This window comes from Castellaniella sp. (genome assembly GCF_049671645.1).
Taxonomy (GTDB): domain Bacteria; phylum Pseudomonadota; class Gammaproteobacteria; order Burkholderiales; family Burkholderiaceae_B; genus Castellaniella.
In genome coordinates this window covers 1-54073 of record NZ_JBATVG010000003.1, presented here as the reverse complement: position 1 = coordinate 54073, position 54073 = coordinate 1, and the positions used below count along the sequence as shown (strand labels likewise).

General features: G+C 64.9%; 68 protein-coding genes and 1 pseudogene (1 of these 69 cut by a window edge). 31 read left to right on the top strand and 38 right to left on the bottom strand.

The window, feature by feature from the left end; genetic code table 11:
- The 26 genes from WBG56_RS00900 to tatC form a co-directional block, all read left to right on the top strand.
- A protein-coding gene (locus WBG56_RS00900; protein WP_424264673.1) for an isochorismate synthase crosses the window boundary here: on the top strand, window positions 1-332 show its end. It extends 826 nt beyond the left edge of the window; only the last 332 of its 1158 coding nucleotides appear in the window; the start codon falls outside the window, past its left edge; its stop codon occupies window positions 330-332.
- Entirely contained in the window at window positions 329-1000 is a 672-nt protein-coding gene (locus WBG56_RS00895; protein WP_424264672.1) for an isochorismatase family protein, read from the top strand. Before WBG56_RS00900 ends, WBG56_RS00895 begins: the two co-directional genes overlap by 4 nt.
- Window positions 997-1848, top strand: coding sequence for a 2,3-dihydro-2,3-dihydroxybenzoate dehydrogenase (locus tag WBG56_RS00890; protein WP_424264671.1), 852 nt, complete (start codon window positions 997-999; stop codon window positions 1846-1848). Before WBG56_RS00895 ends, WBG56_RS00890 begins: the two co-directional genes overlap by 4 nt.
- A gap of 302 nt (window positions 1849-2150) precedes the next feature.
- A complete protein-coding gene (locus WBG56_RS00885; RefSeq protein ID WP_424264670.1) occupies window positions 2151-6848 on the top strand; it encodes a glutamate synthase-related protein in 4698 nt (1565 codons plus the stop codon).
- 14 nt (window positions 6849-6862) lie between these two features.
- The gene (locus WBG56_RS00880; protein ID WP_424264669.1) at window positions 6863-8326 is read left to right on the top strand and encodes a glutamate synthase subunit beta; all 1464 of its coding nucleotides are present in this window, start codon (window positions 6863-6865) and stop codon (window positions 8324-8326) included.
- Window positions 8327-8415: 89 nt separating this feature from the next.
- Window positions 8416-9237: an ABC transporter ATP-binding protein gene (locus WBG56_RS00875; RefSeq protein ID WP_424264668.1), complete on the top strand. Its 822-nt coding sequence runs from the start codon at window positions 8416-8418 to the stop codon at window positions 9235-9237.
- Window positions 9234-10022, top strand: coding sequence for a lipid asymmetry maintenance ABC transporter permease subunit MlaE (gene mlaE / locus WBG56_RS00870; protein ID WP_424264667.1), 789 nt, complete (start codon window positions 9234-9236; stop codon window positions 10020-10022). Before WBG56_RS00875 ends, mlaE begins: the two co-directional genes overlap by 4 nt.
- A gap of 10 nt (window positions 10023-10032) precedes the next feature.
- Window positions 10033-10539 (top strand): outer membrane lipid asymmetry maintenance protein MlaD, encoded by a 507-nt coding sequence (gene mlaD / locus WBG56_RS00865; protein WP_424264666.1) that lies wholly within the window; start codon window positions 10033-10035, stop codon window positions 10537-10539.
- A 154-nt stretch (window positions 10540-10693) separates the two neighbouring features.
- Window positions 10694-11536, top strand: coding sequence for an MlaA family lipoprotein (locus tag WBG56_RS00860; RefSeq protein ID WP_424264665.1), 843 nt, complete (start codon window positions 10694-10696; stop codon window positions 11534-11536).
- 100 nt (window positions 11537-11636) lie between these two features.
- Window positions 11637-12287, top strand: coding sequence for an MlaC/ttg2D family ABC transporter substrate-binding protein (locus WBG56_RS00855; RefSeq protein WP_424264688.1), 651 nt, complete (start codon window positions 11637-11639; stop codon window positions 12285-12287).
- A 362-nt stretch (window positions 12288-12649) separates the two neighbouring features.
- On the top strand, window positions 12650-13441 hold the full coding sequence (locus WBG56_RS00850; RefSeq protein ID WP_424264664.1) for an ABC transporter ATP-binding protein: 792 nt from the start codon (window positions 12650-12652) through the stop codon (window positions 13439-13441).
- 67 nt (window positions 13442-13508) lie between these two features.
- Entirely contained in the window at window positions 13509-14300 is a 792-nt protein-coding gene (locus WBG56_RS00845; RefSeq protein WP_424264663.1) for an ABC transporter permease, read from the top strand.
- 4 nt (window positions 14301-14304) lie between these two features.
- Window positions 14305-14559 (top strand): BolA family protein, encoded by a 255-nt coding sequence (locus WBG56_RS00840; RefSeq protein ID WP_424264662.1) that lies wholly within the window; start codon window positions 14305-14307, stop codon window positions 14557-14559.
- Window positions 14552-15805 (top strand): UDP-N-acetylglucosamine 1-carboxyvinyltransferase, encoded by a 1254-nt coding sequence (murA, locus tag WBG56_RS00835; RefSeq protein ID WP_424264661.1) that lies wholly within the window; start codon window positions 14552-14554, stop codon window positions 15803-15805. The genes WBG56_RS00840 and murA overlap by 8 nt, the downstream gene beginning before the upstream one ends.
- Before the next feature lie 11 nt (window positions 15806-15816).
- Window positions 15817-16482 (top strand): ATP phosphoribosyltransferase, encoded by a 666-nt coding sequence (gene hisG / locus WBG56_RS00830; protein WP_424264660.1) that lies wholly within the window; start codon window positions 15817-15819, stop codon window positions 16480-16482.
- A gap of 99 nt (window positions 16483-16581) precedes the next feature.
- Complete coding sequence (gene hisD / locus WBG56_RS00825; RefSeq protein WP_424264659.1) at window positions 16582-17889, top strand: histidinol dehydrogenase; 1308 nt, start codon at window positions 16582-16584, stop codon at window positions 17887-17889.
- Between the two features lie 36 nt (window positions 17890-17925).
- Window positions 17926-18513, top strand: a complete 588-nt coding sequence (hisB, locus tag WBG56_RS00820) for an imidazoleglycerol-phosphate dehydratase HisB (protein ID WP_424264658.1) — start codon at window positions 17926-17928, stop codon at window positions 18511-18513.
- Window positions 18514-18559: 46 nt separating this feature from the next.
- The gene (gene hisH / locus WBG56_RS00815; RefSeq protein ID WP_424264657.1) at window positions 18560-19207 is read left to right on the top strand and encodes an imidazole glycerol phosphate synthase subunit HisH; all 648 of its coding nucleotides are present in this window, start codon (window positions 18560-18562) and stop codon (window positions 19205-19207) included.
- A 46-nt stretch (window positions 19208-19253) separates the two neighbouring features.
- The gene (hisA, locus tag WBG56_RS00810) at window positions 19254-20033 is read left to right on the top strand and encodes a 1-(5-phosphoribosyl)-5-[(5-phosphoribosylamino)methylideneamino]imidazole-4-carboxamide isomerase (RefSeq protein ID WP_424264656.1); all 780 of its coding nucleotides are present in this window, start codon (window positions 19254-19256) and stop codon (window positions 20031-20033) included.
- Window positions 20030-20863, top strand: a complete 834-nt coding sequence (gene hisF, locus WBG56_RS00805) for an imidazole glycerol phosphate synthase subunit HisF (RefSeq protein ID WP_424264655.1) — start codon at window positions 20030-20032, stop codon at window positions 20861-20863. Before hisA ends, hisF begins: the two co-directional genes overlap by 4 nt.
- The gene (hisI, locus tag WBG56_RS00800) at window positions 20860-21285 is read left to right on the top strand and encodes a phosphoribosyl-AMP cyclohydrolase (protein ID WP_424264654.1); all 426 of its coding nucleotides are present in this window, start codon (window positions 20860-20862) and stop codon (window positions 21283-21285) included. Before hisF ends, hisI begins: the two co-directional genes overlap by 4 nt.
- Window positions 21286-21333: 48 nt before the next feature.
- On the top strand, window positions 21334-21693 hold the full coding sequence (locus WBG56_RS00795; protein ID WP_424264653.1) for a phosphoribosyl-ATP diphosphatase: 360 nt from the start codon (window positions 21334-21336) through the stop codon (window positions 21691-21693).
- A gap of 112 nt (window positions 21694-21805) precedes the next feature.
- Complete coding sequence (locus WBG56_RS00790) at window positions 21806-22174, top strand: histidine triad nucleotide-binding protein (RefSeq protein WP_424264652.1); 369 nt, start codon at window positions 21806-21808, stop codon at window positions 22172-22174.
- Between the two features lie 9 nt (window positions 22175-22183).
- On the top strand, window positions 22184-22420 hold the full coding sequence (tatA, locus tag WBG56_RS00785; protein WP_424264651.1) for a Sec-independent protein translocase subunit TatA: 237 nt from the start codon (window positions 22184-22186) through the stop codon (window positions 22418-22420).
- A gap of 26 nt (window positions 22421-22446) precedes the next feature.
- Window positions 22447-22785 (top strand): Sec-independent protein translocase protein TatB, encoded by a 339-nt coding sequence (gene tatB / locus WBG56_RS00780; RefSeq protein ID WP_424264650.1) that lies wholly within the window; start codon window positions 22447-22449, stop codon window positions 22783-22785.
- Window positions 22778-23587: a twin-arginine translocase subunit TatC gene (gene tatC, locus WBG56_RS00775; protein WP_424264649.1), complete on the top strand. Its 810-nt coding sequence runs from the start codon at window positions 22778-22780 to the stop codon at window positions 23585-23587. Before tatB ends, tatC begins: the two co-directional genes overlap by 8 nt.
- Window positions 23588-23648: 61 nt before the next feature.
- Here tatC and dsbD read toward each other — a convergent pair whose 3' ends face one another.
- The 21 genes from dsbD to WBG56_RS00670 all read right to left on the bottom strand — a co-directional run bounded on the left by dsbD (window position 23649) and on the right by WBG56_RS00670 (window position 37482).
- The gene (gene dsbD / locus WBG56_RS00770; protein WP_424264648.1) at window positions 23649-25679 is read right to left on the bottom strand and encodes a protein-disulfide reductase DsbD; all 2031 of its coding nucleotides are present in this window, start codon (window positions 25677-25679) and stop codon (window positions 23649-23651) included.
- A 49-nt stretch (window positions 25680-25728) separates the two neighbouring features.
- Window positions 25729-26055: a divalent-cation tolerance protein CutA gene (gene cutA, locus WBG56_RS00765; RefSeq protein WP_424264647.1), complete on the bottom strand. Its 327-nt coding sequence runs from the start codon at window positions 26053-26055 to the stop codon at window positions 25729-25731.
- Between the two features lie 296 nt (window positions 26056-26351).
- A complete protein-coding gene (gene rplQ / locus WBG56_RS00760; RefSeq protein ID WP_424264646.1) occupies window positions 26352-26732 on the bottom strand; it encodes a 50S ribosomal protein L17 in 381 nt (126 codons plus the stop codon).
- 146 nt (window positions 26733-26878) lie between these two features.
- A complete protein-coding gene (locus WBG56_RS00755; RefSeq protein WP_424264645.1) occupies window positions 26879-27877 on the bottom strand; it encodes a DNA-directed RNA polymerase subunit alpha in 999 nt (332 codons plus the stop codon).
- A 181-nt stretch (window positions 27878-28058) separates the two neighbouring features.
- Complete coding sequence (rpsD, locus tag WBG56_RS00750) at window positions 28059-28682, bottom strand: 30S ribosomal protein S4 (protein WP_424264644.1); 624 nt, start codon at window positions 28680-28682, stop codon at window positions 28059-28061.
- Window positions 28683-28692: 10 nt separating this feature from the next.
- Window positions 28693-29091, bottom strand: coding sequence for a 30S ribosomal protein S11 (gene rpsK, locus WBG56_RS00745; RefSeq protein ID WP_345796322.1), 399 nt, complete (start codon window positions 29089-29091; stop codon window positions 28693-28695).
- A gap of 12 nt (window positions 29092-29103) precedes the next feature.
- Window positions 29104-29469: a 30S ribosomal protein S13 gene (rpsM, locus tag WBG56_RS00740; protein WP_298014661.1), complete on the bottom strand. Its 366-nt coding sequence runs from the start codon at window positions 29467-29469 to the stop codon at window positions 29104-29106.
- Window positions 29470-29502: 33 nt separating this feature from the next.
- Entirely contained in the window at window positions 29503-29616 is a 114-nt protein-coding gene (gene rpmJ, locus WBG56_RS00735) for a 50S ribosomal protein L36 (protein WP_003805360.1), read from the bottom strand.
- A gap of 28 nt (window positions 29617-29644) precedes the next feature.
- Window positions 29645-29863 (bottom strand): translation initiation factor IF-1, encoded by a 219-nt coding sequence (infA, locus tag WBG56_RS00730; RefSeq protein ID WP_298014710.1) that lies wholly within the window; start codon window positions 29861-29863, stop codon window positions 29645-29647.
- Between the two features lie 5 nt (window positions 29864-29868).
- Window positions 29869-31191, bottom strand: a complete 1323-nt coding sequence (secY, locus tag WBG56_RS00725; protein ID WP_424264643.1) for a preprotein translocase subunit SecY — start codon at window positions 31189-31191, stop codon at window positions 29869-29871.
- 9 nt (window positions 31192-31200) lie between these two features.
- Window positions 31201-31641, bottom strand: a complete 441-nt coding sequence (rplO, locus tag WBG56_RS00720) for a 50S ribosomal protein L15 (RefSeq protein ID WP_424264642.1) — start codon at window positions 31639-31641, stop codon at window positions 31201-31203.
- A 14-nt stretch (window positions 31642-31655) separates the two neighbouring features.
- Entirely contained in the window at window positions 31656-31841 is a 186-nt protein-coding gene (gene rpmD / locus WBG56_RS00715) for a 50S ribosomal protein L30 (protein ID WP_424264641.1), read from the bottom strand.
- A gap of 3 nt (window positions 31842-31844) precedes the next feature.
- A complete protein-coding gene (gene rpsE, locus WBG56_RS00710; RefSeq protein ID WP_424264640.1) occupies window positions 31845-32366 on the bottom strand; it encodes a 30S ribosomal protein S5 in 522 nt (173 codons plus the stop codon).
- A gap of 9 nt (window positions 32367-32375) precedes the next feature.
- Complete coding sequence (gene rplR / locus WBG56_RS00705) at window positions 32376-32741, bottom strand: 50S ribosomal protein L18 (protein WP_424264639.1); 366 nt, start codon at window positions 32739-32741, stop codon at window positions 32376-32378.
- A gap of 21 nt (window positions 32742-32762) precedes the next feature.
- Entirely contained in the window at window positions 32763-33296 is a 534-nt protein-coding gene (gene rplF / locus WBG56_RS00700) for a 50S ribosomal protein L6 (protein ID WP_424264638.1), read from the bottom strand.
- A 14-nt stretch (window positions 33297-33310) separates the two neighbouring features.
- Entirely contained in the window at window positions 33311-33706 is a 396-nt protein-coding gene (gene rpsH / locus WBG56_RS00695) for a 30S ribosomal protein S8 (protein ID WP_350382616.1), read from the bottom strand.
- A gap of 11 nt (window positions 33707-33717) precedes the next feature.
- Entirely contained in the window at window positions 33718-34023 is a 306-nt protein-coding gene (gene rpsN, locus WBG56_RS00690; protein ID WP_424264637.1) for a 30S ribosomal protein S14, read from the bottom strand.
- A 9-nt stretch (window positions 34024-34032) separates the two neighbouring features.
- Window positions 34033-34572: a 50S ribosomal protein L5 gene (gene rplE / locus WBG56_RS00685; RefSeq protein WP_424264636.1), complete on the bottom strand. Its 540-nt coding sequence runs from the start codon at window positions 34570-34572 to the stop codon at window positions 34033-34035.
- A gap of 12 nt (window positions 34573-34584) precedes the next feature.
- Window positions 34585-34905, bottom strand: a complete 321-nt coding sequence (gene rplX, locus WBG56_RS00680; RefSeq protein ID WP_424264635.1) for a 50S ribosomal protein L24 — start codon at window positions 34903-34905, stop codon at window positions 34585-34587.
- A gap of 10 nt (window positions 34906-34915) precedes the next feature.
- Window positions 34916-35284 (bottom strand): 50S ribosomal protein L14, encoded by a 369-nt coding sequence (gene rplN / locus WBG56_RS00675; RefSeq protein WP_043678954.1) that lies wholly within the window; start codon window positions 35282-35284, stop codon window positions 34916-34918.
- A 311-nt stretch (window positions 35285-35595) separates the two neighbouring features.
- Window positions 35596-37482: an EAL domain-containing protein gene (locus tag WBG56_RS00670; RefSeq protein ID WP_424264634.1), complete on the bottom strand. Its 1887-nt coding sequence runs from the start codon at window positions 37480-37482 to the stop codon at window positions 35596-35598.
- A gap of 179 nt (window positions 37483-37661) precedes the next feature.
- Between WBG56_RS00670 and WBG56_RS00665 the strand changes: the two genes are divergently transcribed.
- The 5 genes from WBG56_RS00665 to WBG56_RS00645 all read left to right on the top strand — a co-directional run bounded on the left by WBG56_RS00665 (window position 37662) and on the right by WBG56_RS00645 (window position 42968).
- Window positions 37662-38411, top strand: a complete 750-nt coding sequence (locus tag WBG56_RS00665) for a TetR/AcrR family transcriptional regulator (RefSeq protein WP_424264633.1) — start codon at window positions 37662-37664, stop codon at window positions 38409-38411.
- A gap of 217 nt (window positions 38412-38628) precedes the next feature.
- Window positions 38629-39978, top strand: coding sequence for an OmpP1/FadL family transporter (locus WBG56_RS00660; protein WP_424264632.1), 1350 nt, complete (start codon window positions 38629-38631; stop codon window positions 39976-39978).
- 72 nt (window positions 39979-40050) lie between these two features.
- Window positions 40051-40578, top strand: coding sequence for a DUF4442 domain-containing protein (locus WBG56_RS00655; protein ID WP_424264631.1), 528 nt, complete (start codon window positions 40051-40053; stop codon window positions 40576-40578).
- The gene (locus WBG56_RS00650; RefSeq protein WP_424264630.1) at window positions 40575-41243 is read left to right on the top strand and encodes a chalcone isomerase family protein; all 669 of its coding nucleotides are present in this window, start codon (window positions 40575-40577) and stop codon (window positions 41241-41243) included. Before WBG56_RS00655 ends, WBG56_RS00650 begins: the two co-directional genes overlap by 4 nt.
- A 30-nt stretch (window positions 41244-41273) precedes the next feature.
- Window positions 41274-42968 carry an AMP-binding protein gene (locus WBG56_RS00645; protein ID WP_424264629.1) on the top strand — a complete coding sequence of 565 codons (1695 nt, stop codon included), beginning with the start codon at window positions 41274-41276 and terminating at the stop codon, window positions 42966-42968.
- Window positions 42969-43024: 56 nt separating this feature from the next.
- Here the strand turns inward: WBG56_RS00645 and WBG56_RS00640 are convergent, their stop codons facing one another.
- From WBG56_RS00640 to WBG56_RS00560, 17 genes and pseudogenes are all read right to left on the bottom strand, one after another.
- Window positions 43025-43435, bottom strand: coding sequence for a ribonucleotide reductase subunit alpha (locus WBG56_RS00640; protein WP_424264628.1), 411 nt, complete (start codon window positions 43433-43435; stop codon window positions 43025-43027).
- 107 nt (window positions 43436-43542) lie between these two features.
- Window positions 43543-45330 (bottom strand): gamma-glutamyltransferase, encoded by a 1788-nt coding sequence (ggt, locus tag WBG56_RS00635; protein WP_424264627.1) that lies wholly within the window; start codon window positions 45328-45330, stop codon window positions 43543-43545.
- A 143-nt stretch (window positions 45331-45473) separates the two neighbouring features.
- A complete protein-coding gene (locus tag WBG56_RS00630; protein ID WP_424264626.1) occupies window positions 45474-46976 on the bottom strand; it encodes a tripartite tricarboxylate transporter permease in 1503 nt (500 codons plus the stop codon).
- 14 nt (window positions 46977-46990) lie between these two features.
- On the bottom strand, window positions 46991-47449 hold the full coding sequence (locus WBG56_RS00625; RefSeq protein WP_424264625.1) for a tripartite tricarboxylate transporter TctB family protein: 459 nt from the start codon (window positions 47447-47449) through the stop codon (window positions 46991-46993).
- A 48-nt stretch (window positions 47450-47497) separates the two neighbouring features.
- A complete protein-coding gene (locus WBG56_RS00620) occupies window positions 47498-48478 on the bottom strand; it encodes a Bug family tripartite tricarboxylate transporter substrate binding protein (RefSeq protein ID WP_424264624.1) in 981 nt (326 codons plus the stop codon).
- Window positions 48479-48590: 112 nt separating this feature from the next.
- On the bottom strand, window positions 48591-48872 hold the full coding sequence (gene rpsQ / locus WBG56_RS00615; protein ID WP_424264623.1) for a 30S ribosomal protein S17: 282 nt from the start codon (window positions 48870-48872) through the stop codon (window positions 48591-48593).
- A 1-nt stretch (window position 48873) separates the two neighbouring features.
- Window positions 48874-49065 carry a 50S ribosomal protein L29 gene (gene rpmC / locus WBG56_RS00610; RefSeq protein ID WP_424264622.1) on the bottom strand — a complete coding sequence of 64 codons (192 nt, stop codon included), beginning with the start codon at window positions 49063-49065 and terminating at the stop codon, window positions 48874-48876.
- Between the two features lie 11 nt (window positions 49066-49076).
- Window positions 49077-49493: a 50S ribosomal protein L16 gene (gene rplP / locus WBG56_RS00605; RefSeq protein ID WP_298014763.1), complete on the bottom strand. Its 417-nt coding sequence runs from the start codon at window positions 49491-49493 to the stop codon at window positions 49077-49079.
- 2 nt (window positions 49494-49495) lie between these two features.
- Window positions 49496-50287, bottom strand: coding sequence for a 30S ribosomal protein S3 (rpsC, locus tag WBG56_RS00600; protein ID WP_424264621.1), 792 nt, complete (start codon window positions 50285-50287; stop codon window positions 49496-49498).
- 9 nt (window positions 50288-50296) lie between these two features.
- Window positions 50297-50626 (bottom strand): 50S ribosomal protein L22, encoded by a 330-nt coding sequence (gene rplV / locus WBG56_RS00595; RefSeq protein ID WP_424264620.1) that lies wholly within the window; start codon window positions 50624-50626, stop codon window positions 50297-50299.
- 3 nt (window positions 50627-50629) lie between these two features.
- Window positions 50630-50905, bottom strand: a complete 276-nt coding sequence (gene rpsS, locus WBG56_RS00590; RefSeq protein WP_298014773.1) for a 30S ribosomal protein S19 — start codon at window positions 50903-50905, stop codon at window positions 50630-50632.
- A 12-nt stretch (window positions 50906-50917) separates the two neighbouring features.
- Window positions 50918-51745, bottom strand: coding sequence for a 50S ribosomal protein L2 (gene rplB, locus WBG56_RS00585; protein ID WP_424264619.1), 828 nt, complete (start codon window positions 51743-51745; stop codon window positions 50918-50920).
- A complete protein-coding gene (gene rplW / locus WBG56_RS00580) occupies window positions 51746-52042 on the bottom strand; it encodes a 50S ribosomal protein L23 (RefSeq protein ID WP_424264618.1) in 297 nt (98 codons plus the stop codon).
- On the bottom strand, window positions 52039-52662 hold the full coding sequence (rplD, locus tag WBG56_RS00575; RefSeq protein WP_322999103.1) for a 50S ribosomal protein L4: 624 nt from the start codon (window positions 52660-52662) through the stop codon (window positions 52039-52041). Before rplD ends, rplW begins: the two co-directional genes overlap by 4 nt.
- Window positions 52663-52664: 2 nt before the next feature.
- Window positions 52665-53354, bottom strand: coding sequence for a 50S ribosomal protein L3 (gene rplC / locus WBG56_RS00570; protein ID WP_424264617.1), 690 nt, complete (start codon window positions 53352-53354; stop codon window positions 52665-52667).
- Between the two features lie 225 nt (window positions 53355-53579).
- A complete protein-coding gene (gene rpsJ, locus WBG56_RS00565; protein ID WP_291771496.1) occupies window positions 53580-53891 on the bottom strand; it encodes a 30S ribosomal protein S10 in 312 nt (103 codons plus the stop codon).
- 55 nt (window positions 53892-53946) lie between these two features.
- A pseudogene (locus tag WBG56_RS00560) lies at window positions 53947-54073 on the bottom strand (elongation factor Tu); the annotation flags it as partial.

Below are 54073 nucleotides of genomic sequence, written 5' to 3'. Positions count from 1 at the left end.
CCGACCCCGGCGTCACCGCGCTGGATCTGGCCATCGCCCTGCACCCCACTCCCGCCGTCTGCGGCCTGCCCACCGCCGAGGCCCGCCGGGCCATCGCCGACATCGAACCCTTCGAACGCGGCTATTTCGCCGGCGCCGTGGGCTGGTGCGACGCGCGCGGCGACGGCGTATGGTCGGTCGCCATCCGCTGCGCCCAGACGGCGGGCCACGCCGTCACCCTGTACGCCGGCGCCGGCATCGTTCCCGGATCGGTGCCCGAACAGGAACGCATCGAAACCGGCAACAAACTGCGCACCATCCTGGATGCGCTGGGCCTGGAGTCCGCCCCATGAGCATTCCCTCGCTACCTTCCTACCCCATGCCGGCCGGCCCGGCGAGCAACCGCGTGAACTGGCGGCCCGAAGCCCGTCGCGCCGCGCTGCTGATCCACGACATGCAGGATTATTTCCTGGGCAAATACGATGTCGCCCAAGCGCCGATCCCCGACCTGGTCGCTGCCATCGCCCGCCTGCGCGCGCGTTGCGACGCCCTGAATATTCCGGTGTTCTATACCGCGCAGCCCCCCGTGCAACCGGCTGCAGACCGGGCGCTGCTGAACGATTTCTGGGGCCCGGGCCTGACCGCCCCGGACCAGCAGGCCGGCGCGGGCATCGTCGCCGCCCTGCGACCAGGGCCCCGGGACACGGTCCTGACGAAATGGCGCTACAGCGCATTCCAGCGCTCCGACTTCCGCCAGCGGCTGGCGGACCTGAGCCGCGATCAGCTGATCATCACGGGCGTCTATGCCCATATCGGCTGCCTGAGCACCGCCCTGGAGGCCTTCATGCAAGGCGTGCAGCCCTTCCTGGCGCTGGACGCCTGCGCGGATTTCAGTCTGGAGGACCATCAGATGGCCATCCGCCACGTCTCGCGCAACTGCGGCGCCAGCCTGACCACCGATCAGATTCTCGACGCACTGCCGGATACAACGGCAACGACACCCCAAAAGGCCACAATATGATCCAGGTTCCGGACATCCAGACACCCGCGGCAGCGCCTATTACGGATGCCGCCGCTCCGGCGCAAGGCGGCTTTCACGGCCGCCACATCCTGGTCACGGGCGCCGCCAGCGGCATCGGCGCGGCCGTCGCCCGGCAGTTGCTGGCGCAGGGCGCCCGGGTATCCGCCGTCGATCTGCAGGCGGACGGGCTGCTCGCCCTGCGCGCGGCGGCCGACGCCCAGCCGGCGTCCCGGCTCTGGACGGCCCCCCTGGACGTGCGCAACGGCGCCCAGGTCGAAGACGTTGTCGCGCAGGCCCAGGCGGCCCTCGGACCGCTGGACGGCCTGGCCAGCGTCGCGGGCGTGCTGGAAATGGGCGAGGTCGTCGACCTGGACGACACCCGATGGCAGCATTGCTTCGACGTCAACGCCACCGGGGTTTTCCACGTCTGCCGCGCCGTCGCCCGCGGCCTGCGCGAACGCCGCGCCGGCGCCATCGTCACGGTCAGTTCAAACGCCGCCGCCACCCCTCGAGCCGGCATGGCCGCGTATGCCGCCTCCAAGGCGGCCGTCACGCAATTCAGCCGCTGCCTGGGCCTGGAGCTGGCGCCGCACGGCATTCGCGTGAATATCGTCTCGCCGGGGTCGACGGACACCGCCATGCAGCAGGCCATGTGGGCTTTGGGCAGTTCCCGCGAAACCGTCATCCAGGGAGACGCCGCGCACTGGCGCCTGGGCATCCCGCTGGGCAAGATCGCCACCCCCGACGAAATCGCCGCATCCGTGCTGTTCCTGCTGTCGGATCGGGCCAGTCACATCACCCTGCACGATCTGCGCGTAGATGGCGGCGCAACCCTGGATCAGGGCTGAGCGCTCATGGCTTCCCGCCGCCCGGGTCCGCGACGGAGCGGCCCGGGCGGCATTGGCCTGATCAAGAATATCTGCCCGGACTCAATCAGGGTTTTCCCTGCAAGCACACTACGATCCGCCATTATTAGCGTTATATTTTCATCGTATTTGATGTGTCCCTATTATTAATCAATAATCATCAACATCTTTATAAATAGGGACGCATCATATAAAAACCTATTGTCGACAGGGGCTTGGCGGCGTAACTTCCTGATTCCACCGGACGACGGTGGTATCCGCAATTCAGTCTCGCGAGCCCTGCCATGACCCACCCTGCTTCCTGTCCCCCCGGCCTGCCGGCCGCCCAGGGTCTTTACCACCCCGAATATGAACACGACGCCTGCGGCGTGGGCTTCGTGGCCCACATCGAAGGCCACAAAAGCCATTCCGTCATCCAGCAGGCTTTGAAGATCCTGGAAAACCTGGATCACCGGGGCGCGGTGGGCGCCGACGAACTGATGGGCGATGGCGCGGGCATCCTGATCCAGATCCCCGATCAACTGTACCGCGAGGACATGGCCGGCCAGGGCGTCACCCTGCCCCCGCCCGACGACTACGGCGTGGCCATGGTCTTCCTGCCCAAGGAAACCGCATCCCGCCTGGCCTGCGAGCGCGAGCTGGAACGCGCCGTGCGCGACGAAGGCCAGGTCGTGCTGGGCTGGCGCGACGTGCCCATCGATCACGAGATGGACATGTCGCCCACGGTGCGCGCCTGCGAACCCATCATCCGCCAGCTGTTCATCGGCCGGGGCCCGGACATCATGGTGCCCGATGCGCTGGAGCGCAAACTCTACGTCATCCGCAAGACGGCCAGCCACGCCATCCAGCGCATGCAGCTGGCTCACGGCCAGGAATACTTCGTGCCTTCGATCTCGGTGCGCACCGTGGTCTACAAGGGCCTGCTGCTGGCCAGCCAGGTCGGCGTGTACTACCGCGACCTGACCGACACCCGCGTGGCATCGGCCCTGGCGATGGTTCACCAGCGTTTTTCCACCAACACCTTCCCGGCCTGGCCCCTGGCCCACCCCTACCGCATGATTGCGCACAACGGCGAAATCAACACGGTCAAGGGCAACTTCAACTGGTTGCGCGCGCGCGAGGGCGTGATGGCGTCCGCCGTGCTGGGCGACGACCTGGGCAAGCTCTACCCCATCGTCTACGAAGGCCAGTCGGATACGGCAACGTTCGACAACTGCCTGGAATTGCTGGTCATGTCCGGCTATTCCCTGGCCCACGCCATGATGATCATGATCCCGGAAGCCTGGGAACAGCATGCTGACATGGACGAGTCCCGGCGCGCATTCTACGAATACCATGCCGCCATGATGGAACCCTGGGACGGGCCGGCCGCCGTCACCTTCACGGACGGCCGCCAGATCGGCGCCACGCTGGACCGCAACGGCCTGCGCCCGGCCCGCTACCTGATCACCGACGACAAAATGGTGGTCCTGGCATCCGAAGCCGGGACCCTGCCGATTCCCGAGCACCGCATCGTCAAGAAATGGCGCCTGCAGCCGGGCAAGATGCTGCTGATCGACCTGCAACAGGGCCGCATCATCGAAGACGAGGAAATCAAGGCGCAGTTGGCCAACGCCCATCCCTACCCGCAGTGGATCCAGCGCCTGCGCATGCGGCTCGACGACCTGCCGGCCCTGAAGGCCGACGATCTGCCCGAGCCCGCCGCCAGCCTGCTGGACCGCCAGCAAGCCTTTGGCTGGACCCAGGAAGACATCAAGTTCATCCTGGAGCCCATGGCCAGCACCGGCCAGGAAGCCATCGGATCCATGGGCAACGACGCGCCGCTGACCGTGCTGTCGGACCGGCCCAAGCCCTTCTATCATTACTTCCGCCAGATGTTCGCCCAGGTGACGAATCCGCCCATCGATTCGATCCGCGAGCAGCTGGTGATGTCGCTGGTATCCTTCATCGGCCCCAAGCCCAACCTGCTGGACATCAACAACGTCAACCCGCCGCTGCGGCTGGAAATCAGCCAGCCCGTGCTTGACCTGGCCGCCATGGCGCAATTGCGCCACATCAGCCGCCAGACCAACGACAAGTTCCGTTGCTGCGAACTGGACATCACCTACCCGTTCGCCTGGGGCCGGGAAGGGATCGAGGCCTGCCTGGCGTCCCTGTGCGCCACCGCCGCCGACGCTGTGCGCAGCGGCAACAACATCCTGCTGCTGAGCGACCGCAAGGTCGACGCCGAGCGCGTCGCCATCCCGGCGCTGCTGGCGACCTCCGCCATCCACCAGCACCTGATCCGCGCCGGCCTGCGCACCAAGACCGGCCTGGTGGTAGAAACCGGGTCCGCCCGCGAAACGCACCACTTCGCCCTGCTGGCGGGCTACGGGGCGGAAGCCATCCACCCCTGGCTGGCCCTGGAAACCCTGGCCGGCATGGAAAAGGACATCCCCGACGCCACGGAACACTACATCAAGGCCATCGGCAAAGGCCTGAAAAAGGTCATGTCCAAGATGGGCATCTCGACCTACATGTCCTACACCGGGGCGCAGATCTTCGAGGCTGTCGGCCTGCACAGCAGCCTGGTGAAGAAATACTTCACCGGCACGCCCAGCAACATTGAGGGCATCGACATCTTCCAGGTGGCGGAAGAATCGCTGCGCACGCACCAGGCGGCCTTCGGCAACAGCCCCGTGCTGGCCGACCGCCTGGACGAAGGCGGCGACTATGCCTTCCGCGTCCGGGGCGAGGAACACCTGTGGACGCCCGATTCCATCGCCAAGCTGCAGCACGCCACCCGGGCCAACAACTATTCCACCTTCAAGGAATACGCCCAGCTGATCAACGACCAGTCGCGCCGCCACATGACGCTGCGCGGCCTGTTTGAATTCCGCGTCGATCCGGCCCAGGCCATTCCGCTGTCGGAAGTGGAGCCCGCCAAGGACATCGTCAAGCGCTTCGCCACCGGCGCCATGTCGCTGGGTTCCATTTCCACCGAGGCCCATGCCACGCTGGCCGTGGCCATGAACCGCATCGGCGGCAAATCCAACACGGGCGAGGGCGGCGAAGACGCCCTGCGCTACCGCGCCGAAATGCGGGCCGGCAAACCGACGGTGCGCAAGGGCGATACGATCGCCTCGGTCCTGGGCAAAGACCGCATCGTGGCCGACATTCCGCTGGCGGCGGGCGACTCGCTGCGTTCGCGCATCAAGCAGGTGGCCTCGGGGCGTTTCGGCGTCACGGCCGAATACCTGTGCAGCGCCGACCAGATCCAGATCAAGATGGCCCAGGGCGCCAAGCCCGGCGAAGGCGGCCAGTTGCCGGGCCACAAGGTCACGGACTACATCGCCCAGCTGCGCTACTCCGTGCCGGGCGTGGGGCTGATCTCGCCCCCGCCGCACCACGACATCTATTCCATCGAAGACCTGGCCCAGCTCATCCACGACCTGAAGAACGTCAATGACCGCGCGTCCATTTCCGTGAAGCTGGTCGCCGAAGTCGGCGTGGGCACGGTCGCCACCGGCGTGGCCAAGGCCAAGGCCGACCACGTGGTGATCGCCGGCCACGACGGCGGCACGGGCGCATCCCCCGTGTCATCCATCAAGCACGCCGGCATCCCCTGGGAACTGGGCCTGGCGGAAACCCAGCAGACGCTGGTTCTGAACCGCCTGCGCAGCCGCATCCGCGTGCAGGCCGACGGCCAGATGAAGACCGGGCGCGACGTCGCCATCGCCGCCATGCTGGGCGCCGACGAAGTCGGCTTCGCCACGGCGCCCCTGATCGTCGAGGGCTGCGTGATGATGCGCAAATGCCACCTGAACACCTGCCCGACCGGCGTGGCGACACAGGACCCCGTGCTGCGCAAGAAATTCAACGGCAAGCCCGAATACGTCGTGAACTATTTCTTCTTCGTCGCCGAAGAAGTCCGCGAGATCATGGCGCAACTGGGCATCCGCACCTTCGACGAACTGATCGGCCGCGTGGATCTGCTGGACATGCGCAAAGGCATCAGCCACTGGAAAGCGCATGGCCTGGATTTCAGCCGCATCTTCCACCAGGTGAAGACCGACGATCCCGTGCGCCACACCGACGCCCAGGATCACGGCCTGGCCCATGCCCTGGACCATCAGCTGATCGAGCGCAGCAAAGCGGCCCTGGAGCGTGGCGAAAAAGTATCCTTCATCACGCCGGTGCGCAACCGCAACCGCACCATCGGCGCCATGCTCTCGGGCGAAGTGGCCCGACGCTACGGCCACGAAGGCCTGCCCGACGACACCATCCATATCCAGTGCAACGGCGCAGCCGGCCAAAGCTTCGGCGCTTTCCTGGCGCACGGCGTCACACTGGATCTGGTGGGCGAGGCCAACGATTACGTCGGCAAGGGCCTGTCGGGCGGCCGCCTGATCGTGCGCTCGCCCAATGACTTCCGGGGCTTTGGCCCGGACCACATCATTGCCGGCAACACGGTGCTGTACGGCGCCACCGGCGGCGAGGCCTACTTCAACGGCGTGGCGGGCGAACGCTTCGCCGTGCGCAATTCCGGCGCCGTCGCGGTCGTCGAAGGCACGGGCGATCATGGCTGCGAATACATGACGGGCGGCACCGTCGTCGTCCTGGGGGAAACCGGACGCAACTTCGCCGCCGGCATGTCGGGCGGCATCGCCTACGTCTGGGACCCTGAACAGGTCTTCGCCCGGCGCTGCAACCCGGACATGGTGCTGCTCGACCCCATGAGCACTCACGAAGCCCAGCGGCAAGCCGGCGATGTCCAGTTCTGGCACCACCAGAGCCGCGACAGCGAGCGTGAGACCGACGAGACCATCGTGCGCCGTCTGGTGGAAAACCATTTCCGCCACACGGGCAGCTTCCGCGCCCGGGAAATCCTGGACGACTGGAATCAGGCCCGCCGCGCCTTTGTCAAAGTCACCCCGACCGAATACCGCCGCGCCCTGGGCGAACTGTGGCAAGCCGCCCAGGCCCGCGCCCTGGCCGCCTGAAGGAATACCGCATCATGGGAAAAATCACTGGTTTCATGGAATTCGACCGGGTCAAGCCGGCCTACGAAGCGCCCGAAAGCCGGCTGCGCCACTGGAAGGAATACGTCTCGCCGCTGACGAACGAGGAAGCCCGCATCCAGGGCGCCCGCTGCATGGACTGCGGCGTCCCGTTCTGCACCCACGCCTGCCCGGTCAACAACATCATCCCCGACTGGAACGACCTAGTCTACAAGCAGGACTGGAAACGCGCACTGGACACGCTGTTGTCCACCAACAACTTCCCGGAATTCACGGGCCGCATCTGCCCCGCGCCCTGCGAGGCCGCCTGTACCCTGAATCTGAACGATACGGCGGTGGGCATCAAGTCCATCGAGCACACCATCATCGAGCGCGGCTGGCAGGAAGGCTGGGTCGTCCCACAGCCGCCGGCCCGCAAGACCGGCAAGAAAGTCGCCATCGTGGGGTCGGGCCCGTCGGGCCTGGCCTGCGCCCAGCAGTTGGCCCGGGCCGGCCACAGCGTGTCGGTCTACGAGAAAAGCAACCGCATCGGCGGGCTGCTGCGCTACGGCATCCCCGACTTCAAGCTGGAAAAGACCCACATCGACCGGCGCCTGGCGCAGATGGAATCCGAAGGCGTGGAATTCTTCCCGTCCACCTACGTCGGCCGGGCCGAGGACGCCGATGACGGACTGACCGTCATCACCCCCGACGAACTGCTGGCTCTGCATGATGCCGTGGTCCTGGCGGGCGGCAGCGAACAGCCTCGGGATCTGCCCGTCGAGGGCCGCGAGCTGCGCGGCGTGCATTTCGCCATGGATTTCCTGCGCCAGCAGAACAAGATCAATCACGGCGACCGCATCGCCAAGCCCATCAGCGCCAAAGGCAAGCATGTGGTGGTCATCGGCGGCGGAGATACCGGGTCGGACTGCGTGGGCACCAGCAACCGCCAGGGCGCGGCATCGGTCACGCAGTTCGAACTGATGTTCCGCCCGCCTGAGGAAGAAAACAAGATGCTCACCTGGCCGTACTGGCCCATCAAGCTGCGCACGTCCTCGTCCCACGAGGAAGGCTGCCAGCGCGATTGGGCCGTCGGCACCCAGGCATTCGAGGGCAAGGGCGGCAAAGTCGAAAAGCTGGTGGCCACTCGCCTGGAATGGCTGAAGGACAAGGCCACCGGCCAGATGAAGATGCGCGAGGTCAAGGATTCGCGCTTCGAGATCCAGGCCGACCTGATCCTGCTGGCCATGGGCTTCGTCTCGCCGGTGCGCTCGGTGCTGGACGCCTTCGGCGTCGAAGTCAACAGCCGCGGCAATGCGCAGGCCAATACCGATGACTACTGCAGTTCGCAGGCCAAGGTCTTCGCCGCCGGCGACATGCGGCGCGGCCAGTCCCTGGTGGTCTGGGCCATCCGCGAAGGCCGCCAATGCGCCCGGTCCGTGGATGAATACCTGATGGGGTCGTCGCTGCTGCCGCGTTGAGGGCCCGGACGGGTCCTTGCCCCCGGGGGGTGGGCGTCCCTGCCACAGCAGGTACAATTCCTTTGATAGAAAGAGGCCACCCCATCCCCATGACCACTGCCCCCGATCCTCTCGTGACCTTCGCCGGCGTTTCGCTGGGCTACGGCGAATTCACGGTGCTGCGCGACATCGACCTGCAAGTCATGCCAGGGCAGGTCGTGGCCATGATGGGCGGCTCGGGGTCGGGCAAAACCACGCTGCTTAGGGCCGTCACCGGCCAGTTGCCGGCCCAGGCGGGCGACATCGCCGTATTCGGGCGCCGCATGGCCGACCTGCGCGGCGAGTCCCTGCGCGAAATCCGCCAACGCATGGGGGTGCTGTTCCAGGGCGGCGCGCTGTTCACGGATCTGGACGTTTTTGAAAACGTCGCCTTCCCCTTGCGGGAACACACCTGCATTTCCGAACAGCAGATTCTCGAAAAGGTGCTCGACAAGCTGCAGGCCGTCGGCCTGCGCCATGCGGCGCACCTGCGCATTTCCGAAATCTCCGGCGGCATGGCGCGGCGCGTGGCGCTGGCCCGCGCCGTGGTCCTGGAACCCGAACTGATCCTGTACGACGAGCCCTTCGCCGGCCTGGACCCGATTTCCCTGGGCATTACCGCGCAACTGATCCGCGACATGACCGATAAACTGGGCTGCGCATCCATCCTGATCACCCACGACGTGGCGGAATCCTTCGCCATCGTGGACCAGGTCTACCTGATCGGCCAGGGGCGGCTGATGGCCCAGGGCACGCCGGCGGAACTCTCGGCCGCCCAGGACGACTATCTGCAGCAGTTTCTTCAGGGCCGCCCGGATGGCCCGATCGGCTTCCACTACCCGCTGACACCCGCCTTCGAGCGCTGGCTGGCGGCCCGCCGGGGGATGGCATGAACGCACTATCGCGCCGCATCGCCGCGCTGGGCCACGGCTTTGTCTCCATACTGACCGGCCTGGGGGCCTTCGCCCGCCTGTTCGTGGCCATCCTGGCCCGCAGCAGCATCCTGTGGCGCCGTCCCAGGCTGACGGCCCAGCAGGTGCATTTCATCGGCAACCATTCCCTGCTGATCATCGGCGTCTCCGGCCTGTTCGTGGGTTTCGTCCTGGGGCTGCAGGGCTACTACACCCTGAACCGCTACGGCTCGGAAGAAGCCCTGGGCCTGCTGGTGGCGCTCTCGCTCACCCGCGAATTGGGGCCGGTCGTGACCGCCCTGCTGTTCGCGGGCCGGGCGGGCACCTCGCTGACCGCCGAGATCGGCCTGATGAAAGCCGGCGAACAGCTCTCCGCCATGGAAGTCATGGCCGTCGACCCCATCCGCCGGGTGCTCACGCCGCGCTTCTGGGGCGGCGTCATCGCCATGCCGGTGCTGGCGGCCGTCTTTTCCATGGTCGGCATCCTGGGCGGCTGGTTCGTCGGGGTAGTGCTGATCGGCATCGACCCGGGCGCATTCTGGTCGCAGATGCAAGGCGGGGTGGACGTCGTCAACGACGTGCTCAACGGGGTCATCAAGAGCCTGGTGTTCGGCGTCGTGGTCACGCTCATCGCCTTGCACCAGGGCTGGACCGCTCTGCCCACCCCCGAAGGGGTGTCCCGCGCCACCACGCGCACGGTCGTCAGCGGCGCGCTGGCCGTGCTGGGACTGGATTTCCTGCTGACGGCGCTGATGTTTGCGCACTAAGGATCATTTCATGACACGCGAAAAAACCGATTTCTGGGTAGGGTTGTTCATTCTGCTGGGGCTGATCGCCCTGGTGTTCCTGGCCCTGAGAGCCGGCAACATGAGCTCCTTCTCCTTCGCCCCCACCTACCGGGTACAGGCCCATTTCGACAACGTCGGCGGCCTGAAGGCCCGCGCCCCCGTGAAAAGCAGCGGGGTCGTCGTCGGGCGGGTGGCATCCATCAGTTTCGACAACAAGCGCTTCCAGGCCACCGTGGCCGTGGATCTGGAAAAACAGTATCAATTTCCGACCGACACATCGGCCTCCATCCTGACCTCCGGCCTGTTGGGCGAACAATACATCGGCCTGACTCCGGGCGGCGAAGACAAGAACCTGGCGGATGGCGGTACCATCGAGTTCACCCAATCGGCCGTCGTGCTGGAAGACCTGATCAGCAAATTCCTGTATAACTCCGCTGAAAAAGAAGGCTCGGCTGCAGCGCCATCCGCAGCGCCCGCGGCCGGCGACGCCCACTGACCCTCCGGCCGGGCCGCCTTCTCCGACCGCGACCCGGTCCACGCAAGCCGCGCGTCGAAAGACGGCGACGCCTTTCCCGGCAATGAAGACCGGTAAGGTTACAATACGCAGCAACTACGGCCTGGCCGCCTGCCCCCTCACTGCCCCCGATTCCATGACCACGACCGCCCACCCGCACCGACCCTGTCCCCGCCGCAGCCGCACGACACGCACCGTCCTGGCCCTGGCGGCCGTGGCGCTGATGGCGGGCTGCGCCCAGGTGCCGCACCCTTCGCCCAACGACCCCTGGGAATCGTATAACCGCGGCATGTACGCCTTCAACGACACGGTGGACCGCGCGGTGCTCAAGCCCATCGCCACCGGCTACGAAACCGTCACCCCCCGCCCCGTGCGCACCTGCATCCACAACATCTTCGGCAACCTGAGCGATGTCTGGTCCGGCATCAACAGCCTGCTGCAGGGACGCGGCCGCGATTTCGTCGATACGTTCGGGCGCGTGCTGTTCAACACCACGGCGGGCCTGGGCGGCTGTATCGACGTCGCCTCGATGCACGGCGCCCGCAAGGTCCCCAACGATTTCGGCATGACGCTGGGCGTCTGGGGCTTTGGCCAGGGGCCGTACTTCGTCCTGCCCTTCCTGGGCCCCAGCACGGTGCGCGACGGGGTCGGCACGGCAGTCACCCTGACGGTGCCTTCGAGCCCGGCCGCCGCGGTCTTCACCATCGACAACGTGCCGGTGCGCAACTCCATCCTGGGCCTGTACATCGTCGACACCCGCGCCAATCTGCTGGAAGCCGACCGTCTGGTGGACCAGATCGCCCTGGACAAATACAGTTTCATCCGCGACGCCTATTTGCAACGCCGCAAGGCTATGCTGGATAGCCGGGCCCGAGGCGAACGCGCCAGCACCGAAGACGCGCTGGACCAGGCGCCGTCCGCGAAGGCGTCCGACACACTGCCGGTGTACGAAGACCCGGACGATCAAGCCGCCCATTGACCCACGCCGGACCGTCCGGCCCCGGCCGTTCCGCGGCCGGGCCTGCGACGAACCGGCGCCGGGGGTTTTCCCCGGCGCTCCCTGGAGTCCCCGAATGATGATGAAGCCTTTCCTGCCGTCGAACCTGTACCGCCTGGCCCAGACCTTCCTGCTGGGCGCCGTCCTGGCGCTGGGCATCCTGCCCGCCGCCCAGGCCGAACACGCCGTCGACCCCAAGGCCACGCCCGACGTGTTCCTGGGCGCGGTGGCCAACAACATGCTGGACGCCGTCAAGGCGGATCCCCTGGCGCTGAAGGGCGACGTCAGCCACATCACGGCCCTGGTGCGTCAATACGCCTTGCCCTACGTGGACATGAACAAGACCACGCGCCTGGCCGCCGGCCGCTACTGGCGCCAGGCCTCGGCCCAACAGCAGGCCGATCTGGTGAAGGCTTTCACCGGCACGCTGATCCGCACCTACAGCGGCGCATTCACGCGCGTGACTCCGGACACGACCATCACGCTGCTGCCGTTCCGGGGCGACAAGCAGGCCGACGACGCGGTGGTGCGCACGTCGGTGTCCCAACCCAACAGCTCGCCCATCGGGGTGGACTACCGGTTGGAACAGACGGACGCGGGCTGGAAGGTCTACGATCTGAACGTGGAAGGCATCTGGCTGATCCAGAACTACCGCAACCAGTTCGCCCAGGAAATCGGCCGCAACGGCATCGACGGGCTGATCAAGGCGCTGAACGCGAAAAGCGGGCAGTAGGCCGCATAGCGCATACTTAACACGCCCGCTGTTGGGGCATGAAACACGGTTTTTGCCTCGCCAACCGCAAACCCGGCCGGGGGATGATGCAGGGGGCGGGGCAACCGTGTGAGGCGCCGGCGGCTTCTGAAGGGAAGCCGGGGGAAGTCGGCGGGTGTGTCTGAGCCGCGTAGCGGCGAGTTCGCCCGCCGCCCGGCTGGACGAAGAAGGGCCGGGCAGTCCGACCGCAGGGAGGACCGCCGAACAGGGCGCACCGCCCCCTGCATCATCCCCCGGCCGCGAATCGACTCAACAAGACAACGTCCGCCGATCACCGCTTATAATGATTAATGGCGCCCATTTTGGGGCGCCATTGTCTGCTCATGCCCGCCTTAGACCTGCAACACGTCTCCAAAATCTACGCTCCGGCCCAGCGATCCCTGCGGGATCGGCTGACGGGCCGCCCCGCGCCCGCCGGCTTTCAGGCGCTGCACGATGTCAGCCTGACCATCGAGCATGGCGAATTCTTCGGCCTGCTGGGGCCTAACGGGGCGGGCAAGACCACCCTGATTTCGATTCTGGCCGGCCTGGCGCACGCCACGTCCGGCAGCGCCCGGGTCTGCGGCTACGACGTCGTCGGCGACTTCCGCCGCGCCCGCCAATCACTGGGCGTCGTGCCGCAGGAAATCGTCTACGACCCGTTTTTCACTGTGCGCGAGACCCTGCGCCTGCAGTCCGGCTACTTCGGCTTGCGGCGCAACGACGACTGGATCGACGAGATCCTGGAAAACCTGGGCCTGCTGGACAAGGCCGACACCAACATGCGGTCCCTGTCGGGCGGCATGAAGCGCCGCGTGCTGGTGGCCCAGGCCCTGGTGCACCGCCCCCCCGTCATCATCCTGGACGAGCCCACGGCGGGCGTCGATGTCGATCTGCGTCGCACGCTGTGGGATTTCATCACGCGCCTGAACCAGGCGGGCCACACCATCCTGCTGACCACGCACTACCTCGAAGAGGCCGAATCCCTGTGCGGACGCGTGGCCATGCTGAAATCCGGCCACGTCGTGGCGCTGGACACCACCCAGGCCCTGATGGCCCGGTTCGGCGGCGCCGACCTGGAAGACGCGTTCGTCCACATCATGCACGACGACTCTCTGCTGGAGGCCGAACTGTGATCCATCTCGCCACGACGCCCGGAATCACAATCCGGACCTCCGGGAATCCGTCGGCCGGGGCCGCCCGATGATCCGGCCCGTTGCCCAGACCCGGCCCGCCATGGGCTCGGGCTTCCCGACCCTGCTGCACAAAGAACTGATGCGCTTCTGGAAGGTCGGGCTGCAAACCATCGCCGCGCCGGTGGTGACGGCGCTGCTGTATCTGCTGATTTTTTCCCACGTCCTGGAAGACCGCGTGCAGGTCTATGGCAGTCTGCCCTACACCGCCTTCCTGATCCCGGGGCTGATGATGATGAGCATGCTGCAAAACAGCTTTGCCAATCCCTCGTCGTCATTGATCCAGAGCCGCATCACCGGAAACCTGATTTTCGTGCTGCTGCCGCCCTTTTCCCACCGGCAGATCTTTGCCGCCTACCTGGTGGCCGCCGTCGCGCGCGGCCTGTCCGTGGGGGTCTGCATCTGGGCCGTGGCGCTGTTCTTCGTGCGGCTGCCGGTCATCGAACCTGTATGGCTGCTGGTCTTCGCCGTCCTGTCCTGCTGGATCCTGGGCACGCTGGGGCTGATCGCAGGCCTGTGGTCGGAAAAATTCGACCAGCTGGCCGCGTTCCAGAACTTCCTGATCGTACCCGCCACCTTCCTGTCGGGCGTGTTCTACTCCATTCATAGCCTGCCGCCTTTCTGGCAGACCGTGTCGGGCTGGAACCCGGTGTTCTACATGATCGACGGGTTCCGCTACGGTTTCTTCGCCGTCTCCGACGTTTCGCCCTGGCACGGACTGGCCGTGGTGCTGACCGTCGCCGTCGTTCTCAGCCTCTTCGCCCTGCGCCTGCTGGCGCGGGGCTACAAACTACGGAGCTAAGCCCATGCAGCCGACCCCCGAACATGTCCGCCAGTACATTGCCGACCACCTGGATTGCGAGCACCTGGAAGTCTACGGCGACGGCGCCCACTTCGAAGCGCTGATCGTCAGCAAGGCCTTCGAGGGCCAGAACACCCTGGCGCGTCACCGCACGGTCTATCAGGCGCTGGGCGACCGCATGCGGGCGGAAATCCACGCCCTGTCGATGCGCAACCTGACCCCGGCCGAATACGCCGCCGCCCAGGACAACAATGGATAAGCTCCTGATCCAGGGCGGGCGCCCGCTGCACGGCGAAGTCGCCATTTCCGGCGCGAAGAACGCTGCGCTGCCCATCCTGTGCGCCGCCTTGCTGACCGACGAACCGCTGGCGCTGGGCAACATCCCCGCGCTGCGCGACATCGGCACCACACTGACCTTGCTGGAACGCATGGGGGTGCGGACCCACCGTCCGGGCGCCGAGCAGGTCACGCTGCAGGCCGACCAGATCCACAGCCAGGAAGCCCCCTACGAGCTGGTCAAGACCATGCGGGCCTCCATCCTGGTGCTGGGACCGCTGCTGGCGCGCTTCGGCCGCGCCCGGGTCAGCCTGCCGGGCGGCTGCGCCATCGGCCAGCGCCCCGTGGACCAGCACATCAAGGGCCTGGCCGCCATGGGCGCCCAGATCCGCATCGATCACGGCTTTGTCGTCGCCGAAGCCGGCCGCCTGCGAGGCGCCAGCATCCTGACCGACATGGTCACGGTCACGGGCACGGAAAACCTGCTGATGGCCGCCACCCTGGCCGAAGGCCGCACCGTGCTGGAAAACGCCGCCTGCGAACCCGAAGTCGTGGATCTGGCCCGGGTGCTGATCGCCATGGGCGCCCACATCGAAGGCCACGGCACCGATCGCATCGTCATCGAAGGCGTCGAACGCCTGCACGGCGCCAGCCATCAGGTGGTGCCCGACCGCATCGAGGCCGGCACGTTCCTGTGCGCCGTGGCCGCCACGGGCGGCGACATCACCCTGCGCCGCGCGGCCCCCGACACCCTGGGCGCCGTGCTGGACAAACTGCGCGACGCCGGCCTGGAAATCACCACAGGCCCGGACTGGATCCGCGCCCGCATGGCCGGCCGGCCCCGCGCCACCGGCTTTCGCACCAGCGAATACCCGGGGTTCCCGACCGACATGCAGGCGCAGCTGATGGCCCTGAACACCCTGGCCGACGGCACCGCCGTCATCACGGAAAACATCTTCGAAAACCGCTACATGCACGTGCAGGAACTCTGCCGCATGGGGGCGGACATCGAGATCGATGGCCACACCGCCGTCGTCCAGGGGCGCGCCGACCTGCTGGGCGCCACGGTCATGGCCACCGACCTGCGGGCATCCGCCAGCCTGGTCATCGCCGGCCTGGCGGCTCAAGGCCAGACCACGGTCGAACGCATCTATCACCTGGACCGGGGCTACGAACGCATGGAACACAAGCTCCAGGCGCTGGGCGCGGACATCCAACGCATTCAATAGGCATACCGCACATGGCACAAGCCCCGCTGACCCTGGCCCTGTCCAAAGGACGCATCTTCGAAGAAACCCTGCCGCTGCTGGCGGCGGCCGGCGTGGGCGTGCCGGAGAATCCGGAAACCTCGCGCAAGCTGATCCTGCCGACAGATTCCGACAATCTGCGCATCATCATCGTGCGGGCCTCCGACGTGCCCACCTACGTGCAGTATGGGGCCGCGGATTTCGGCATCGCCGGGAAAGACGTGCTGCACGAACACATGGCCCAGCACCCCGGCGGACTGTACCAGCCCATCGACCTGAACATCGCCCGCTGCCGCCTGTGCGTCGCCGCCCCCGAAGGCTTCGACTACCAGACCGCCGTGCGCCAGGGCTCGCGGCTGCGCATCGCCACCAAATACGTGCGCGCCGCCCGCGAGCACTTTGCCGCCAAAGGCGTTCACGTCGACATCATCAAGCTGTACGGTTCCATGGAACTGGCGCCGCTGGTGGGGCTGGCCGACGCCATCGTCGACCTGGTGTCCTCGGGCGGCACGCTGCGCGCCAACCGCCTGGTCGAAGTCGAGGAAATCCGCCAGATCTCGTCGCGCCTGATCGTCAACCAGGCGGCCCTGAAAATGCACGGCCCGCGCCTGCAGCCCTTCCTGGACGCCTTCGCCCAGGCGTCCGTGCAAATGGCCTGAACACCACCGTCCCGTGCCTGCCGGGCGGCGGACACGGGGGCCGGGGCGCCGCCCCCGCGCAAATTCGGTAAGATAGCCCTTTACGCCTCTATTGCCGTCATGTCCCTGATCAACCGCCTGGATGCCCGCGCCGCCGATTTCGACGCTGCCCTGACCCGCCTGCTGGCCTACGATGCTTCGCAGGATGAAGCCATCGAATCCACGGTGCGCGACATCCTGCAGGACGTGCAAACGCGCGGCGATGCGGCGGTGCTGGACTACACCGCCCGCTTCGACCGCCAGCAGGCCGATCGCCTGTCCGAGCTCGAAATCCCCCGGCCCGACTGGCAGGCCGCGCTCGACGCCCTGCCGGCCGACCAGCGCGACGCCCTGGAAGCCGCCGCCGATCGGGTGCGCCGCTACCACGAACACCAGCGCGCCGAGACCTGGACCTACACCGAACCCGACGGCACGATGCTGGGCCAGCAGATCACGCCGCTCGACCGCGTGGGCCTGTACGTCCCGGGCGGCAAGGCCGCCTATCCGTCGTCGGTGCTGATGAACGCCATCCCGGCCAAGGTCGCCGGCGTGCCGGAACTGATCATGGTCACGCCCACCCCGGGGGGCGCGCGCAACCCGATGGTGCTGGCCGCCGCAGCCCTGGGCGGCGTGGACCGGGTCTTCGCCATCGGCGGCGCCCAGGCCGTCGGGGCGCTGGCCTACGGCACGCAGACCCTGCCCGCCGTGGACAAGATCGTCGGCCCGGGCAATGCCTATGTCGCCGCCGCCAAACGGCGCGTCTTCGGCACCGTCGGCATCGACATGATCGCAGGGCCGTCCGAAATCCTGATCGTCGCCGACGGCAGCACCCCGGCCGACTGGCTGGCCATCGACCTGTTTTCCCAGGCCGAACACGACGAACTGGCCCAGGCCATCCTGCTGTGCCCGGATGCCGCCTACCTGGACGCAGTCCAGGCCGCCATCGAACGGCTGCTGCCCAGCCAGCCCCGCGCCGACATCCTGCGCGTCAGCCTGGCCAATCGCGGCGCCCTGATCCAGACCGCCGACCTGGCCCAGGCCTGCGCCCTGGTCAACCGCATCGCGCCCGAGCACCTGGAACTCTCCACCCGCGACCCGCAGGCGCTGCTGCCGCAGATCCGCCACGCCGGCGCGATCTTCCTGGGCGCCTACAGCTCCGAATCCCTGGGCGATTATTGCGCAGGCCCCAACCACGTCCTGCCCACGGCCCGCACGGCCCGATTCTCCTCGCCGCTGGGCGTGTATGATTTCCAGAAACGCAGCAGCCTGATCCAGGTTTCGGCCGCCGGCGCCCAGACCCTGGGCCGCATCGCCGCCACGCTGGCCACCGGCGAGGGCCTGTACGCCCACGCGGCCAGCGCCACGCTGCGTCTGAATACGCCGGCCTGAGGCCGCCGCCCGACCCACCAGGATTCTGTCCCCGCCATGCGCACCGCCACCATCGAACGCAACACCCAGGAAACCCGTATCCGAGTCGCCGTGAATCTGGACGGCACCGGCACCCGCACCCTGAATACCGGCGTGCCGTTTCTGGACCACATGCTGGACCAGATCGCCCGCCACGGCCTGTTCGACCTGGACATCCTCTGCGACGGCGATACCCACATCGACGACCACCACAGCGTCGAGGACGTAGGCATCACCCTGGGCCAGGCCTTTGCCGCCGCGGCAGGCAACAAGGCGGGGCTGCGCCGTTACGGCCACGCCTACGTGCCCCTGGATGAATCGCTGTCGCGCGTGGTGGTGGACCTGTCCGGGCGCCCCGGCCTGTTCTACCACGTGGACTATGCCCGCGCCCGCATCGGCGGCTTCGACGTCGACCTGGCCCGGGAATTCTTCCAGGGCTTCGTCAACCATGCCCAGGCCACCGTGCACATCGACAACCTGCGCGGCGAGAACGCGCACCACCAGTGCGAAACCATCTTCAAGGCCTTTGGCCGGGCATTGCGCATGGCTACGGAAGTCGATCCTCGCGCCGGCGGCGCGATTCCCTCGACCAAAGGCGCGCTCTGATCCAACCGGCCCGTTCACCCCGGACCACACCCAGGAATCCCGCATCGTGACACGCATCGCCATCGTCGATTACGGCATGGGCAATTTCCATTCGGTGGCCCGCGCCCTGCAGGCGGCCGCTCCCGACCAGGACATCCGCATCGCCCGCCAGGCCGCCGACATCCTGGCGGCCGACCGCATCGTCTTTCCCGGACAGGGGGCCATGCCGGACTGCATGCGCACGCTGGACATGTCGGGCCTGCGCGAAGCGGTGCTGCAGGCCGCCCGCGAGAAACCCCTGATGGGGGTCTGCGTGGGCGAACAAATGCTGTTCGACGGCAGCGACGAGGGCGACACCCCCGGCCTGGGCCTGTTCCCCGGCCGCGTGCGGCGATTCCAGGGGCCGGCCTTCGAGCAGCCGGCCGACAGCCGGGCAGGGCGCCTGAAAGTCCCCCACATGGGCTGGAACACCGTCACACAGACCCGGGCACACCCGCTCTGGGAAGGCATCGCGCAGGACACCCCGTTCTATTTCGTGCACAGCTACTATGCCCAGCCCGACGACCCTGCCCTGACCGCCGCCACCAGCAACTACGGGCAACCGTTCTGCTGCGCGATTGCAGCCGACAATATTTTTGCCGTACAGTTTCACCCAGAAAAGAGCACAACGCCCGGCCTGCGGATCTACCGCAACTTCAGCCGCTGGCAGCCCTGATTTCCACCCCGGTGTTTCCTATCCTTTCCGCACTGACACGACGACCATGCTCCTGATCCCCGCCATCGACCTCAAAGACGGGCGCTGCGTGCGCCTGCGCCAAGGTGACTTGGCCGACGCCACCGTCTTTTCCGAAGATCCCGCCGCCATGGCGACCCAATGGGCCGACCAGGGCGCCCGCCGCCTGCACCTGGTGGACCTGAACGGCGCCGTCGCCGGCAAGCCGCGCAACCGAGCCGCCATCCAGGCCATCGTCGATGCCACCGACGAAGACCTCCCCATCCAGATCGGCGGCGGCATCCGCGATCTGGATACGGTCGAATACTACCTGGACAACGGCATCTCCTACGTCATCATCGGCACGGCTGCGGTGAAAGATCCCGGTTTCCTCAGCGACGCCTGCTCGGCCTTCCCCGGCCACATCATCGTCGGCCTGGATGCCCGCGACGGCAAGGTCGCCACCGATGGCTGGTCCAAGCTGACCCGCCACGACGTGGTGGACCTGGCCCGAAAATTCGAGGACTACGGCTGCGAATCCATCATCTACACCGACATCGGCCGCGATGGCATGCTCAGCGGCGTCAACGTCGAAGCCACCCTGCACCTGGCGCAGCAGGTCCATATCCCGGTCATCGCCTCGGGCGGGATCGCCTCCCTGGACGACATCCGCGCGCTGTGCTCCGTGGCCGATCAGGGCATCGACGGCGCCATCCTGGGCCGCAGCATCTACGAAGGCACGCTGAACTTCTCCGATGCCCAAACCCTGGCCGATACGCTCTGCGGCGAGGAAGACGATCCGGACGCGGAATCCGGGCGCTCCGCATGACGGGCCCGCTCGACCCGGGCGGCTCCGCGCTCTCCGCCCCTGCGGCCTCGGCCGGATCCGGCCTGTGCTGCCGCATCATCCCCTGCCTGGACGTCAGCGCCGGCCGGGTAGTCAAGGGAGTCAACTTCGTCAATCTGGCCGATGCCGGCGATCCGGTGGAAATCGCCCGCCGCTACGACGAACAGGGCGCCGACGAACTCACGTTCCTGGATATCACCGCCACCTCCGACGATCGCGACCTGATCCTGCCCATCATCGAATCGGTGGCGCGCCAGGTCTTCATTCCGCTGACCGTCGGCGGCGGCGTGCGACAGGTGTCCGACATCCAGCGCCTGCTGAATGCCGGCGCCGACAAAGTCTCGATCAACAGCGCGGCCGTCGCGCGACCGGAATTGGTGGCCGACGCCGCCAGCCACCACGGGTCCCAATGCATCGTGGTGGCGCTGGACGCCCGCCGCGTCTCCGCCCCGGACGAATCCCCGCGTTGGGAAATCTTCACCCATGGCGGACGCAAGGGCACAGGCCTGGACGCCGTGCAATGGGCCTGCCGCATGGCCGACATGGGGGCGGGTGAACTTTTGTTGACCAGCATGGATCGGGACGGCACCAAATCGGGCTTCGATCTGGAACTGACACGCGCGGTCTCGGACGCGGTATCCATCCCCGTCATCGCTTCCGGCGGCGTAGGCAGCCTGCAGCACCTGGCCGATGGCATCACCCAAGGCCATGCCAGCGCGGTGCTGGCGGCCAGCATCTTCCATTTCGGCCAGCACACTCTGGCCGAGGCCAAGGACTTCCTGGCCGCCCAGGGCATCCAGGTGCGGCGATGACGCAAGCCCCCACCCCCGACTGGCTGTCAGCCCTGCGTTTCGATGCGCAAGGCCTGATCCCCGCCATCGCCCAGGATGCCGGCACGGGCACGGTCCTGATGATGGCCTGGATGAATGCCGAAGCAATCCAGGAAACCGCGCGAACCGGACGCGCCGTGTATTTTTCGCGGTCCCGCCAGCGCCTGTGGCGCAAGGGCGAGGAGTCCGGCCACATCCAGCAGGTGCACGACATCCGCCTGGACTGCGACGGCGACGTGCTGCTGCTGAAAGTCACCCAGGTCGGCGGCATCGCCTGCCACACGGGGCGCGAGCGCTGTTTTTTCCGCGGCCTGGACACACAGAGCGGCGCCGAGCCCGCCTGGGTGGTGCAGGACCCGGTCCTGAAGGACCCCGACACCATTTACCACACTCCGCACGCCTAGTGCCCACGGCTGGCGATCGTCGCCAGCCTGGTCCGTCACCCGATCGCCATGAGCTCCACTGACACGCCCTCCGCCTCCAACACCGACACGCTGGCCCGGCTGGCCGACACCCTGGCCACCCGTCGGCCGGATCGCGGCGGCAATCCGGAAACGTCCTATACCGCGAAACTCTTGTCCCGGGGCCCGGACGCCTTCCTGAAGAAGATCGGTGAAGAGGCCACCGAACTGGTGATGGCGGCCAAAGACGGCCGCCCGGACCGCATCGTCGCCGAAACCGCGGATCTCTGGTTCCACTGCCTGGTGGCTCTGACACACTTCAACCTGCGCCCCGAAGACGTACTGGCCGAACTCGCCCGTCGCGAGGGCCTGTCCGGCCTGGAGGAAAAAGCCTCGCGCCCGAAGCACTAGGGGCATACCCTCAGAATCGGCATTCCCTGGCGCGATCAGCACAATGCCAGGAGAATTGTGGCAACATACGAGGTTGAATGGACCGATATCCGGCCCTGTCTTGCAGAACCCCATGAGTCACGATTGCCTGTTTTGTAAAATTGCCCGGCACGAGATCCCTGCCCGCATCGTGCACGAAGACGATGAATTTCTCGCCTTCCATGACATCAACCCGGCCGCTCCGGTGCACCTGCTGTTGATTCCCAAACATCACGTCGCCTCGCTGGCCGATACCGGTCCCCAGGACAGCGTCTGGCTGGCCCGCATGCTGCAGCTGGTGCCCAGGCTGGCCGCCGAAAACGGCTGCAACCCGATGCCCGAAGGCGGCTTCCGGCTGGTCGCCAACACCGGCATCGAAGGCGGCCAGGAAATCGATCACCTGCATTTTCATATTCTGGGCGGAGCACGCCCCTGGTCAAAACGCGCGGCACCCGCCGCCTAAGGAGCTCTCATGGGTAGTTTCAGCATCTGGCACTGGCTGATTGTTCTGGTCATCGTCGCCCTGATTTTCGGCACCAAAAAACTGCGCAATATCGGCGAAGACCTTGGCGGCGCCGTCAAGGGCTTCAAAAAGGGCATGAAAGACGCCCAGGCCGAAGGCGAATCCGAGGCGAAGCCGTCCGTCACCCAGCAAGTCCAGGATTCCAACACCGTGGATGTCCAGGCCCGCGAGAAAACCGACGCCTGACCCCTGCGCACTGAACCGGAACCATAATGTTTGATGTCAGCTTCAGCGAACTGATGCTGATCGGCGTGATCGCGCTGATCGTCATCGGTCCCGAACGCCTGCCCAAGGTCGCCCGCACGGTCGGGCACCTGCTGGGGCGCGCCCAGCGCTACGTGAACGAAGTCAAATCCGATATCCAGAAGGAAATGGATCTCAAGGAAATCGGCGACATCAAGAACCAGATGGAAGACGCGGCCCGATCGGTCCAGACTTCCATGAACTCGTCCGCAGACGAGCTGAAATCCGCCGTCACCCAGCCGACCCAGGCCGTCCAGGACTCCCTGGACGAGGCGCGGAAGGCTCTCGATGTAAAGAAAGATGACTGACGCCTCAGACGCCTCTTCCCAGGACACGTTCATCTCGCACCTGATGGAGCTGCGCAATCGCTTGCTGCGCGCCGTCATCGCCGTGCTGGGTGTCTTCGTGGTGCTGTTCATATACCCCGGGCCGTCGGCCATCTACGACATCCTGGCCCAGCCCATGCTGGCATCCCTGCCCGAAGGCACCCGGATGATCGCCACGGGCGTGATCACGCCCTTCATGGTGCCCATCAAAGTCACTTTGCTGGCGGCGTTCGTGCTGGCCCTGCCGTTCGTGCTGTACCAGGCCTGGGCCTTTGTCGCGCCCGGGCTGTACCGGCATGAACAGCGCCTGGCGCTGCCGCTGATCATTTCCAGCAGTTTCCTGTTTCTGCTGGGTATGGCGTTCTGCTATTTCGTGGTGTTTCACACCGTCTTTCGCTTCATCGCCCACTTCGCGCCGCACTCGATCACCCCCGCGCCTGACATCGAGGCCTACGTCAATTTCGTGATGACCATGTTCCTCGCTTTCGGCGTGACATTCGAAGTCCCGGTGGCGGTCGTTCTGCTGGTGAAGACCGGTATCGTCACGGTCAAGAAACTGCGCGAAATCCGCGGCTACGTCGTCGTCTGCGCCTTTGTGCTGGCCGCCGTCGTGACCCCGCCAGACGTCCTCAGCCAGATCCTGCTGGCCGCCCCGCTGTGCCTGCTGTACGAAATCGGCATCCTGGCGGGAGCCGCGCTGGAAAAGCGCAAGCCGGCCGACGAAGACCCGGCGGACCAGGCCTCGGCCGTGGTCGCGCAGGACGACGCCGCGCAGAAGGAATAGCCCCCACCGCGCCAGCCGTGGCGGGCCGCCATGCGGGCCCCGGAGGCCCCTACGGAATGATTTACTGTGCCGCGAGCACCCGTTCCTGAACCTGCAGGAACGCGTCCGCCTTCTTGAATCCCACGACCCGGGCATCCGTCAGCAGCGCGCCGCCGCGATCAAAGAACAGGATGCCGGGCGGCCCGAACAGATCGAACCGCGCCAGCAGCGCCCTGTCATCGGCCGTCATCCGCGTGACGTCCGCCTGCAATAAGGTCATCTGCCCCATGCGAGCGGCCACACGAGGATCGCTGAAGGTGAATTTTTCCATTTCCAGGCACGACACGCACCAGTCGGCATAGAAATCCAGCATCACAGGACGGTCTGCCGCCGCCAGCCGGGCGTCCAGGTCCGCCAGCGATGCGACGGGAGTGAAGCGGGCGCGAATGGCCTCGGGACTGGATGCGACAACGCCCCCGGCCGTCGACCCCGTCGCAAACGGCGCCAGCGGTTTCAGCATGTCCTGCCCGCCCGCCAACAGACCGGCGCCCTGCGCCAGCCCCCACAAGACGAGCATCAACGCCAGCGCCCGGGCCAGCGAACGCAAGGGCCCTCCGGCAAGCGTCCCGCTTTGCCCTGCGGAACGGGAGCCGCCGGCCATCCCCCACAGCATCAGTGCAGCCCAGAACGCCAGCAGGATCCAGCCCGTCACGGAAACAGCCCCGGCCAGCAGCGGCCGCGCCATCCACCAGGCCGTCGCCAGCAACAACAGGCCAAAGGCGGCCTTCAGCGGCATCATCCAGGCCCCGGCGCGCGGCAACAGGGCTCCCGCCCCTGCGCCGACCGCCAGCAGCAGCAGGCCTTCGCCCCAGGCCATGGCAAACAGCGCCGTACCGCCGACCACGACGTCACCCGTCTGGGAAATGAACAGCAGCACTCCCGCCAGAGGGGCTGCCACACAAGGCCCCACGATCAGGGCCGACAGCATGCCCATCAGGAACACGCCGCCTGCCTGTCCGCCAGGCAGGCGCTGCATCCAGCCCTGCAGCCGCGACTGAAAGCCCACCGGCGCCTGCAAGGTAAACACATCCAGCATGGCCAGCGCAAAAATCCCCAGCAAGACGGCAAAGGAACCGAGGACCCAAGGCGACTGCAGCCAGGCCGCCAGGCCGGCGCCCACCAGGCCGGCCAGCACGCCCAAAGCGGTATAGACGATGGACATCCCCAGCACATAGATGGCGGCCATGCCCAGCCCCCGGCCACGGCTGACCGCCTGCTGATCCTTGCCCGCAATGATGGCCAGAAGGATCGGCACCATGGGCAGCACGCAGGGGGTCAGGGACAACAGGACGCCGAACAGCAGGCTCAGACCCAGAATCTGCCACAAAGGCGCCTGATGCAACCAGGCTGCCATGCCCACGTCGCCCAGATCGAGCCAGGAGGCGTCCGATCCCGCGGCAGTGGAGGAACCGGAACCGGCCGAGGGTGTCGCCAGCAAGGGCAAGGCCGAACCTTGAGCGGCCGGCCGGGCGCCCGGCAGAGGGCCGGATGAGGCGACCTCATCCTGCGGCGCGGGAACCTGGCTGCGCGCCAGCGGCCCTTGCGCCTGATAACCGTCTCCCTGGGCCGCGAGCGTGAACTGCCGGGTCATGGGCGGATAGCACAAGCCTTCATCCGCGCAACCCTGGCCCGTCACCGTCACTTGCAGGGGGGCCGCCGCACCGCCCTGCAAAGGCGCGCGCAAGGTCACCCCTCCGTGGAAGACCTCCATATCCTGATCGAAGGTCGGGTCATACTTCACCTGGCCCTTGGGCAGTTGCAGCGCCTGCGTCCAGGCCGGCTGCCGGGTTTCCTCTCCGGGCGGCGTCAACGCCGAGCGCCGGTACATCAACAACCGGCCCTGGGCGTCTTCGATCCGCACCTCGAAGCGTTCCTGGTACATGTAATAGCCCGGCGCAATGGCGTAATGCACATCCAGCGTCAGTGGATCGGGCGTGGCCACCGTGGTGACAAAGGCCTTTTCGGGATCCAGGAAATCATCTGCGGCCCAGGCCTTGCCGATCACACCGACCGCCATCAGACCCATCAACAGCAGGGACAGGAACTTCTTCATAAAACCATCTCTTTCAGGACCAGCCTGGCGGATTCGGGCCGGCGGGACATCAGGCCGGCGAGGACGCGGGGGGAACGGCGACACTGCGGGCGACCCAGTCCAGATACGCGACGCTGCCGGCCGCAGCCCCCAGGACCAGGAATTCCGGGATCTCGTAGGGATGCAGCTCGCATAGCCTCCGGTGGAGGGCCGGCAATGCCGCCGCCGTGGTCTTGAAGCTGAGCGGGATCTCCTCGCAGCCTTCCAGATGCCCCTGCCACAGATACATCGAGGTCATCGCGCCACCGACCTGGGCGCAAGCCACCAGAGCCTCTTCGACCAGCACGTGGGCGATCCGCTTGGCCAGCAGCACGTCAGGCGCCGTCGACAGCACCACGACAGTGTCCGCCGGGACGCCCTCCTGACGCCGTAGCCCACCGGAGGGAGCTGCCGCCGGGGGGACCGTCGTGGACACATCCGCAGTCCCGGATTGATGTTCGCGAACCGACATGGTAAATCCCGATGGACAAAACCCTTTGATTTTACATGCAAAGCAGCACCCACGCCGCGCGCGCCAGCGCCCGCCTGCTGCCCGTCTCTCACGGCGGACCGACAACGAAAAGGCCCGAAGCGCTGGCTTCGGGCCTTGGGGATGACGCAGTGGGCGGAACGGACTCCGCCCCGCCAGCCACCTTATTCGGCGGCGGCTTCTGCTTCGGGGCGATCCACCAGTTCCATGTAGGCCATGGGGGCGTTGTCGCCCTGGCGGAAGCCCATCTTCAGCACACGGGTGTAGCCGCCGTTGCGGGCGGCAAAGCGCGGGCCGATATCGTTGAAGAGCTTGGTGACGGCATCGCGGTCACGCAGACGGGCGAAGGCCAGGCGGCGGTTGGCCAGCGTGGGGTTCTTGCCCAGGGTAATCAGGGGTTCCACCACACGGCGCAATTCCTTGGCCTTGGGCAGCGTGGTCTTGATGCCTTCGTGAGTCAGCAGGGACACAGCCATGTTGCGAAACATGGCCAGGCGATGGCTGCTGGTACGGTTCAGTTTGCGGAGGCCGCTACGATGACGCATGATGATTTCCTTGTTTGAATCTAAAACCCGGATCTTCTATCGCACTAGGCGCGGCCCGGGTGGGTTGACAGCGCTCGTCCGAATCTCGGACAGGCGCAGGATTTTAGCACGGCCCGGAGAGATCTCCCCGGGCCATGCCGGTTCGCTTAGGGGCGCTCCAGCCCGACGGGGGGCCAGTTTTCCAGCTTCATGCCCAGGGTCAGGCCGCGTGCGGCCAGGACTTCCTTGATCTCGTTGAGCGATTTGCGGCCCAGGTTCGGGGTCTTCAGCAACTCGTTTTCGGTGCGCTGGATCAGATCGCCGATGTAGTAGATGTTTTCGGCCTTCAGGCAATTGGCCGAACGCACCGTCAATTCCAGATCGTCCACCGGGCGCAGCAGCACCGGATCGATCGGGGCCGACTGGCCGCCCACCGGCAGGCTGGTGGTCAGCTGGCCAGCGTCCTTGTCCGCCAGGGACACGAACACCGACACCTGGTCCATCAGGATGCGAGCCGATTGGCGCACGGCCTCTTCGGGGCTGATGACGCCGTTGGTCAGCACGTCCAGCACCAGCTTGTCCAGGTCGGTGCGCTGTTCCACGCGGGCGTTTTCCACCGCGTAGCTGACGCGGCGAACCGGGCTGAAGGACGCATCCAGCACGATCTGGCCGATCGTGGCCGAGCGGTCGTCGGCCAGAGCCCGGACATTGCCCGGCACATAGCCGCGGCCCTGTTCGACCTTGATCTGCATTTCGATGCGGCCATTGTCGGTCAGCGTGGCGATCAGGTGATCGGGGTTGATGATTTCCACATCATGCGGCAGATCGATGTCGCGAGCGCGGACTTCGCCCGGGCCCTGCTTGTTCAGTTGCAGCGTGACTTCTTCGCGATTGTGCAGCTTGAACACCACGCCCTTCAGGTTCAGCAGGATGTCCACGACGTCTTCGCGCACGCCGGCGATCGTGGAATATTCATGCACGACCCCGCTGATCTGGACTTCGGTCGGCGCATAGCCGGTCATCGACGACAGCAGGATACGGCGCAGGGCGTTGCCCAGCGTATGGCCATACCCACGCTCGAAGGGCTCCATGACGACCTTGGCGTGATTGGCGCCCAGCGACTCCACGGTAATGGTGCGGGGCTTGAGAAAACCTTGTGCGGACATATGTGTTCCTTTTCAATACCCTCGGCTCGTTACACCGATAAGGCTGACGGACATGAAGGACCGGCGGCGAAGCCGGAACAAGACCACAGCCCACCCCCGGCGGATGCCTGGGTGTGGGCTGGATGGCAGCTCCCGGGTAAAGTCCGGGAACCACGCGGTGGCGCGAAGCCACCCGAGGCGATCAGCGGGAATACAATTCCACGACCATGGATTCGTTGACGTCGTGAGCGACATCAGCGCGATCCGGGGCCTGCTTGAAAACGCCCGACAGCTTGCCGGCATCGACTTCCACCCACTGGGGCAGGCCGTTGCCGGTCGCCAGGTCCAGGGATTCCTTGATGCGGATCTGGCTCTTGGCCTTTTCGCGAATCGTGATCACGTCGCCGGCCTTGACCAGCATCGAGGCGATGTCGGCGGTATGGCCGTTCAGTTCGATGGCGCGGTGATTCACCAACTGGCGCGCTTCGGCACGCGTCGAGCCAAAGCCCATGCGGTAGACCACGTTGTCCAGGCGCGATTCCAGCAGCTGGATCAGGGTTTCGCCGGTATTGCCGCGACGGCGCTCGGCTTCCTCGAAGTAGCGGCGGAACTGCTTTTCCAGCACGCCGTACATGCGCTTGAGCTTCTGCTTTTCACGCAGCTGCAGACCGAAGTCGGAGGTGCGGGAACCCGAAGTGCGGCCATGCTGGCCGGGCTTGGATTCGAGCTTGCACTTGGAGTCCAGCGAGCGGCGAGCGCTCTTCAGGAACAGGTCGGTGCCTTCGCGGCGCGAAAGCTTGCATTTAGGTCCGGTATAACGAGCCAAGATGTTCCCCTTAGATACGACGACGCTTGGGCGGGCGGCAGCCGTTATGCGGCACCGGCGTGATGTCGGAAATGCTGGAGATCTTGATCCCCAAGGCATTCAACGCACGCACCGAGGATTCGCGGCCGGGGCCGGGGCCCTTGATGCGAACTTCCAGGGTCTTGATGCCGTATTCCTGGGCCACGCGGCCGGCGGACTCGGCAGCGACCTGGGCGGCAAACGGGGTCGATTTGCGCGAACCCTTGAACCCTGCGCCACCGGACGTCGCCCACGACAGGGCATTACCCTGGCGGTCGGTGATGGTGATGATGGTGTTGTTGAAAGACGCGTGAACGTGAGCAATCCCGTCCGACACGTTTTTCTTGACTTTCTTGCGGACGCGCGCGGCGCCGGCTTGTGCTTTGGCCATGTTGATTCCTATTTATTTCTTCAGGGACGCTGCTGCGCGACGCGGGCCCTTGCGGGTACGCGCGTTCGTGCGAGTACGCTGACCGCGCACCGGCAGGCCACGTTTGTGGCGCATGCCACGGTACGTGCCCAGGTCGATCAGACGCTTGATCGACAGTTGCACTTCACGACGCAGGTCGCCTTCAACGGTGAAGGAATGAACCTGTTCGCGGATCTTTTCCAGCTCAGCGTCGCTCAGATCCTTGATCTTCTTGGAATATTCGATGCCGGTCGCTTCGCAGATCTTGCGAGCGCGCGAACGGCCGATGCCGAAGATCGCGGTCAAGCCGATCTCGGCGTGTTGGTGCGGCGGAATATTGATGCCAGCAATACGGGCCATGACTGTTCCTCGTGAAATCCGTGATGCCCGGCCTTAGCCTTGGCGTTGCTTATGACGCGGGTCGGTGCAGATGACTCGCACCACGCCGTGACGTTTGATGATTTTGCAGTTGCGGCAGATCCGCTTTACCGATGCCATTACCTTCATGGGATTCTCCTGGTTTTTGACCGGCCGCCTATTTGGAGCGGAAAACTATCCTGGCGCGCGACAGGTCATAGGGCGTGAGCTCCACTGTGACCTTGTCACCCGGAAGGATCCGGATATAGTGCATACGCATCTTGCCTGAAATGTGGCCCAGCACCATGTGGCCATTTTCCAGCTTGACACGAAACGTTGCGTTGGGAAGGTTTTCCACGACCTCCCCTTGCATCTGAATGACGTCGTCCTTGGACATGATTTTTAGCGCATCGGAAGACCCGCGCCCTTGAAGTTCGCCTTCCGGAGCAACGAATCATACTGTTGGGACATCATGTAGGCTTGCGCCTGGGCCATGAAATCCATGGCGACGACGACAATAATCAGTAGCGAAGTGCCACCAAAATAGAACGGCACATTCCAGCGCATCTGCATCAGTTCAGGCAACAGGCAGACCAGCGTGACATAGACCGCGCCTGACAGCGTCAAGCGCATCAGGATCTTGTCGATGTAACGGGCCGTCTGGTCGCCGGGACGGATTCCGGGGACAAAAGCGCCACTTTTCTTCAGGTTATCCGCTGTCTCACGGCTATTGAACACCAGCGCCGTATAAAAGAAACAGAAGAAGATGATCAAGCCGGAATACAGCGTCACGTACAGCGGTTGGCGCGGCGACAAGGCAGCCGCCAGATCGCCCAGCCAGCGCATGTTCGGGTTGCTGGAAAACCAGCTGGTCACGGTCGCCGGCAACAGGATGATGGACGATGCGAAGATCGGCGGAATCACCCCGGACATATTCAGCTTCAGCGGCAGGTGCGAGGACTGGCCGCCATAGAGCTTGTTGCCCACCTGGCGCTTGGCGTAGTTCACGGTGATGCGGCGCTGGCCGCGTTCCACGTAAACCACGAAATACGTAACGGCGACCACCAGGGCCAGGATGAACAGCACCGACAGCACCGACATCGAATCCGTACGGACCAGATCCAGCATGCCGCCCAGCGCGCCGGGCAAGCCCGCCACGATCCCGGCGAAAATCAGCAGTGAAATACCATTGCCCAGACCTCGCTCGGTGATCTGCTCACCCAGCCACATCAGGAACATGGAGCCCGTCACCAGCGTCACGATGGTCGTGAAGCGGAACAACAGCCCCGGATCGATGACCAGGCCCGGTTGCGATTCCAAGGCGACGGAAATCCCCACCGCCTGGAAAAGAGCCAGGAACACGGTGCCGTAGCGCGTGTACTGGGTGATCTTGCGTTGCCCGGACTGGCCTTCTTTCTTGATGGCTTCCAGGGCCGGCACGACCACGGCCAGCAGCTGCATGATGATGGCTGCCGAAATGTACGGCATGATCCCCAATGCCAGCACGGAGAACCGTTCCAGCGCCCCGCCGGAGAACATGTTGAACAGCCCCAGGATACCGCCCTGGTTCTGCTGGAACAGGTCCGCCAGCGCATCGGGATTGATGCCCGGCACGGGGACGTGCGTCCCCATGCGATAGACGATCAGGGCCAGCACGAGGAACAGGATGCGGCGCTTGAGGTCGCCGTATCCTGCGCTGGGCTTATGTGCCTGAGCTTTCGCCACTGCTGCCCCTTACGCCAGCGAACCGCCGGCGGCTTCGATCGCGGCGCGGGCGCCGGCCGTTGCATTGATGCCCTGCAGGGCAACCTTGCGGGTGATCTCACCGGTCTTGATGACCTTGACGTAGCGCACCAGATCGCCGACCAGGCCGGCGGCCTTCAGCACCTGCACGTCGATTTCGTCGACGGGCAGCGCCTGCAGGTCGGACAGACGGATTTCAGCCGACAGGTGACGACCCAGCGGAGTGAAACCGCGCTTGGGCAGGCGACGCTGCAGCGGCATCTGACCGCCTTCGAAACCGACCTTGTGGAAGCCACCGGCACGGGACTTCTGGCCCTTGTGGCCGCGACCGGCCGTCTTGCCCAGGCCGGAGCCGATGCCACGGCCCACGCGGCGGCGCGGACGCTTGGCGCCTTCGGCCGGCGCGATCGTATTCAGTTGAGTAACAGACATCTGAATTCCTTTGTTCAGGCTTCCGAGACCGTGACCAGATAATCCACCTTGCGGATCATCCCACGCACCTCGGGAGTATCGATCAGGACGCGGCTGCTGTTGATCTTGCCCAGACCCAGACCGCGCACCGTGGCGCGGTGGGACTTATGAGTGCCGATCACGGAGCGCACGAGCGTGACTTTGATTTGCTTCTGTGCCATGTCTTACCCCAGGATTTCTTCGACGGATTTGCCGCGCTTGGCCGCAATTTCCGCCGGGGTGGAGCAGGCGCGCAGACCATTCAGCGTGGCGCGCACCATGTTGTAGGGGTTGCTGGAGCCGAGGCTTTTCGCCACGACGTTACGCACACCCATGACTTCGAAGATCGCGCGCATCGGGCCGCCGGCGATCACGCCGGTACCTTCAGCGGCCGGCGAGATCAGGACGGTGGAGGCGCCGTGCTTGCCGACCACGGTGTGGTGCAGCGTGCCGTTCTTCAGAGCGACCTTGAGCAGACCGCGACGGGCCTGTTCCATGGCCTTTTGAACCGCCACCGGCACTTCGCGGGCCTTGCCCTTGCCCATGCCGATACGGCCATCGCCATCACCGACCACGGTCAGTGCCGCGAAGCTCATGGTGCGACCACCTTTGACGACCTTGCTGACGCGATTGACCGCGATCATCTTTTCGCGCATGCCGTCGTCGCGTTCCTGCTCGGCGGCGTGCTTGCCTTGTGCTTTAGCCATGTGATTCCCTTAGAACTTCAAGCCGGCTTCACGCGCGGCTTCGGCCAGCGCCTTGACGCGGCCATGGTAACGGAAGCCCGAACGGTCGAAAGCGACGAGTTCGATGCCGGCAGCCTTGGCCTTTTCGGCCACGCGCTTGCCGACCAGGCTGGCAGCGGCAGCATTGCCGCCGTTGGCCTTCTGGCTGGCGAGTTCCTTGCGGACTTCGGGCTCGAGCGTGGAAGCGCTGACGAGCACATGATCGCCTTCCGGCGAAATGATGTTGGCGTAGATGTGCAGATTCGTGCGATGCACCGACAGACGGTGCACGCGCAGTTCGTGAATCTTGCGGCGGGTGGCCGCGGCACGACGCAAACGGGAGAGTTTCTTGTCCATGATTCGTCCTTGCCTGCGTGCTTATTTCTTCTTGGTTTCTTTCAGGATCACGCGTTCGTCCGCATACCGCACGCCCTTGCCCTTATAGGGTTCGGGTTCGCGATAAGCGCGGATTTCAGCAGCCACCTGACCGACGACCTGCTTGTCGGAGCCCTTGACCACGACTTCAGTCTGGGACGGGCACTCGATCTTGATCCCGTTGGGGATGTCATGCAGCACATCGTGCGAGAAACCCAGCTGCAGCTTCAGCGCGTTGCCCTGGACCTGGGCGCGGAAACCCACGCCAACCAGATTCAGGCGACGCTCGAAGCCTTGGCTGACCCCGGTGACCATGTTGTTGACCAGCGCACGCATGGTGCCGGACATTGCATTGGCCTGACGGGAATCGTTGGCGACGGCAAACGTCAGATGGCCGTCTTCCTGGGCGATGCGGACGTTGCCGTCCAGCGCCTGGGTCAGGGTGCCCAAGGGGCCCTTGACGACAATCTGACCTGCGCTGATCGTGGCTTCGACGCCTTTCGGCAGCGCAACGGGATACTTGGCGATACGTGACATAATGTAATACCCCCTTATGCCACGTAGCAGAGCACTTCGCCGCCCACGCCGGTGGCACGGGCCTTGCGGTCCGTCATGACGCCACGCGGAGTGGAGACGATCGCCACGCCCAGGCCGTTCATGACCTGAGGAATGGTGACGCTGCTCTTGTAGATACGCAGGCCGGGACGCGAGACGCGATCGATGCGCTCGATCACCGGACGGCCGGCATAATATTTCAACGTGATTTCCAGCTGCGGCTTGGCCTGTTCGCCCGCCACGCGGAAATCTTCAATGTAGCCTTCATCCTTGAGCACAGCTGCGATGGCAGCCTTCAGCTTCGAGGAGGGCATGGAAACCGACGTCTTGTTGACCATTTGCGCATTACGCACGCGGGTCAGCATATCGGCGATGGGATCGCTCATGCTCATGTGTGATTCTCCTACCAGCTGGCCTTGGTCATGCCCGGCACTTCGCCGCGCATGGCCATTTCACGCAGTTTGTGACGCGTCAGCCCGAACTTGCTGAACACGCCGCGGGAACGGCCCGTCACCACGCAGCGGTTGCGCTGGCGAGTGGGGCTGGCGTTGCGCGGCAGCTGTTGCAGGGCCAGGCGAGCCTGATAGCGTTCTTCGTCGGATTTGGACTGATCGGCGATGATCGCCTTCAGTGCGGTGCGCTTCGCTGCGAATTTTTCAGCCAGCTTGGCGCGCTTGATGTCGCGATTGATGAGGGAAAGTTTTGCCACGTCAGCCCCTTAGTTGCGGAAGGGGAAGCTGAATGCGCTCAAGAGCGCCTTGGCTTCCTCGTCGGTCTTTGCGGTGGTGGTGATGCTGATGTTCATCCCGCGCACGGCATCGATCTTGTCGTATTCGATTTCCGGGAAGATGATCTGTTCCTTCACACCGATGTTGTAGTTGCCGCGGCCATCGAAGGCACGGCCCGACACGCCGCGGAAGTCACGCACACGCGGCAGGGCGACGGAGATCAGACGATCCAGGAATTCGTACATACGCTGACCACGCAGCGTGACCATGCAGCCGATCGGATAGTCTTCACGGATCTTGAAGCCTGCGATGGCTTTGCGGGTCTTCGTGACGACGGGCTTCTGACCGGAGATCTTGGTCATGTCGCCCACGGCGTTTTCAATGATCTTTTTGTCGGAAACCGCTTCGGACACACCCATGTTCAGGGTGATCTTGGTGATGCGCGGCACCTGCATGATCGACTGATAGCCGAATTTCGCCTTCAGGTCGCCAGCGACCTTGGTGCGGTAGAAATCTTGTAAACGAGCCATTTGATGCGCCCCTTATGCCTTCGCGCCAACGACAGCGCCGTTGGAACGGAAAATGCGGACCTTGGCCCCGTCCACGACCTTGACGCCGACGCGGTCGCCCTTGCCGGTCTCGGGGTTGTAGATCGCCACATTGGAAATATGGATGGGCAGTGTCTTGTCGACGATGCCGCCGGGCGTACCCGCCATGGGATTGCCCTTGGCGTGCTTCTTGACGACGTTGATGCCTTCGACCAGCACGTGGTCGTCGTCGACGCGAGCCACCACGGTGCCGCGGCGGCTGCGATCGCGGCCTGCCAGCACAATGACTTCGTCGCCTTTACGAATGTTTTGCATGATCTGCTCCTTACAGCACTTCGGGCGCCAGGGACACGATCTTCATGAACTTCTCGGTGCGCAGTTCACGTGTGACCGGTCCGAAGATGCGCGTGCCGATGGGTTCGAGTTTCGCATTGAGCAACACGGCCGCATTGCCGCCGAAGCGGATCAGGGAACCGTCTTTGCGGCGCACGCCCTTGGCGGTACGCACCACCACGGCGTTGTAGATTTCGCCTTTTTTCACGCGCCCGCGAGGTGCTGCTTCCTTGACGGACACCTTGATGACGTCGCCAATGGCGGCATAGCGGCGCTTCGAGCCGCCCAACACCTTGATGCACATGACGGAACGCGCACCTGTGTTGTCGGCCACGTCCAGCGTGGTCTGCATTTGGATCATGATTTTTCCTGTTCCAACTTAACAACGATGCCCAGAGCATTCACCCTAAGACAACGCAGCCAGTTTTGGTCCCGTCAAGCCGGCACAGCTAGCTGCGCGCGGGCTCTGGGTTGAAATTCCTGTTTGCGCAAAGCAATTTTGCGCATAAACGAGATTACCAACTCGGCCATGGCCTGGCGACACACTAAAAACCCCGGTGCAATGCCCGTCTGTTTTCATATGACACGCCTGGCAGGTAGGCCAAGACAGCAATTATAGACATAAGCGGGCTGGAAAGACAAGTACTTTTTAGCCCATGATGGCTTGGCGCATCACCGCGCCCGCGGCAAGGCCCCATATTCGACCACCATCCGGCGGGTGGCCTCGTCATCGGCATCGTCCACGTAGACCCTCATGCCCATGCCGATGGCCGTTTCCGTGACCGCCACCATCATCTGCACCCCGCCGGGGCTGGACAGCAGTTCGCGAACAAAGGCGCCGCCCAGCTTGACGTAGCCGAAATCGACCTCATGGATCCTGCGCAGAGCATCGGGCTGCTGATCCAGCCCGCGCAAGCCCACCGAAACCCCTGTATCGATCAGCCCCCCGGCAAAGGCCTTGAAGGCATCCAGATGACGACTCAGGCCATAGGCGTCGAGCTCCACCACCACCCGCCGCAACAGGTCGGGATCCGCATAGGCGCAGATGCGCCGGACCTCGTCCAGGTACTGGGTGTCCAGAATGGAGGACATGGACATGCGCACGACGAGAATGCCGGGGTGCTCGCCCAGCCAGCCCAGCGCCAGGGCCAGCGCCCTCATGTCGCAATCGGAAGACAGCCCCAGCCGCGCCGCGGCCGGCATGAACAGATACCCCGACAAGGGCGGCTGATCGCCGTCGTCTTCCTGCAGACGGAGAGACGCCTCGTAGCGATCCGTGATGTCATCGCCCTCATATTGAACCGGGCGCACGTCCAGGGAAAGGCGGTCGTGGTCCAGGGCCTGGGAGATCAGCGTGCGCCAGGACGCCTCGCCCATGCGCAGCTCGCCGGTTTCACGATCGGCATGCGACAGAAATTCGACTTCCGCGTGTCCCGCGCTTTCCGCGCACATCAGCGCCAGATCCAGGCGCGTCAGGACTTCTTTCGGCGTGCACTGGGCTGTGTAGTCCGTCAGGGCGAAGGCCCATCGCGACAGGTTCTGACTGTCGAGCTTCACTCTCAGCGTCTCGAACAGTTCATGCAGCCGCTGGATGGGACGCATGACCTCCGGGCCGCCCCCCACCGGGAACAGAATCGCGAAGTCCGCGCCATTCAGGCGGGCCGGCAGCGCATGCGCCTGTGGATAGTCCGCCAGGACCTCGATCAGACGCCCGCCCAGCAGACGCAGCCAATCATCGATTTCCTGGCGGTCGCTTTGATTCTGCAGCCGGGCCATATCGCGCTGGCGCACCAAGAGGACATAGCCGCTGACCGCGCCCTGGCGCGAATCGTCGCGCAGCACGCGCTTGAGTTCATTCAGGAAATAAGCGCGGTTGGCCAGGCCTGTGACCGGATCCCGATTGAGTTCGATTTCCAATTGCTCGATGCGCGCCATCTGCTCGTCCATGGTGGGCGACACCCGCTCACGGACCTCATCCAGCAGTTCGGCATTTTCGACGGGTCCAGTCTGCTTGACCTTGATTTCAGGCGCTTCCGGCGTCGGCGCATCCAGCACGGCACGCCGCAGCCGCGACAGCAGCGCCGCCAGGAACAGAGCCCAGAAGGCCGCGATCCCCAAGGCCAGCCACAGCCACTGAAGCACGTGCGCCCACAGCGCATCGCGAGCCGGCGCGGGATCCAGGACCAGGCTCAGCTGTCCCGCCTCGCCCATCTGGCGCTGCGCACGGTGAGGCTGGATATCGCCCCAGGCGCCAAACCAGTCGGGGGCATTCGCCGCCGCGGACGACACGCGGCGCGCTTGAAACACCATGGCCCCGTCAGGGGCCTGCAAGGAAAGGTCCGCAAACCGCCCCTGCTGAAAAGCGGCATCCAGGACGCGCACGCGCGCCGCCTGATCAGGTTGAGCGCTGACCAGCAACGCCAGGGTGGCAGCGGCATTCTCGCTATCGCTTTGCAGCTGACCATCCAATTGCCGGTCCATCAGCCGGGTGCCCACCGCCAGCATGCCGATCAAGATACAGGCGATCACCAGCGTTGAAATCACCAACAGCTGTCGCACGGATGCCATCATGCGTCCTTTATCACTATGTCACGAATCCTGAAAGTGTATCCTTTGCGCTGCAAAACCCCAAGAAGCGCACAGCTCGCCCTGACGCATCGACGGTCATCTAAGGGGTAACACGGATACCGTTCCCGGGCGGCTTGTGTATAGTTTTAAAACAAACGTTTGAACTACACATGACCATTTCCCGTTCGACTCTCACCCGCGATGCCATTCTCGATGCTGCCGAACATCTGTTCGCCGAGCAAGGGCACGACAAGACCTCCATGCGCCAGATCACCAAGGCAGCAGAGGTCAACCTGTCGGCAGTCAATTACCACTTCGGCTCGAAAGACGCCCTGATCGAGGCCGTCTTCCAGCGCCGACTGGATGCGCTGAATGGCGAGCGCCTGCGCATTCTGGATACGCTGGAAGCCCAGGCCGGCGGCCAACCGCTGAAACCTTCAGCCATCGTCGAGGCCTATTTCGGCCCGCTGGTGCGCCACGCCTGCAGCGCAGGCGCCGAGCGCCGCGCCTTCATGCCGCTGCAAAGCTGCAATCTGTCGGACCCCAACGGCGCGATCAACGCCCTGTTCGAGGCCGAACGATCGGTGGTGGCCCATCGTTTCACGCGCGCCCTGCTGACCTCGCTGCCGGGGGTGCCCGAAGCCGAAATCGTCTGGCGTTTCCACTTCATGCTGGGCGCCACGGCCTACGCCATCATGGGGGCCGACAGCTCCAGCCAGGTGATGAATCTGCACGGCGACACCGGTCTGGACGCCGACGTGCTGCTCAGTCGCCTGATGGCCTTTCTGCTGGGTGGCCTGCGGGCGCCGCTGCCTACCCAGACGTCACTCCAGCCGGGCCTCCATGCCGGACTGGACCATTCGCCAACCGGCCGCGCCACGGGGGCAACGGCCGGACGCGATCCGTCTTCACCAATTTAGGGGGCTTCCATGAAACCAGATGTTGGATGACCCCTAGCTGATGCCGGCCTGATTCCGGTTATCCCCTGAGGTATCCATTACGCAGCGCAGCGCGCGGCGCGGGTATCTGCACGTCAAAAAAGTGTCCTGTATGCAGTGCCCGCCGGCACGGCACGGGGTTCTGCACGCCCAAATTCTCACCGGGCTCGCTTAACCATCCATCTGTGGAGTAGACATCATGAAGTTGCATCATTCAATCAAGACCCTGTCGGCCCTGATCATCGGCCTGGGCAGCATCGGCGCCGCCCACGCGGCCGGCTTCCAGCTGCAGGAACAGAACGCCAGCGGCATCGGCAACGCCTACGCGGGTTCGGCCGCCATCGGCGAAAACGCCAGCGCCAACTATTTCAACCCGGCCAGCATCACCCTGCTGCCGGGCATGAACGTCAGCGCCGGCGTAGTCGGGATCAAGCCGAATTTCGAGTTTTCGGACGGCGGCAGCACGGGTCCGACCTCTTTCGGCGGTAACCCGCTGGGACCGTTCGGAGGCCGGGCGACCGGCGGCGGCGACGGCGGCAATGCCGGCTCCTGGGGCGTGGTCCCCAACGCGCACTTCACCTGGGAAGTGAACCCGCGCTGGTGGCTGGGCCTGAGCGTGGGCGCGCCCTTCGGGCTGATGACCGACTACGAGAAGGGCTGGGCCGGCCGCTACCACTCGGAAAAATTCTCCATCGAAAGCGTCAACATCAACCCGTCCATCGCCTTCAAGGCCACCGACACGCTGTCCGTCGGCGTGGGCCTGAACTGGATGCAGCTGGACGCGGACTATCGCAAGGCGCAGTACGCAGTCCTCAACCTTGGGCCCGGCGGCATCCACGCCGGCGACCTGGAGGCCCGCGTCAAGGCCAAGGGCGACGCCTGGGGCTGGAACGCCGGCCTGCTGTGGCAAGCCACGCCGGAAACGCGCTTCGGCCTGTCCTACCGCTCCAAGGTCAAGATCGACGCGGACGGCACCACCAAGGTCAGCAACCGATCGCTCAGCGCCACCGGCGCCGGCGTCCTCACCGGCATGGGTGTCATCGGCGCCCACGACGCTGACGCCTCCATCGAGTTGCCCGACTCCGCGATCTTCAGCGTGGTCCACCAACTGAACGATCGCTGGACCCTGCTGGGCGACGTGGCCTGGACGGGCTGGAGCAGCATCCCGGAACTGAAGATCCAGAACAGCGGCATCCCGGATGCCAAACTGGACCTTCGCTTCAAGGATGCCTGGCGCGTGTCCCTGGGCGCGAACTACCGCTACAGCGAAGCCTGGACCTTCAAGGGCGGCGTGGCCTGGGACCAGTCGCCGGTGCGTGACGACGCCTACCGCCCGTCCGCGCTGCCGGACAATGACCGCTACTGGGTGTCGCTGGGGGCGCAGTACAACTTCAGCAAGAACACCAGCATCGATGTCGGCTACGCGCACCTGTTCGTGAAGAACACTTCAGTCAACAACGCCTCCAACACCCAGGACGCAGGCGTGCTGAAGGGCGATTACAAGAGCAGCGCGGACATCGTCGGTGTGCAGTTCTCGCACCGTTTCTGATCGAAGATCTCGTGCCTCCGATGCCCCGCCCGCCTCATTCCCGCCTGTCCGGGCACCGGGCGGGACACTGACATGAAGCTGTCCCGCTTGTCCCGCCTGCCCGCGCGCTGGCAGGCGCGCGCCCTGCGCACAGGTTTCAACCTGCATCCCGCCTTCCGGGCCACCGGCGGCCGGGTGATCCAGGTCTCTCCCGACCTGCTGCATATCCGCGTGCGCCTGGCGCTGACCCGGCGCACGCGCAATCTGGTCGGCTCGATCTATGGCGGGTCGCTGTTCGCCGTCACGGACGGCGTCCACGCGGCCATGCTGATGGCCCGTCTGGGTCCCGATGTGATCGTCTGGGACAAAGCGGCCACCATCCGCTATCGCAAGCCCGCATTCTGCGCGCTGACAGCGGACTTCCGGCTGTCGGAGGCGGAGCTGCGGGATATCCGCGACGCGCTGGACCGCGATCATGAAACTGAACGCACCTACCCGGTCGAGCTGAAAGGCCCGGACGGCACCGTTCACACGGAGGTGCGACGCACCCTCTACCTGGCCGACAAGGCCTGGTACAAACAACATAAGCTGCGCGACAGCGCGGCAGGAGACGCAGCATGATGATGCACCCCGTTTCGCGGCACAGCCCGCGCATCCGCCAGTCTCATGAAGAGGGCCGCCGCCGCACGCTCTGGCGCCGCGCCAAAGGCAGCGTGGCCGTCCTGGCGGTCGCTTCCACGCTGTGGGGCGTTTCGCCCGCGCAGGCCGTGACCATCGCCAACGTGGAAGTGCCCGAACAGCAGGCCTTCGCCGGGCAAAGTCTGGTGCTCAACGGCGCCGGGCTGCGGCAACGCTTTGTCTTCCACGTCTATGTGGCCGCGCTGTACCGCCCCACCGCGACGAGCGACGCGCAGGTCATCCTGAACAGCCAGGAATCCCAGGTACTGCGGCTGACACTCTTGCGCGACATCAACAGCAAGGCCCTGACCGATGCCCTGAACGAGGGTCTGAAGGCCAATAATAGCGAGTCGGATCTGGCCGCCATGCGGGACACGATCCAGCATTTCGAGACCTTCATGAAGACCGGGGGCGAAGGCGCCTCCGGCGATCCGGTCGAGATCCGTTTCCAGGAAGGAAGGGTCTCGGTATCATTCAAGGGCAAGGCACTGGGCGAGGTCTCCGACCCGCGCTTTGCCGCCGCGCTCCTGAAAGTCTGGCTGGGGCCGGTTCCAGCGCAGGAATCCCTGAAACAGGCGCTGCTGGGCCGAAAGTCCGCCGCCAACTGATTTTTCGCAATCGCAATAAGGAAACGCATCATGGAACGCATCTGGCTGGAACATTACCCGAAAGGGGTGCCGGCTGACATCATCGACCAGGCCGCCGCGTATACGTCCCTGGCCGATCTGTTCGAACAAAGCTGCCGGCAGTACGCCCACAACACGGCGTACATCAGCATGGGCGCGTCCATGTCCTACACCCAAACCTACGAAAAAGCGCAGGCCTTCGCGGCCTGGCTGCAGTCCCAGGGGGTAGGAAAAGGCGACCGGGTCGCCCTGATGATGCCCAACCTGTTGCAATACCCCGTCTGCCTGTTCGGCACGCTGATGGCCGGCGCCGTGGTGGTCAACACCAACCCCCTGTACACCGCGCACGAGCTGCACCACCAGCTGGAGGATTCCGGGGCGACCACCGTGGTCGTGGCGGAAAACTTCGCCGGCACCCTGCAGCAGGCGCTGCCGGAGACCGCCGTCAAGCGCATCATCGTCACGTCTCTGGGCGAAATGCTGGGCTTCCCCAAGGGCCTGATCACGGATCTGGTCGTGCGCCATGTGAAAAAGCTGGTGCCCGCCTGGAAAATCCCGGGCGCCCTGCGCCTGCATCAGGTGCTGGCGGCCGGCGCTCGCCGAACCTACCAGCGCCCCACCCTGACGCACGACGATCTGGCCGCCCTGCAATATACGGGCGGCACGACCGGCGTCGCCAAAGGCGCGATGCTCAGCCACGGCAACCTGATCGCCAATGTCTGCCAGGCCCATGGCTGGATAAAGCCGTTCTGCCAGGGTGAACGCGAATGCATCGTCACCGCCTTGCCGCTCTATCATATCTTCGCCCTGACGGCGAACTGCCTGACCTTCATGAAACTGGGCGCCAGCAACCTGCTGATCGTCAATCCGCGCGATATCCCGGGTTTCGTCAAAGAACTGGGCACCGTGAAATTCACGGCCCTGACCGGGGTGAACACTCTGTTCAACGCCTTGCTGAACAACGCCGATTTCGCCAAACTGGATTTCAGCAGCCTGCACACCACGCTGGGCGGAGGCATGGCCGTCCAGGAAGCCATCGCCGCCCGCTGGCTGAAGATCACCGGAAAGCCCATCGCCCAGGCCTACGGGCTGACGGAAACATCCCCGGCCGTCACCATCAATCCGCTGGACAAGGTTGATTTCAATGGCTCGATCGGACTGCCCGTGCCGTCGACGGATGTCGCCGTGCGCACCGACAACCGCGAGATGGCCATTGGGGAATCCGGAGAAATCTGCGTCAAGGGCCCGCAGGTCACAGCCGGCTACTGGAACCGCCCGGAGGAAACCGCAAAGGTCTTCGACGCCGACGGCTGGCTGATGACCGGCGACATCGGCTACATGAACGACAAGGGCTATGTCTTCCTGCTGGACCGTAAAAAAGACATGATTCTGGTGTCCGGGTTCAACGTCTATCCGAACGAAGTCGAGGCCGCCGCCATCGAGCACCCCGGCATCCTGGAAGCCGCCGCCATCGGCGTGCCCAACGGGCCTTCCGGCGAAGTCGTCAAACTGTACGTGATCCGCAAGGATCCGACCCTGACCGAAGCCGACGTCATCGCCCATTGCCGCACTCTGCTGACGGGCTACAAGGTGCCGAAATTCGTGGAATTCCGCGACGACCTGCCGCGCAGCAACGTGGGTAAGATCCTGCGCAAGGAACTGCGCAAGCAGGAAACCGCCGGCAATCCGACCGACCGACCGGCGTGATGCCCGCCGCCTGCCGGGCGGTTGCCCGGCAGGCGATCACCGATCCACAAGGAACCTCACGCGGCTCCGAACACCAGCGGGTCGCCGCCGCGATCAAAGGCCATCAAAGAACCGACGGCGCCGTACTTGATCATCTGCGTCATGCGCTGAAAGGCCAGGTCCACGTCCTTGTTGTCGGGCAGATAGGCGGACTGGTCCGCCATGGCGGCGACGAACATCACCTGCCAGCCCTGCCCGGTCTGTTCGGATTCCCGCGCCAGCGCCGCGAAATCCGTCAGTTCGGCCGGGGTCTTGTCCACGCACAATAGCGGGGTCAGTTCGCCGCCTTCGCCCCGGGCGTGACTGGCCTTTTGCGCCGGCGTGGCATCATCGGGCACGCCGCTGGCGGCAAACACAAACAGCAGGCGCTGCGGCTCGGGCTGCAGGCGGGCGGCCTGCAACAAGTCGTCAAAACAGGTGATGTCCATGGAAAAGAGTCTCGCGGGTGAGGACAGACCCCATCCTACCCGATCCCCGCCGCGCGATGTCCCGGCGGCCCGGGACACCACGCGGCTTCTTGATGCAGATCAGCGCGTCACCAGCCGGCGGCCGCGCCATCCGGGTTGCGCGGATCCGCCGCGCCGTACATCGCCCCGTCACGAATCTGGATGGTCTGCGTCCGGCCCATCGTGGGCATGACGGCGACATGCTGGCCGTAGCTGCGCAACAGCGCCAGGGTGTCGGGGCTGAGACCCTTCTCCACCCGCAACTGATCGGGCCACCACTGGTGATGGAAGCGCGGCGTGGCGGCGGCTTCGGCCGGGTTCATCCGGAAATCAATCGCATCGACCACAGTCTCCAGGACCGTGGTGATGATGCGGGCGCCGCCCGGGCTGCCGGTCACCAGCCACGGCCGGCCGTCCTTCATGACCAGCGTCGGCGTCATCGACGACAGCGGCCGCTTGCCCGGCGCAATGGCATTGGCCTCGCCGCCGATCAGGCCGTATACATTGGCCACGCCGGGCTTGGCTGAAAAGTCGTCCATTTCGTTATTGAGCAGGATGCCGGTGCCGTCCGCCACGATGCCGCTGCCGAAATTGGTGTTCAGCGTATAGGTCACCGCCACGGCATTGCCCGCTGAATCGGCGACCGAAAAGTGCGTGGTCTGGTCGCTTTCATAGGGTTGCGGCTTGCCGGGCTTGATATCGGACGAAGGCCGCGCGCGCTTGGCATCGATGGTGGCCGCCAGCGAACGGGCATATGCTTTGGAAATCAGCCCCGCCACCGGCACCTTGATGAAATCGGTATCCCCCAGGTATTCAGACCGGTCCGCATAGGCCAGCTTCATGGCCTCGGCCATGTGCTGGATGGTCTGGGCGCTGCCGGCCCCCCAGTCTCCGATGGGCCAGCCCTCCATCATGTTCAGGATCTGCACCAGGTGGATGCCGCCGGAACTGGGCGGAGGCATCGTCACCACCCGATAGCCCCGGTACTCGCCCACGATGGGCGCGCGTTCGACCACACGGTATTGAGCCAGGTCCTGCATCGTGATCAAACCGCCGTGCCGCGCCATTTCCGCGGCGATCTTCTGGCCGATGACTCCGCGATAGAAGACTTCGGCCCCCTGGTCCGCGATCAGACGCAGGGACTGCGCCAGGTCTTTTTGCACCAGCCAGTCGCCCTGCTTCAGGGGCTGGCCGTTACGCCAGAAAACAGCCCGGGTGGCGGGCCACTGGCCCATGGTCTTGGCCGTCTTGTCCAGCGTTTCCGCCAGCGTCTGGCTGACCGCGTAACCGCGCTCGGCCAGACGGATGGCCGGCGCCATCACCTGCGCCAGGGTCAGTTTGCCCCAACGCTGCTGGGCATGGGTCAGACCCGCCACGCTGCCAGGCACCCCCACGGCCAGGTGGGTGAACAGGGAACGGCCATCGACCACCTTGCCCTGCGCATCCAGGTACATGTCGCGCGAGGCATGGCCGGGGGCCATCTCGCGGAAGTCCAGGGCGACGTCCCTGCCGTCGGCGGTATGCACCATCATGAAGCCCCCGCCGCCGAGATTGCCGGCATTGGGCAGGGCCACCGCCAGCGTGAAGCCCACGGCCACGGCGGCATCGACGGCATTGCCTCCGGCCTTCAGCATTTCCAGACCGGCCTGGCTGGCCAGCGCCTGTTCTGACACCACCATGCCGCGGCGGGCGACGACCGGATGGAAGACATCCATGTCGAAGTCGTAGGCGGCGGCAGCGGATGTCGCGGCGGCTGTGGTGGTCGGCGCGGCCGTCGGCGCCGCGGCGGCGGCATCGGGTTTTGGCGGCGCGGCGCAAGCGGCCAGCAGCGCAGCCAGCAGCACGGATGGAATCAATCGACGATAAGACAGCGTCATGGGGGCCTCCTCCGGTTATGTTCTTGCCGCTACGCTACCACGGCAGGCATCGGCCCAGAGCAAGTCCTTGACGTTTCATAACGGTCGGTAGCAGATGGCAAACAGGGCGGCTGCCGGCTGGAACGCCCGGCGCTCGAACCCCTTCATTCCTCGACGAACGCTTCGTCGCGCTTGCGGCGGATGACCGGCACGGTGATCAACAGCAGCAGCCCGGCAGCCACCAGGAGCAGGGACAAGGAAACGGGGCGCGTCAGGAAAGTGGTGAAATCGCCTCGCGACAGCAGCAACGCACGGCGGAAGTTTTCCTCCATCATCTGGCCCAGCACCAAGCCAAGCAGCAATGGCGCGGACTCGCAGCCCAGACGGGCCCACAGATAGCCGGCCGCGCCGAAGAACGCCAGAGTCCAGACGTCGAACAGGCTGTTGTCCAGGGAATAGACGCCGATCGCGCAGAACACCAGAATGGCGGGAAACAGCACGCGGTAAGGCAGCTTCAGCAACTTCACCCATACGCCGATCAAGGGCAGGTTGAGGACGACCAGCATCAGATTGCCCACCCACATCGAGACCACCAGGCCCCAGAACACGTCGGGGTGCGCAGTCATCACCCTCGGGCCGGGCTGCACGTCGTGGATGATCATGGCGCCGAGCATCAAGGCCGTCACGGCATTGCCCGGGATGCCCAGGGTGAGCAGCGGGATGAACGAGGTCTGCGCCGCCGCGTTATTGGCAGACTCGGGGCCCGCCAGCCCGGCCGGATGGCCGCGTCCGAAGCGTTCCGGTTCCCGGGCGATCTTTTTTTCCAGGGTATAGGATGCAAAGGAAGACAGCACCGCGCCGCCTCCCGGCAAAATACCCAGAATCGATCCCAGCAAGGTGCCGCGGACGCTGGCTGGCCAGGATTCCCGGAATTCCTGGCGGTTCGGATAGAGCGGTCCGACCTTGTCCGTGATCTGGACGCGGTGTTCGCGCTGCTCCAGATTGGCCATGATTTCCGCCAGACCGAAAATCCCCATGGCGACGACGGCGAAGTCCAGGCCATCCTGCAGCTTCAGAAAGCCCAGATCGAAACGCGGCATGCCGGAATTGACGTCGGTGCCGATCATCCCCAACGCCAGGCCCAGGACCGTCATGGCAACCGCCTTGATCAGGGACCCCGACGCCATGACCACGGCCGCCAGCAAGCCGAGCACCATCAAGGAGAAATATTCGGCCGGTCCGAACTTGAACGCCACCTGGGCCAGCAGCGGAGCGAACGCGGCCAGCAGCACGGTCGCCACGCACCCGGCGAAGAACGAGCCCAGGGCGGCGATGGCCAGCGCCGCGCCGGCGCGGCCGGCCCGGGCCATCTGGTAGCCATCCAGCACAGAGACCACCGAAGAGGTCTCGCCCGGCAATGCCACCAGGATGGCGGTCGTCGACCCCCCATACTGCGCCCCGTAATAAATGCCGGCCAGCATGATCAGCCCCGATTCGGGCGGCAGCACATAGGTGATCGGCAACAGCATGGCGATGGTGGGCACGGGGCCGATGCCGGGCAGCACGCCGATCAGGGTGCCCAGCAGGCAGCCCAGCAGACAGTAGCTGAGGTTCTGCAGGCTGAGCGCGACGGACAGGCCCAACGCCAGATGATCCAGCCATTCCATACCGATCCCCCGCCCTATCCCAGCAGCCCCGCAGGGAACACCAGGCCCAGCCCCTGGATGAACACCAGCCAGACGAACGCCATCATGCCAACCCCTACCAGAACGGCCACCCGCCAGTCGAAATCATGGCCGGCCATGCTGCCGATGAAGACCAGGATGAAGACCGACGACAAGACCCCCAGGATCGGCAAGGCCGCGGCAAACAGGCACACCGCGCCCAGCACGATGCCAGCCGCGCGCCAGTCCGGACGGCGGACGGACGCGCGCTGCGCGGTCGGACGGCAGGCCTGCCACGCCAGCGCCAGGCCCAGCAACACCAGGCACAGCCCCAGCAGGGCGGGGAAATACCCCGCGCCCATCCGGCTGGCCTGGCCGATGGGATAGCGCTGCGCTCCCAGCCCGAAAGCCAGGCCGGCGCAGATGAACAGGACCCCTGCCCAGAAATCCGGTTGATTGCGTATGGTCAAGCGCATCGTGTGTCCGTCATGGTCGGCGGCAGGCGGGGCGCGCCGCGCCGCGCCTCAGTTGTCAAAGCGGATGTTGTTGGCCTTGATGAGCGGCGTCCACCGTTCCAGATCGCCCTTGACCACGGCCTGCATTTCAGCCGGTGTGCTGGCCACGGGCTCTTCGTGCAGTTTCGCCAGCTGCTTGACGATCGCGGGATCCTTCAGCATCTGGACGACTTCCTGGGTGAAACGGTCTTCGGCGGCCTTGGGAGTGCCATGCGGCGCCACAAAACCCATCCACGCATCCGCTTCGATCCCGGGCATCCCCGATTCCGCCAGCGTGGGCAGCTTGGGCAGGATGGCGGACCGCTTGGCGGTGGCGACGGCCAGGGCTTGCAGCTTGCCCGAGGCGACCTGTTCCATCACGGCGGCGGCCGGCAGAATGCCCATCTGGGTTTCACCCGAAAGAATCGAGGTCACGACCTGGGCGGACGTAGAGTACGGCACGTGGACGATATCCGTCCCGCTGGTGGCCGCCAGCGCCGCCATGGCCAGGTGGGAAATACTGCCGACCCCCATCGAACCATAGTTATAGTCGCCCGGCCGGTCGCGCAGGGCCTTCAGCAGGCCATCGACGTTCTGGGCGCCCAGGGACGGCGCCACCACCAACACGCTGGGCTGTGTGGCGGCGATGGTCAGGAAATCCAGGTCCTGGGCGGGCTGATAAGGCAATTTCGGAAACAGCACGGTATTGGCTGCCAGAGGCCCGGAAATGGTGATGCCGAAGGTGTAGCCATCCGGCGCGGCCTTGGCCATGGCGGCGGTGCCGATATTGCCCCCCGCCCCCGCCTTGTTTTCCACCACCACCGGCACGCCCAGCTTGGGACCGATGTAGTCGGCGGTCATCCGCGCCATGGTATCGGGCGTTGAACCCGGGCCGAAAGGCACCAGAATCCGGACGGTCTTGGACGGCCAGGCATCCTGAGCCTGGGCGGACAAAGCGACCAGGCCCGACAAACAGACGGCGGCCGCGCCGAGCAACTTCAACAGTTTCATGCGTGTCTCCTCGTGTTTCGAAAAAAAAACCCCGCGCAAGGCGGGGTCTGGTCCACAGCGTGGAACCTGTGGCGTCGGCAATGGCGCCCGAGGCCGGGCGCCACCCGCATCATCAAATGATACGCACGGCCTCGATCAGGCGCACCGCCGTCCAGGACTTGGACTTGGAGATGGGGCGACCTTCGGCGATTTCCACAGTATCGCCCTCGTTGTACTGGTTGGCTTCGTCGTGCGCCTTGTACTTGGCAGTGCGATTGACGAATTTACCCAGAACGGGGTGCTTCACGCGGGTCTGGACGCTGACGACGATCGTCTTGTCCATCTTGTTGCTGACGACCTTGCCGACCAGCGTGCGTTGACGCTTGGCGGTGTCTTTTTGGATTTCGGCTGTCATGTTACTTTCCTGCGTTCTCAGTCACGATGGTGCGGATGCGCGCGATGTCGCGACGCACCTTGCCCAACTGGCTGGTGTTGGAAAGCTGCTGAGTGGCACGCTGCATGCGCAGGTTGAATTGTGCCTTCAGCAGGCTCTCGAGCTCGGTCTGGAGCCCGGCGGCGTCTTTTGCGCGCAGTTCACTGGCTTTCATCTATATACCCCTTAGGCGCCCACGCGACGCGACACGAAGGTCGTGCGCAGGGGCAGCTTGGCAGCGGCCAGGCGGAATGCTTCGCGTGCGACTTCTTCGGACACGCCTTCCATTTCGTACAGCACCTTGCCGGGTTGAATTTCAGCGACCCAGAATTCCGGGTTGCCCTTCCCGTTACCCATCCGGACTTCGGCGGGCTTCTGGGAAATGGGCTTGTCCGGGAAAATCCGGATCCAGATACGGCCGCCGCGCTTGATGTGGCGGTTGATGGCACGACGAGCAGCCTCGATCTGGCGGGCCGTCAGACGGCCGCGATCGGTGGCTTTCAGGCCGAACTCACCAAAAGACACGTTGGTGCCGCGCGTCGCCAGGCCGGTGTTGCGGCCTTTCTGCTCTTTGCGGTATTTCCTGCGAGAGGGTGACAACATGGTTATTCTCCTTCAGGCGCGGGAGCTGCCGAGGCAGCGTCGCGGCGCGGGCCACGGCCGCGGCCGCGGTTGTCGCCAGGACGGCCGGGGCGATCACCACGCGGAGCACGGCGCGGACGACGTTCTTCGTCGCGCGGGGCGGCGGTTTCCGGGGGCATTTCGCCATTGGGCAGCATATCGCCCTTGTAGACCCAGACCTTGACACCGATGATGCCGTAGGTGGTCTGGGCTTCGGACGTGCCGTAGTCGATGTTGGCGCGCAGCGTGTGCAGGGGCACACGGCCTTCGCGATACCATTCGGTACGGGCGATTTCGATGCCGTTCAGACGGCCCGAGGACATGATCTTGATGCCCTGGGCGCCCAGGCGCATGGCGTTCTGCATGGCGCGTTTCATCGCGCGGCGGAACATGATGCGCTTTTCGAGCTGCTGCGTGATGGAATCCGCGATCAGCTGGGCATCGGTTTCCGGCTTGCGGATTTCCTCGATGTTGACGTGCACGGGCACGCCCATCAGGCGCTGCAGGTCGGCCTTCAGCGTTTCGATGTCCTCGCCGCGACGACCGATCACCACGCCCGGACGAGCCGAGTACACGGTGATGCGGGCGTTCTTGGCCGGGCGTTCGATGATGACGCGGCCCACGGAAGCGGATTTCAGCTTCTTCTTCAGGTATTCACGCACACGAATGTCTTCGGCCAGCATGCTGCCGTAGACCTTGTCGTTGGCGTACCAGCGAGAAGTCCAGTTGTGGTTGACCGCGAGGCGGAACCCGATCGGGTGAATTTTCTGTCCCATTGCGACTCCTTAGGCCCCGACCTTGACCACGATGTGGCAGGTCTGCTTTTCGATGCGGTTGCCCCGGCCCTTGGCGCGGGCCGAGAAACGCTTCATCGACTGGGCTTTGTCGACATAGATCGTGGTGACTTTCAGTTCGTCGATGTCGGCACCGTCGTTGTGCTCGGCATTGGCGATGGCCGATTCCAGCGCCTTTTTCAGGATGCCGGCGGCCTTCTTCGGGCTGAAGGTCAGGATATTGAGCGCGTGCGCCACGGATTTGCCGCGGATCAGATCCGCCACCAGGCGGGTCTTCTGAGCGGAAATATGAACGCCGCGAATAGCTGCGGTAGTTTCCATGGCTTACCTCTTGGCCTTTTTGTCCGCCGCGTGACCCTTGAAGGTCCGCGTCAGGGCAAATTCACCGAGTTTATGACCGACCATGTTCTCGTTGATGTACACGGGAACGTGCTGGCGGCCGTTATGCACGGCAATGGTCAGCCCGATGAATTCGGGCAGGATGGTGGAACGACGCGACCAGGTCTTGATCGGCTTCTTTTCTTTGCCCCCGACGGCGGCATCGACCTTTTTGATCAGATGCGCATCGACGAACGGGCCTTTCTTGACAGAACGTGACATAGTGTTCGCCCCTTATTTGCGCTTGCGGCGCGAGACAATCATATTGTCCGTGCGCTTGTTACGACGAGTCCGATAGCCCTTGGTGGGAGTGCCCCACGGACTGACGGGTACGCGGCCTTCGCCGGTGCGGCCTTCACCACCACCGTGCGGGTGATCCACCGGGTTCATGGCCACGCCACGAACGGTCGGGCGGATGCCACGCCAGCGCACGGCGCCGGCCTTGCCGATCTGGCGCAGGCTATGGTCGCCGTTGCCGACTTCACCGATGGTGGCGCGGCAGTCGATGTGCACGCGGCGGACTTCGCCGGAACGCAGGCGAACCTGGGCGTACACGCCTTCGCGGGCCAGCAGCACGGCGGAAGCGCCGGCCGAACGGGCCATCTGGGCGCCCTTGCCCGGCTGCATTTCGATGCAGTGGATCGTGGCGCCCACGGGGATGGCGCGGATCGGCAGCGTATTGCCGGAACGGATCGGGGCTTCCAGGCCGGAGACGACCGTGGCGCCGACTTCCAGACCGCGCGGAGCGATGATGTAGCGGCGTTCGCCATCGGCGTAGCACAGCAGGGCCAGGTGGGCCGTGCGGTTCGGGTCGTATTCCAGGCGCTCGACGCGGGCGACGATGCCGTCCTTGTTGCGGCGGAAATCGACGACGCGATAGTGCTGCTTGTGACCACCGCCGCGATGACGCACGGTGATGTGGCCGTTGTTGTTGCGGCCGGAATTGCGCGATTGGCTTTCCAGCAGGGGCGCATAGCCCGGGCCCTTGTGCAGTTCAGGGTGCACGACCTTGATCATGCCCCGACGGCCGGCGGACGTGGGTTTGACTTTTACCAGCGGCATTTAGTTCACCTCCGAAAAGTCGATTTCCTGGCCGGCCTTGAGCGACACATAGGCCTTGCGTTCGTTGCGGCGACGGCCCATGAAGCGGCCGAAGCGCTTTTCCTTGCCCTTGCGGTTGGCGACCTGCACGGAATCGACTTCGACCTTGAACAGCAGTTCAACGGCGGCCTTGATCTCGGGCTTGGTGGCGTCGGCCACAACACGGAAAGCGACCTGGTTGTTCTTTTCGGCGATCATCGTGGCTTTTTCAGTGACCACGGGCGCCAGAATGACTTGCATCAGACGTTCGGCATTCATCCCAGCAACTCCTCGAGTTGGGCGATCGCCGGCTTGGTGATCAGCACTTTCTTGTAGTGGACCAGGGACAGCGGATCGGCGTAGCGCGTTTCAATCACTGCCACGTGGGGCAGGTTGCGCGTCGCGAGATAGACGTTTTCGTCCAGCGCATCGGTGATGATCAGGACGGATTCGGAAATGCCCAGATCCTTGAGCTTGGCGGCAGCCAGCTTGGTCTTGGGAGCTTCGAGCGTGAAGCTTTCCAGCACGGCCAGACGATCTTCGCGCACCAGTTGCGAGAAAATGGCGCGCAGACCTGCGCGGTACATTTTCTTGTTGACCTTGTGGCTGAAATTTTCGTCGGGCGAGTTCGGGAACGCACGACCACCCCCACGCCAGATCGGCGAGGAAGTCATCCCGGAACGGGCGCGGCCGGTGCCTTTCTGGCGCCACGGCTTCTTGGTGGAGTGCTTGACCGTTTCGCGATTCTTCTGAGCGCGGTTGCCCATGCGAGCGTTGGCCTGGTAGGCCACGACGATCTGGTGCACCAGCGCTTCGTTGAATTCGCGGCCGAAGATGTCATCGGCGCCGGCCACGGTGGCCGAGGATTGACCCTGATCGTTCAGGAGCTTGAGTTCCATGATTAGGCTCCTTTCTTGGGCGTGGCCTTGACGGCCGGACGCACGACGATGTCGGCGTTCTTGTGGCCCGGGACAGCGCCCTTGACCATCAGCAGACCGCGCTCGACATCCACGCGCACCACGTCCAGATTCTGGACGGTACGGGTCACGTCACCCAGATGACCGGACATTTTCTTGCCCGGGAAGACGCGACCAGGATCCTGGGCCTGGCCGATGGAACCCGGCACGCGGTGCGACCGCGAGTTGCCGTGCGAGGCACGCTGGGAACCGAAATGGTGGCGCTTGATCGTGCCGGCAAAGCCTTTACCGATCGTCGTGCCGGTCACGTCGACCTGTTCGCCAACCTGGAACACGGATTCCACGGACACGACGGCGCCGGCCGTGAATTCGGCGGCGCGAGTGGGGTCCAGACGGAATTCCTTCAGGATGGAGCCGGCTTCGATGCTGGCCTTGGCGTAGTGGCCAGCTTCGGCCTTGGTCACGCGGGAGGCGCGGCGGCTGCCATACGCCAGCTGAACAGCGGCGTAGCCGTCGACTTCAGGCGTCTTGACCTGGGCGACGCGGTTGTTGGACACGTCCAGCACCGTAACCGGGATGGAATCACCTTCCTCGGTAAAGATGCGGGTCATGCCGACCTTGCGCCCCACAAGCCCGAGGCGCCAGGCCGCGGGCGTAGGTGTCGAATTCGACATTGTTTTCTCCGGGGTATTGTTACCCTTAAGCTTAAATCCCGACTGCGATTGGCCGGGGCTCGGATACCGTCTTGCGACGATATGGCCGTATCGAAAACCGATACGACAACTCGCCACCTGAATAAACAGACGGCGAAGCTAAGCATTCTAACATGAAAAAACCGCCCTGCCTAGATAGACAGGACGGTCGACAGATCGGCGCCCCGCAGAGGGCGCGAACCTGGATTACTGCAGCGCGATTTCGACGTCGACGCCGGCCGGCAGATCCAGACGCATCAGGGCGTCCACGGTCTTGTCGGTCGGATCCACGATGTCCATCAGACGCTGGTGCGTGCGCATTTCGAACTGATCGCGCGAGGTCTTGTTGACGTGCGGCGAGCGCAGCACGTCGTAGCGACGGATGCGCGTGGGCAGCGGCACGGGACCACGAACCACGGCGCCAGTGCGCTTGGCCGTTTCGACGATCTCGGCGGCCGACTGATCGATCAGCTTGTAGTCAAACGCCTTCAGGCGGATGCGGATTTTCTGGCTTTTCATGGATATCCCTAAAGAACGAGTCTGGGCGGGGGCGCAGCCCCCGCCAGCGCATCAATTACTTGATGATTTTGGCGACGACGCCGGCGCCCACGGTACGACCGCCTTCGCGGATGGCGAAACGCAGGCCCTCTTCCATGGCGATCGGCGCAATCAGGTTCACCGTCATCGAGACGTTGTCACCC

Excerpts from the sequence above, each read along its gene's own strand:
- WBG56_RS00645 (WP_424264629.1), top strand. The coding sequence starts at position 41,274 with ATGGAACGCATCTGGCTGGAACATTACCCGAAAGGGGTGCCGGCTGAC.
- WBG56_RS00890 (WP_424264671.1), top strand. The coding sequence starts at position 997 with ATGATCCAGGTTCCGGACATCCAGACACCCGCGGCAGCGCCTATTACG.
- mlaD (WP_424264666.1), top strand. The coding sequence starts at position 10,033 with ATGACACGCGAAAAAACCGATTTCTGGGTAGGGTTGTTCATTCTGCTG.
- rplR (WP_424264639.1), bottom strand. The coding sequence starts at position 32,741 with ATGGACAAGAAACTCTCCCGTTTGCGTCGTGCCGCGGCCACCCGCCGC.
- rplE (WP_424264636.1), bottom strand. The coding sequence starts at position 34,572 with ATGGCTCGTTTACAAGATTTCTACCGCACCAAGGTCGCTGGCGACCTG.
- rplX (WP_424264635.1), bottom strand. The coding sequence starts at position 34,905 with ATGCAAAACATTCGTAAAGGCGACGAAGTCATTGTGCTGGCAGGCCGC.
- WBG56_RS00665 (WP_424264633.1), top strand. The coding sequence starts at position 37,662 with ATGACCATTTCCCGTTCGACTCTCACCCGCGATGCCATTCTCGATGCT.
- rplV (WP_424264620.1), bottom strand. The coding sequence starts at position 50,626 with ATGGAAACTACCGCAGCTATTCGCGGCGTTCATATTTCCGCTCAGAAG.
- hisG (WP_424264660.1), top strand. The coding sequence starts at position 15,817 with ATGGCACAAGCCCCGCTGACCCTGGCCCTGTCCAAAGGACGCATCTTC.
- rpsH (WP_350382616.1), bottom strand. The coding sequence starts at position 33,706 with ATGAGCATGAGCGATCCCATCGCCGATATGCTGACCCGCGTGCGTAAT.
- WBG56_RS00885 (WP_424264670.1), top strand. The coding sequence starts at position 2,151 with ATGACCCACCCTGCTTCCTGTCCCCCCGGCCTGCCGGCCGCCCAGGGT.
- infA (WP_298014710.1), bottom strand. The coding sequence starts at position 29,863 with ATGTCCAAGGACGACGTCATTCAGATGCAAGGGGAGGTCGTGGAAAAC.
- rpmD (WP_424264641.1), bottom strand. The coding sequence starts at position 31,841 with ATGGCACAGAAGCAAATCAAAGTCACGCTCGTGCGCTCCGTGATCGGC.
- hisI (WP_424264654.1), top strand. The coding sequence starts at position 20,860 with ATGACGCAAGCCCCCACCCCCGACTGGCTGTCAGCCCTGCGTTTCGAT.
- rplB (WP_424264619.1), bottom strand. The coding sequence starts at position 51,745 with ATGCCGCTGGTAAAAGTCAAACCCACGTCCGCCGGCCGTCGGGGCATG.
- rpmJ (WP_003805360.1), bottom strand. The coding sequence starts at position 29,616 with ATGAAGGTAATGGCATCGGTAAAGCGGATCTGCCGCAACTGCAAAATC.
- rpmC (WP_424264622.1), bottom strand. The coding sequence starts at position 49,065 with ATGAAAGCCAGTGAACTGCGCGCAAAAGACGCCGCCGGGCTCCAGACC.
- rpsK (WP_345796322.1), bottom strand. The coding sequence starts at position 29,091 with ATGGCCAAAGCACAAGCCGGCGCCGCGCGCGTCCGCAAGAAAGTCAAG.
- rplW (WP_424264618.1), bottom strand. The coding sequence starts at position 52,042 with ATGAATGCCGAACGTCTGATGCAAGTCATTCTGGCGCCCGTGGTCACT.
- rplN (WP_043678954.1), bottom strand. The coding sequence starts at position 35,284 with ATGATCCAAATGCAGACCACGCTGGACGTGGCCGACAACACAGGTGCG.
- rpsC (WP_424264621.1), bottom strand. The coding sequence starts at position 50,287 with ATGGGACAGAAAATTCACCCGATCGGGTTCCGCCTCGCGGTCAACCAC.
- rpsM (WP_298014661.1), bottom strand. The coding sequence starts at position 29,469 with ATGGCCCGTATTGCTGGCATCAATATTCCGCCGCACCAACACGCCGAG.
- hisF (WP_424264655.1), top strand. The coding sequence starts at position 20,030 with ATGACGGGCCCGCTCGACCCGGGCGGCTCCGCGCTCTCCGCCCCTGCG.
- hisA (WP_424264656.1), top strand. The coding sequence starts at position 19,254 with ATGCTCCTGATCCCCGCCATCGACCTCAAAGACGGGCGCTGCGTGCGC.
- rplF (WP_424264638.1), bottom strand. The coding sequence starts at position 33,296 with ATGTCACGTATCGCCAAGTATCCCGTTGCGCTGCCGAAAGGCGTCGAA.
- WBG56_RS00895 (WP_424264672.1), top strand. The coding sequence starts at position 329 with ATGAGCATTCCCTCGCTACCTTCCTACCCCATGCCGGCCGGCCCGGCG.
- rpsE (WP_424264640.1), bottom strand. The coding sequence starts at position 32,366 with ATGGCTAAAGCACAAGGCAAGCACGCCGCCGAGCAGGAACGCGACGAC.
- tatB (WP_424264650.1), top strand. The coding sequence starts at position 22,447 with ATGTTTGATGTCAGCTTCAGCGAACTGATGCTGATCGGCGTGATCGCG.
- WBG56_RS00855 (WP_424264688.1), top strand. The coding sequence starts at position 11,637 with ATGAAGCCTTTCCTGCCGTCGAACCTGTACCGCCTGGCCCAGACCTTC.
- WBG56_RS00655 (WP_424264631.1), top strand. The coding sequence starts at position 40,051 with ATGAAGCTGTCCCGCTTGTCCCGCCTGCCCGCGCGCTGGCAGGCGCGC.
- WBG56_RS00875 (WP_424264668.1), top strand. The coding sequence starts at position 8,416 with ATGACCACTGCCCCCGATCCTCTCGTGACCTTCGCCGGCGTTTCGCTG.
- WBG56_RS00630 (WP_424264626.1), bottom strand. The coding sequence starts at position 46,976 with ATGGAATGGCTGGATCATCTGGCGTTGGGCCTGTCCGTCGCGCTCAGC.
- WBG56_RS00850 (WP_424264664.1), top strand. The coding sequence starts at position 12,650 with ATGCCCGCCTTAGACCTGCAACACGTCTCCAAAATCTACGCTCCGGCC.
- WBG56_RS00840 (WP_424264662.1), top strand. The coding sequence starts at position 14,305 with ATGCAGCCGACCCCCGAACATGTCCGCCAGTACATTGCCGACCACCTG.
- rplD (WP_322999103.1), bottom strand. The coding sequence starts at position 52,662 with ATGGAACTCAAGCTCCTGAACGATCAGGGTCAATCCTCGGCCACCGTG.
- rplQ (WP_424264646.1), bottom strand. The coding sequence starts at position 26,732 with ATGCGTCATCGTAGCGGCCTCCGCAAACTGAACCGTACCAGCAGCCAT.
- rplP (WP_298014763.1), bottom strand. The coding sequence starts at position 49,493 with ATGTTGTCACCCTCTCGCAGGAAATACCGCAAAGAGCAGAAAGGCCGC.
- WBG56_RS00650 (WP_424264630.1), top strand. The coding sequence starts at position 40,575 with ATGATGATGCACCCCGTTTCGCGGCACAGCCCGCGCATCCGCCAGTCT.
- mlaE (WP_424264667.1), top strand. The coding sequence starts at position 9,234 with ATGAACGCACTATCGCGCCGCATCGCCGCGCTGGGCCACGGCTTTGTC.
- rplO (WP_424264642.1), bottom strand. The coding sequence starts at position 31,641 with ATGTCTGTTACTCAACTGAATACGATCGCGCCGGCCGAAGGCGCCAAG.
- WBG56_RS00860 (WP_424264665.1), top strand. The coding sequence starts at position 10,694 with ATGACCACGACCGCCCACCCGCACCGACCCTGTCCCCGCCGCAGCCGC.
- rpsQ (WP_424264623.1), bottom strand. The coding sequence starts at position 48,872 with ATGACAGCCGAAATCCAAAAAGACACCGCCAAGCGTCAACGCACGCTG.
- WBG56_RS00795 (WP_424264653.1), top strand. The coding sequence starts at position 21,334 with ATGAGCTCCACTGACACGCCCTCCGCCTCCAACACCGACACGCTGGCC.
- rpsS (WP_298014773.1), bottom strand. The coding sequence starts at position 50,905 with ATGTCACGTTCTGTCAAGAAAGGCCCGTTCGTCGATGCGCATCTGATC.
- rplC (WP_424264617.1), bottom strand. The coding sequence starts at position 53,354 with ATGTCGAATTCGACACCTACGCCCGCGGCCTGGCGCCTCGGGCTTGTG.
- WBG56_RS00845 (WP_424264663.1), top strand. The coding sequence starts at position 13,509 with ATGATCCGGCCCGTTGCCCAGACCCGGCCCGCCATGGGCTCGGGCTTC.
- hisB (WP_424264658.1), top strand. The coding sequence starts at position 17,926 with ATGCGCACCGCCACCATCGAACGCAACACCCAGGAAACCCGTATCCGA.
- WBG56_RS00640 (WP_424264628.1), bottom strand. The coding sequence starts at position 43,435 with ATGGACATCACCTGTTTTGACGACTTGTTGCAGGCCGCCCGCCTGCAG.
- WBG56_RS00880 (WP_424264669.1), top strand. The coding sequence starts at position 6,863 with ATGGGAAAAATCACTGGTTTCATGGAATTCGACCGGGTCAAGCCGGCC.
- ggt (WP_424264627.1), bottom strand. The coding sequence starts at position 45,330 with ATGACGCTGTCTTATCGTCGATTGATTCCATCCGTGCTGCTGGCTGCG.
- tatA (WP_424264651.1), top strand. The coding sequence starts at position 22,184 with ATGGGTAGTTTCAGCATCTGGCACTGGCTGATTGTTCTGGTCATCGTC.
- murA (WP_424264661.1), top strand. The coding sequence starts at position 14,552 with ATGGATAAGCTCCTGATCCAGGGCGGGCGCCCGCTGCACGGCGAAGTC.
- WBG56_RS00790 (WP_424264652.1), top strand. The coding sequence starts at position 21,806 with ATGAGTCACGATTGCCTGTTTTGTAAAATTGCCCGGCACGAGATCCCT.
- WBG56_RS00625 (WP_424264625.1), bottom strand. The coding sequence starts at position 47,449 with ATGCGCTTGACCATACGCAATCAACCGGATTTCTGGGCAGGGGTCCTG.
- WBG56_RS00660 (WP_424264632.1), top strand. The coding sequence starts at position 38,629 with ATGAAGTTGCATCATTCAATCAAGACCCTGTCGGCCCTGATCATCGGC.
- dsbD (WP_424264648.1), bottom strand. The coding sequence starts at position 25,679 with ATGAAGAAGTTCCTGTCCCTGCTGTTGATGGGTCTGATGGCGGTCGGT.
- hisD (WP_424264659.1), top strand. The coding sequence starts at position 16,582 with ATGTCCCTGATCAACCGCCTGGATGCCCGCGCCGCCGATTTCGACGCT.
- WBG56_RS00755 (WP_424264645.1), bottom strand. The coding sequence starts at position 27,877 with ATGTCCGCACAAGGTTTTCTCAAGCCCCGCACCATTACCGTGGAGTCG.
- tatC (WP_424264649.1), top strand. The coding sequence starts at position 22,778 with ATGACTGACGCCTCAGACGCCTCTTCCCAGGACACGTTCATCTCGCAC.
- rpsJ (WP_291771496.1), bottom strand. The coding sequence starts at position 53,891 with ATGAAAAGCCAGAAAATCCGCATCCGCCTGAAGGCGTTTGACTACAAG.
- WBG56_RS00620 (WP_424264624.1), bottom strand. The coding sequence starts at position 48,478 with ATGAAACTGTTGAAGTTGCTCGGCGCGGCCGCCGTCTGTTTGTCGGGC.